The organism is Faecalibacterium longum (assembly GCF_040094125.1).
GTDB classification, from domain to species: domain Bacteria; phylum Bacillota; class Clostridia; order Oscillospirales; family Ruminococcaceae; genus Faecalibacterium; species Faecalibacterium longum.
In genome coordinates, this window is record NZ_JBBNIH010000158.1 from 1 (window position 1) to 57671 (window position 57671).

The 57671-nt window shown below is 58.7% G+C and carries 49 protein-coding genes, 2 pseudogenes, 1 CRISPR repeat array and 1 riboswitch; of the genes and pseudogenes, 30 read left to right on the plus strand and 21 right to left on the minus strand.

Features of this window, described 5'->3' with window-relative positions:
• Positions 1 to 196 precede the first annotated feature (196 nt).
• From AAAU26_RS10150 to AAAU26_RS10215, 14 genes are all read left to right on the plus strand, one after another.
• A complete protein-coding gene (locus tag AAAU26_RS10150) occupies positions 197 to 961 on the plus strand; it encodes a formate dehydrogenase accessory sulfurtransferase FdhD (protein ID WP_227618829.1) in 765 nt (254 codons plus the stop codon).
• Positions 962 to 1122: 161 nt separating this feature from the next.
• A complete protein-coding gene (locus tag AAAU26_RS10155; protein WP_227618830.1) occupies positions 1123 to 2040 on the plus strand; it encodes an FMN-binding protein in 918 nt (305 codons plus the stop codon).
• 22 nt (positions 2041 to 2062) lie between these two features.
• Positions 2063 to 2707 carry a ferredoxin-like protein gene (locus AAAU26_RS10160; protein WP_223386211.1) on the plus strand — a complete coding sequence of 215 codons (645 nt, stop codon included), beginning with the start codon at positions 2063 to 2065 and terminating at the stop codon, positions 2705 to 2707.
• 12 nt (positions 2708 to 2719) lie between these two features.
• On the plus strand, positions 2720 to 4900 hold the full coding sequence (locus tag AAAU26_RS10165; RefSeq protein ID WP_227618831.1) for an aldehyde ferredoxin oxidoreductase N-terminal domain-containing protein: 2181 nt from the start codon (positions 2720 to 2722) through the stop codon (positions 4898 to 4900).
• Between the two features lie 185 nt (positions 4901 to 5085).
• Positions 5086 to 6003 carry a hypothetical protein gene (locus AAAU26_RS10170; RefSeq protein ID WP_227618832.1) on the plus strand — a complete coding sequence of 306 codons (918 nt, stop codon included), beginning with the start codon at positions 5086 to 5088 and terminating at the stop codon, positions 6001 to 6003.
• A gap of 33 nt (positions 6004 to 6036) precedes the next feature.
• Positions 6037 to 6178, plus strand: a riboswitch (molybdenum cofactor riboswitch).
• 252 nt (positions 6179 to 6430) lie between these two features.
• Positions 6431 to 7669, plus strand: coding sequence for a molybdopterin molybdotransferase MoeA (locus AAAU26_RS10175; protein WP_227618833.1), 1239 nt, complete (start codon positions 6431 to 6433; stop codon positions 7667 to 7669).
• Positions 7659 to 8177: a molybdopterin-guanine dinucleotide biosynthesis protein B gene (gene mobB / locus AAAU26_RS10180; RefSeq protein WP_149794438.1), complete on the plus strand. Its 519-nt coding sequence runs from the start codon at positions 7659 to 7661 to the stop codon at positions 8175 to 8177. The genes AAAU26_RS10175 and mobB overlap by 11 nt, the downstream gene beginning before the upstream one ends.
• A gap of 13 nt (positions 8178 to 8190) precedes the next feature.
• Complete coding sequence (locus AAAU26_RS10185; protein WP_227618834.1) at positions 8191 to 9210, plus strand: molybdopterin-binding protein; 1020 nt, start codon at positions 8191 to 8193, stop codon at positions 9208 to 9210.
• 13 nt (positions 9211 to 9223) lie between these two features.
• Positions 9224 to 9721 (plus strand): cyclic pyranopterin monophosphate synthase MoaC, encoded by a 498-nt coding sequence (gene moaC / locus AAAU26_RS10190; RefSeq protein ID WP_015565526.1) that lies wholly within the window; start codon positions 9224 to 9226, stop codon positions 9719 to 9721.
• Positions 9714 to 10691 carry a GTP 3',8-cyclase MoaA gene (moaA, locus tag AAAU26_RS10195; protein ID WP_227618835.1) on the plus strand — a complete coding sequence of 326 codons (978 nt, stop codon included), beginning with the start codon at positions 9714 to 9716 and terminating at the stop codon, positions 10689 to 10691. Before moaC ends, moaA begins: the two co-directional genes overlap by 8 nt.
• 6 nt (positions 10692 to 10697) lie before the next feature.
• Entirely contained in the window at positions 10698 to 11630 is a 933-nt protein-coding gene (locus AAAU26_RS10200; protein ID WP_227618836.1) for an MOSC domain-containing protein, read from the plus strand.
• Between the two features lie 75 nt (positions 11631 to 11705).
• Entirely contained in the window at positions 11706 to 12578 is an 873-nt protein-coding gene (gene modA / locus AAAU26_RS10205) for a molybdate ABC transporter substrate-binding protein (RefSeq protein ID WP_227618837.1), read from the plus strand.
• A gap of 12 nt (positions 12579 to 12590) precedes the next feature.
• Positions 12591 to 13262 (plus strand): molybdate ABC transporter permease subunit, encoded by a 672-nt coding sequence (modB, locus tag AAAU26_RS10210; RefSeq protein WP_158395118.1) that lies wholly within the window; start codon positions 12591 to 12593, stop codon positions 13260 to 13262.
• Complete coding sequence (locus AAAU26_RS10215) at positions 13259 to 14314, plus strand: sulfate/molybdate ABC transporter ATP-binding protein (protein ID WP_227618838.1); 1056 nt, start codon at positions 13259 to 13261, stop codon at positions 14312 to 14314. Before modB ends, AAAU26_RS10215 begins: the two co-directional genes overlap by 4 nt.
• A gap of 44 nt (positions 14315 to 14358) precedes the next feature.
• On the opposite strand, the gene AAAU26_RS10220 is transcribed toward AAAU26_RS10215, so the two are convergent.
• The 5 genes from AAAU26_RS10220 to AAAU26_RS10240 all read right to left on the minus strand — a co-directional run bounded on the left by AAAU26_RS10220 (position 14359) and on the right by AAAU26_RS10240 (position 20351).
• Positions 14359 to 16800, minus strand: a complete 2442-nt coding sequence (locus AAAU26_RS10220) for a homocysteine S-methyltransferase family protein (RefSeq protein ID WP_227618839.1) — start codon at positions 16798 to 16800, stop codon at positions 14359 to 14361.
• The gene (locus tag AAAU26_RS10225; RefSeq protein WP_158402811.1) at positions 16787 to 17476 is read right to left on the minus strand and encodes a methionine synthase; all 690 of its coding nucleotides are present in this window, start codon (positions 17474 to 17476) and stop codon (positions 16787 to 16789) included. The genes AAAU26_RS10220 and AAAU26_RS10225 overlap by 14 nt, the downstream gene beginning before the upstream one ends.
• A gap of 209 nt (positions 17477 to 17685) precedes the next feature.
• Positions 17686 to 18285, minus strand: a complete 600-nt coding sequence (locus AAAU26_RS10230; RefSeq protein ID WP_158395121.1) for an ECF transporter S component — start codon at positions 18283 to 18285, stop codon at positions 17686 to 17688.
• A gap of 141 nt (positions 18286 to 18426) precedes the next feature.
• Positions 18427 to 19413 carry a Gfo/Idh/MocA family protein gene (locus tag AAAU26_RS10235; protein WP_227618840.1) on the minus strand — a complete coding sequence of 329 codons (987 nt, stop codon included), beginning with the start codon at positions 19411 to 19413 and terminating at the stop codon, positions 18427 to 18429.
• A 20-nt stretch (positions 19414 to 19433) separates the two neighbouring features.
• Positions 19434 to 20351, minus strand: a complete 918-nt coding sequence (locus AAAU26_RS10240) for a type III pantothenate kinase (RefSeq protein ID WP_227618841.1) — start codon at positions 20349 to 20351, stop codon at positions 19434 to 19436.
• Between the two features lie 330 nt (positions 20352 to 20681).
• Between AAAU26_RS10240 and coaBC the strand changes: the two genes are divergently transcribed.
• Complete coding sequence (gene coaBC, locus AAAU26_RS10245) at positions 20682 to 21878, plus strand: bifunctional phosphopantothenoylcysteine decarboxylase/phosphopantothenate--cysteine ligase CoaBC (RefSeq protein WP_207677051.1); 1197 nt, start codon at positions 20682 to 20684, stop codon at positions 21876 to 21878.
• A gap of 418 nt (positions 21879 to 22296) precedes the next feature.
• Here the strand turns inward: coaBC and upp are convergent, their stop codons facing one another.
• From upp to AAAU26_RS10270, 5 genes are all read right to left on the minus strand, one after another.
• Positions 22297 to 22923, minus strand: coding sequence for a uracil phosphoribosyltransferase (upp, locus tag AAAU26_RS10250; protein WP_158395123.1), 627 nt, complete (start codon positions 22921 to 22923; stop codon positions 22297 to 22299).
• Positions 22924 to 22968: 45 nt separating this feature from the next.
• The gene (gene rpiB / locus AAAU26_RS10255; protein WP_158395124.1) at positions 22969 to 23415 is read right to left on the minus strand and encodes a ribose 5-phosphate isomerase B; all 447 of its coding nucleotides are present in this window, start codon (positions 23413 to 23415) and stop codon (positions 22969 to 22971) included.
• A complete protein-coding gene (gene tsaB / locus AAAU26_RS10260) occupies positions 23412 to 24158 on the minus strand; it encodes a tRNA (adenosine(37)-N6)-threonylcarbamoyltransferase complex dimerization subunit type 1 TsaB (RefSeq protein WP_227618842.1) in 747 nt (248 codons plus the stop codon). The genes rpiB and tsaB overlap by 4 nt, the downstream gene beginning before the upstream one ends.
• Positions 24155 to 24580, minus strand: a complete 426-nt coding sequence (tsaE, locus tag AAAU26_RS10265; protein WP_227618844.1) for a tRNA (adenosine(37)-N6)-threonylcarbamoyltransferase complex ATPase subunit type 1 TsaE — start codon at positions 24578 to 24580, stop codon at positions 24155 to 24157. The genes tsaB and tsaE overlap by 4 nt, the downstream gene beginning before the upstream one ends.
• A 105-nt stretch (positions 24581 to 24685) precedes the next feature.
• On the minus strand, positions 24686 to 26011 hold the full coding sequence (locus tag AAAU26_RS10270) for a C25 family cysteine peptidase (RefSeq protein WP_227618845.1): 1326 nt from the start codon (positions 26009 to 26011) through the stop codon (positions 24686 to 24688).
• 277 nt (positions 26012 to 26288) lie between these two features.
• Between AAAU26_RS10270 and AAAU26_RS10275 the strand changes: the two genes are divergently transcribed.
• Both AAAU26_RS10275 and AAAU26_RS10280 read left to right on the plus strand, forming a co-directional pair.
• On the plus strand, positions 26289 to 27506 hold the full coding sequence (locus tag AAAU26_RS10275; protein WP_227618846.1) for an FtsW/RodA/SpoVE family cell cycle protein: 1218 nt from the start codon (positions 26289 to 26291) through the stop codon (positions 27504 to 27506).
• Positions 27507 to 27648: 142 nt separating this feature from the next.
• On the plus strand, positions 27649 to 28848 hold the full coding sequence (locus AAAU26_RS10280) for a carcinine hydrolase/isopenicillin-N N-acyltransferase family protein (protein ID WP_227618847.1): 1200 nt from the start codon (positions 27649 to 27651) through the stop codon (positions 28846 to 28848).
• Between the two features lie 141 nt (positions 28849 to 28989).
• On the opposite strand, the gene ilvD is transcribed toward AAAU26_RS10280, so the two are convergent.
• The 4 genes from ilvD to ilvB all read right to left on the minus strand — a co-directional run bounded on the left by ilvD (position 28990) and on the right by ilvB (position 34219).
• Positions 28990 to 30648 (minus strand): dihydroxy-acid dehydratase, encoded by a 1659-nt coding sequence (gene ilvD, locus AAAU26_RS10285; protein WP_227618848.1) that lies wholly within the window; start codon positions 30646 to 30648, stop codon positions 28990 to 28992.
• Between the two features lie 213 nt (positions 30649 to 30861).
• Positions 30862 to 31881, minus strand: coding sequence for a ketol-acid reductoisomerase (gene ilvC / locus AAAU26_RS10290; protein ID WP_158389185.1), 1020 nt, complete (start codon positions 31879 to 31881; stop codon positions 30862 to 30864).
• A gap of 94 nt (positions 31882 to 31975) precedes the next feature.
• Positions 31976 to 32539: an acetolactate synthase small subunit gene (ilvN, locus tag AAAU26_RS10295; protein ID WP_227618849.1), complete on the minus strand. Its 564-nt coding sequence runs from the start codon at positions 32537 to 32539 to the stop codon at positions 31976 to 31978.
• A 15-nt stretch (positions 32540 to 32554) separates the two neighbouring features.
• Complete coding sequence (ilvB, locus tag AAAU26_RS10300) at positions 32555 to 34219, minus strand: biosynthetic-type acetolactate synthase large subunit (RefSeq protein WP_217210460.1); 1665 nt, start codon at positions 34217 to 34219, stop codon at positions 32555 to 32557.
• Between the two features lie 723 nt (positions 34220 to 34942).
• Between ilvB and AAAU26_RS10305 the strand changes: the two genes are divergently transcribed.
• Entirely contained in the window at positions 34943 to 36148 is a 1206-nt protein-coding gene (locus AAAU26_RS10305; protein ID WP_227618850.1) for an ATP-binding protein, read from the plus strand.
• A gap of 14 nt (positions 36149 to 36162) precedes the next feature.
• Here the strand turns inward: AAAU26_RS10305 and AAAU26_RS10310 are convergent, their stop codons facing one another.
• The 4 genes and pseudogenes from AAAU26_RS10310 to AAAU26_RS10325 all read right to left on the minus strand — a co-directional run bounded on the left by AAAU26_RS10310 (position 36163) and on the right by AAAU26_RS10325 (position 40484).
• Positions 36163 to 36861, minus strand: coding sequence for a DUF8743 domain-containing protein (locus tag AAAU26_RS10310; protein WP_227618851.1), 699 nt, complete (start codon positions 36859 to 36861; stop codon positions 36163 to 36165).
• Positions 36862 to 37102: 241 nt separating this feature from the next.
• The gene (locus AAAU26_RS10315; RefSeq protein ID WP_227618852.1) at positions 37103 to 37558 is read right to left on the minus strand and encodes a hypothetical protein; all 456 of its coding nucleotides are present in this window, start codon (positions 37556 to 37558) and stop codon (positions 37103 to 37105) included.
• A gap of 6 nt (positions 37559 to 37564) precedes the next feature.
• Positions 37565 to 38437: a DUF3990 domain-containing protein gene (locus AAAU26_RS10320; protein ID WP_227618853.1), complete on the minus strand. Its 873-nt coding sequence runs from the start codon at positions 38435 to 38437 to the stop codon at positions 37565 to 37567.
• Positions 38438 to 38555: 118 nt separating this feature from the next.
• Positions 38556 to 40484 (minus strand): annotated as a pseudogene (locus tag AAAU26_RS10325) (DEAD/DEAH box helicase).
• A 244-nt stretch (positions 40485 to 40728) separates the two neighbouring features.
• Between AAAU26_RS10325 and AAAU26_RS10330 the strand changes: the two are divergent.
• Positions 40729 to 41913 (plus strand): hypothetical protein, encoded by a 1185-nt coding sequence (locus tag AAAU26_RS10330; protein WP_227618854.1) that lies wholly within the window; start codon positions 40729 to 40731, stop codon positions 41911 to 41913.
• A 429-nt stretch (positions 41914 to 42342) separates the two neighbouring features.
• On the opposite strand, the gene AAAU26_RS10335 is transcribed toward AAAU26_RS10330, so the two are convergent.
• From AAAU26_RS10335 to AAAU26_RS10345, 3 genes are read right to left on the minus strand one after another with little or no spacing between them, the layout of a single operon-like run.
• Entirely contained in the window at positions 42343 to 43779 is a 1437-nt protein-coding gene (locus tag AAAU26_RS10335) for a TM1812 family CRISPR-associated protein (protein WP_227618855.1), read from the minus strand.
• A 1-nt stretch (position 43780) separates the two neighbouring features.
• Positions 43781 to 44794, minus strand: coding sequence for a sigma-70 family RNA polymerase sigma factor (locus AAAU26_RS10340; protein ID WP_227618856.1), 1014 nt, complete (start codon positions 44792 to 44794; stop codon positions 43781 to 43783).
• Between the two features lie 6 nt (positions 44795 to 44800).
• Complete coding sequence (locus tag AAAU26_RS10345; protein ID WP_227618857.1) at positions 44801 to 45409, minus strand: TM1812 family CRISPR-associated protein; 609 nt, start codon at positions 45407 to 45409, stop codon at positions 44801 to 44803.
• A 154-nt stretch (positions 45410 to 45563) separates the two neighbouring features.
• Between AAAU26_RS10345 and AAAU26_RS10350 the strand changes: the two genes are divergently transcribed.
• The 11 genes and pseudogenes from AAAU26_RS10350 (at position 45564) to AAAU26_RS10400 (ending at position 57526) form a co-directional block, all read left to right on the plus strand.
• Positions 45564 to 45758, plus strand: a complete 195-nt coding sequence (locus AAAU26_RS10350) for a hypothetical protein (protein WP_158395139.1) — start codon at positions 45564 to 45566, stop codon at positions 45756 to 45758.
• Positions 45759 to 45829: 71 nt separating this feature from the next.
• Positions 45830 to 46201 (plus strand): hypothetical protein, encoded by a 372-nt coding sequence (locus AAAU26_RS10355; protein ID WP_227618858.1) that lies wholly within the window; start codon positions 45830 to 45832, stop codon positions 46199 to 46201.
• 203 nt (positions 46202 to 46404) lie between these two features.
• A CRISPR array of direct repeats spans positions 46405 to 46761; the repeat unit is 28 nt; unit sequence CAGCTTATCCCCGCAAGGGGACGATAAC.
• Between the two features lie 240 nt (positions 46762 to 47001).
• Positions 47002 to 49386, plus strand: a complete 2385-nt coding sequence (gene cas10, locus AAAU26_RS10360) for a type III-A CRISPR-associated protein Cas10/Csm1 (RefSeq protein ID WP_227618859.1) — start codon at positions 47002 to 47004, stop codon at positions 49384 to 49386.
• Positions 49370 to 49903, plus strand: a complete 534-nt coding sequence (gene csm2 / locus AAAU26_RS10365) for a type III-A CRISPR-associated protein Csm2 (RefSeq protein ID WP_158395141.1) — start codon at positions 49370 to 49372, stop codon at positions 49901 to 49903. The genes cas10 and csm2 overlap by 17 nt, the downstream gene beginning before the upstream one ends.
• A 2-nt stretch (positions 49904 to 49905) precedes the next feature.
• The gene (gene csm3 / locus AAAU26_RS10370; protein ID WP_227618860.1) at positions 49906 to 50571 is read left to right on the plus strand and encodes a type III-A CRISPR-associated RAMP protein Csm3; all 666 of its coding nucleotides are present in this window, start codon (positions 49906 to 49908) and stop codon (positions 50569 to 50571) included.
• On the plus strand, positions 50552 to 51517 hold the full coding sequence (gene csm4 / locus AAAU26_RS10375; RefSeq protein WP_227618861.1) for a type III-A CRISPR-associated RAMP protein Csm4: 966 nt from the start codon (positions 50552 to 50554) through the stop codon (positions 51515 to 51517). Before csm3 ends, csm4 begins: the two co-directional genes overlap by 20 nt.
• On the plus strand, positions 51514 to 52590 hold the full coding sequence (gene csm5 / locus AAAU26_RS10380; protein ID WP_227618862.1) for a type III-A CRISPR-associated RAMP protein Csm5: 1077 nt from the start codon (positions 51514 to 51516) through the stop codon (positions 52588 to 52590). Before csm4 ends, csm5 begins: the two co-directional genes overlap by 4 nt.
• Positions 52587 to 53342: a CRISPR system precrRNA processing endoribonuclease RAMP protein Cas6 gene (gene cas6 / locus AAAU26_RS10385; protein ID WP_227618863.1), complete on the plus strand. Its 756-nt coding sequence runs from the start codon at positions 52587 to 52589 to the stop codon at positions 53340 to 53342. Before csm5 ends, cas6 begins: the two co-directional genes overlap by 4 nt.
• Before the next feature lie 223 nt (positions 53343 to 53565).
• A pseudogene (locus AAAU26_RS10390) lies at positions 53566 to 56738 on the plus strand (DEAD/DEAH box helicase).
• A gap of 6 nt (positions 56739 to 56744) precedes the next feature.
• On the plus strand, positions 56745 to 57113 hold the full coding sequence (locus tag AAAU26_RS10395) for a hypothetical protein (RefSeq protein ID WP_147323237.1): 369 nt from the start codon (positions 56745 to 56747) through the stop codon (positions 57111 to 57113).
• 14 nt (positions 57114 to 57127) lie between these two features.
• Positions 57128 to 57526, plus strand: a complete 399-nt coding sequence (locus tag AAAU26_RS10400; RefSeq protein WP_227618864.1) for a (deoxy)nucleoside triphosphate pyrophosphohydrolase — start codon at positions 57128 to 57130, stop codon at positions 57524 to 57526.
• The last annotated feature ends 145 nt before the right edge of the window (positions 57527 to 57671 follow it).

A 57671-nucleotide genomic window follows, 5' to 3' on the forward strand; every position in this document is an offset into this window, starting at 1 on the left:
GGCGGAATTGGCAGACGCGTTAGATTCAGGTTCTAATCGGGGCAACTCGGTGGAGGTTCAAGTCCTCTTATCCGCACTCTTGAACGACAGCTTTCAAAAAGGCTGTCGTTTTTCTTTTACCCGTAGTCCTTTTGGAAACTTTCTATCAGCGGATAAGAGGACTTGAACAGCAGCTTTTACAGAGAAAGGCCCCCCCATGCAGATAAACGACCTCTTCGGCGCAGCAGCCGCCTTTGAAACCGTACGGATGCCGGACGGCACGGAAGCGGCCATTCCAACAGAACACGCCGCAGTTATCTATGTAAATGAACAGCCGGCCTTCCGGGTGGTATGCACACCCCAGCTTCTGCCGCAGCTGGCGCTGGGGCGGCTGCTGACCGAAGGATGGATCGCCTCCGCAGAGGAAGTGGAACAAATTGCCGTCTGCGCGGAAGGCTTGAAAGTCAATATCTACCTGAACCACCCGCTGACGGCCCGCCGCGCGGCGGCGCAGGAAGTTTCCAGCTGCTGCACCGACAATGTCGCGCTGGGCAGTCCGGTGGAAGTGCAGCCGCTGCGCACGGTTCCGTATCTGGACGTACAGCCGGAGTGGGTGGACGCCCTCGCCGCCGCCATGAGCGCGGGCCTGCCGCTTTATCAGGCCACCCATGCGGTCCACAGCTGCTTTGTGCTGCACGAGGGCCGCATCCTCTGCGCCTGCGAGGACATCGGACGCCACAACGCACTGGACAAAGCCGTGGGCAACGTGCTTCTGGCCGATGTCCCCCTCAGCGAATGCGTGCTCTACACCAGCGGCCGCGTACCGATGGATATGGTGCGCAAAGCCATCCGGGCCGGCGTTCCGGCACTGGTCAGCAAGACCATGCCCACCGTCCAGTCGCTGGAGTTGGCCGCAGAATACGGCCTGCAATTCGTGTGCGGCCGGAAACATCCCTTAACTTTGAAGGAACGTACAAAATAAAAATCACAAAACAAAGAACGCTTACAGTTCGCGTTGACTTACTTCCGGCCTGAGTGATAATATATTAACGAAGAGACCGCTCCGCTTGTTGCAGCAGGCAGAGCGGTCATTTTCGTGTTTGGGAGTTTTCCCGGACAACCAAAAATCAGGCAGGTGATAACATGAAGCAGGCAACCAACCCGTTTGCGCCCGTTTCGCTGTGGCGCAAGCGGCTGCCGGGCTATGCGGCCATGGGCGCTGCGACAGTCGCAATGGCGGTAGGTCTTATCGCAATGCAGCACGCGCGCACCACGGTTGCAGGTACCCTGCTGCAGGTGTCGGAGGCGGATGCAGCCGCCTACGGCATCAGCGCAGTGTACCAGCTCGACAACGGCAGCTATCGCGTGGAGGGCTCTCAGAAGGGCTTCCAGAGCGATGTGCAGGCTGCCGTGACCCTTGACGCCGAGGGCAATGTTTCCGCTGTCGAGATCCTCTCGCAGGCAGAGACGGACAGCCTCGGCGGCCAGTGTGTCAACCCGGAGTTCACGTCCCAGTATCAGGGCGCAGCTCCCTTTACGCTGGCAGGCAAAAGCTATACTGTGACCGACCCCCTGACCGGTGCCGCCTATGCCGCTGCCGGTGCGGCGGAGGAGCAGCCCGCTGCTGCGGAGGATTTTGACCCCGCGCAGTGGAACGTGTCCGACACCTCTCCCGAGGCCGAGGCCACCCGCAGGATGTACGCAGCAGGTCTGACCCTCTCGGCACTGAACGGCGAGCCTCTGGCCGACGAGCTGATCCCTCCGATGGATACCAGCGCCGAGGCTGTGGCACGCCGCAAGCTCTACGCTGCCGGTCTGAGCAAGAGTGCGCAGGACGGTGAGGAGCAGGCTCTGCCCTATGCGGACTGGTCCGCAGAAAAGCAGGCCGCTTATCAGCTGGCACAGGCCGAACTGACCACCGGGCAGACCAATGCCGGCGCTGTCAGCGCAGACCTGACCGAGGTGGACGCCCTTTCCGGCGCGACCATCACCTCGACCGCCGTCACCAACATCGTCAACAACTCGTATTTCTATGTAACTGAGGTGCTCCGCGCAGAGTGACCTCAACGGAGGAATGGAACCTATGGCAAAAACTGATTTTCTGACGGCTGACATGACCCGCCGTCAATTTATGAAGATCTCGGGCAAGAGCCTTGCAGGGCTCACCCTCTCCGCATCCATGCTGTCCCTCTTCGGCTGCTCGCAGAAGCAGGTGGACAGCGGCGCAGTGGCTACCTGGGCGCTGCCCCAGGGCCTGCTGGTGGTCAACGCCGACCTGTGTACCGGCTGCCAGCGCTGCGAGATCAACTGCACGCTGACCAACGATGGTGTGTGCTCCTCTTACATCAGCCGCGTGAAGATCCAGCGCCGTCTGAATCTGGACGGTGCCGGCAACGGCCTGCTGTCCGGCAACGACAACTGCTTTGTCTACTTCCCGGATACCTGCCGCCAGTGCGAGGACCCCGCCTGCGGCAACGCCTGCCCCCAGAAGGCCATCACCACCAATGCCCAGGGCATCCGTGTGGTGGACACCGACAAGTGCATCGGCTGCGGCGCCTGCCACGAGGCCTGCCCCTGGCATATGCCCACCGTCAACCCCGAGACCGGCAAGTCGTCCAAGTGCATCGCCTGCGGTGCCTGTGTGGCAGGCTGCCCGTCCGGCGCTCTGTCCATCGTGGACTGGGATGCCGTCACCAGCGCAGCACAGGCTGCCTACATGGACCTGTAAGGAGGAACAACAATGGCTGAATATTATGGCTGGGCAGGCAAGATCCTGCGCGTTGACCTGACCACCGGCGAGATCACCACGCAGGATGACGCAAAGTACCATAAGTATATCGGCGGTATGGGCATGGCCTACCGCATCATGTATGAGGAAGCTCCCATGGACCTCGACCCCTACGACGAGAAGGCACAGGTCATCTTCGGCGTCGGCCCCCTGACCGGTGCCGGCGTACCCTGCTCCGGCCGCATGAACGTCACCTTCCGCTCCACCTGGTCCAAGGGCAGTTCCATCATCGACGCCCACATGGGCGGCCACATCGGCCCCATGCTGAAGTATGCGGGCTGGGACGGCATCGTCATCACCGGCATCTCCGAAAAGCCCGTCTACCTGCGCATCGAGGACGACGAAGTCTCCCTCGAGGATGCTTCTGACATCTGGGGCAAGGGTACGTTCGCGTCCAACAAGTGGATGGTGGAGCAGAACGGCCGTGAGTTCGAGACCGCTTCCATCGGCCCTGCCGGTGAGAATCTGGTGGACTACTCCACCCTGAACACCAGCTTTGGCAACTCCGGCGGCGCCGGTCTGGGCGCTGCCATGGGCAACAAGAAGCTGAAGGGCCTGGCCATCCGCGGCACCGGCAGCGTCAAGGTGGCCGACCCCAAGAAGGTGCTGGAGCTGTCCAACTACATGATGGGCAACCTCATCGGCGGCAACAACAACCACAACGTCCCCGCACAGCCCCAGAGCTGGGCCGAGTACAGCGCCACCTCCGGCAAGAACCGCTGGTCCGGCGCACCGGGCCGTATGTGGAAAAAGGCTCCCGGCGGCCCCGTGGATACCGGCGAGCAGCCCTACAACGACATCAATAAGATCGCGCTGCGCTGCTTCAAGGGTTACTTCGACTTCGGCGCACCGGCTGCGGAGTACACCGTGAAGAACGGCGGCTGCTCCTCCTGTCCCATCCGCTGCTACACCGAGTATGATGTGGACCCGCTGGCCGATTACGACCTGCCCACCCACAACTCCAACACCTGTATGCCCGTGCTGTACGGCACCCGCGTCTACCCGGACGGCGTCCACGACTTCAAGTACGAGGGCGACGGCACCATGGTCATCAACCTGGCATGGTCTCATGCCGTCGATGACATGGGCCTGTGGGACAACTACGGCAACCTGAACCGTGACCTGCTGTGGATCCTGCGGATGCCCCGTGAGGAGGCCACCAAGTACATCAGCGAGGAAGAGTACGACTCCCTGCCCTGGGCATGGGAAAAGGCCGGTGACCCCCGCTGGGAGGTAGAGCTCATCCGCCGCATGGCTTACGGTGAGGGCGACCTGTCCGTCATCGCAAAGGGTACGCTGGCCATGATGGAAAAGTTCGGCCTGCCCAAGAGCTGGCTGGACCGCACCGACGGTGCCACCAACTCCAACCTGATGTACAACGGCTTCCCCAACCACCACGGCCCCGCAGAGGCATGGCAGGTTGGCATGCTGTACAATCTGGTGTATAATAGAGACTGCATGATCCACGAGATCGTCTGCGAGACCGGTTCCGGCGCACCCTACGAGGTGACCAAAAAGGTCATGGAGGACTTCTTCGGCGAGGGCTGCTACGACAAGGCCAAGGCCTACACGCCCATCAACGAGAACAAGGCAAAGCTGGCCGCCTACTGCGTCAACGATAAGAACTTCCACGACTCTGCCACCCTCTGCAACTGGATGTGGCCCATGACCCAGTCTCCCTCCAAGGAGCGGGCCTACCACGGCGATCTGGACCTGCAGGCAGATTTCATGACCGCCGTCACCGGCGAGACCTACACCCAGGCCGGTCTGCAGGAGGCAGGCGAGCGCATCACCCAGATGCTGCGCGCCATGACCGCCATCAGCTTCCAGAAGAACTGCGGCAGCGCAAATCTCCGTCAGGAGCACGACGCCATCTGCGACTGGGTCTTCGACAAGGAACCCGACTTCAAGGCATTCGAGGAAGGCACCACCAAGCTGGACCGCGCCGACATGGAGAAGGCAAAAGACCTGTTCTATGACATCTTCGGCTGGGACAAGACCACCGGTGTGCCTACCCGCGAGACGCTGGAGAAGTTCGACCTCGGCGACATGGCCGACGATCTGGAAGCACGCGGCATCTACGACCAGACTCCCGCCGGAGAGACTGCTGCCAGCGAGGCCGCAGCCCAGTAATTAAGAAGCCGTTTTCATAAGCATTGCACACCGCCCGAACGGTCTTTTTGCCCGCATACGGCGTTGCTTTTCCTTGCAATCCGTCAGGATTGCTGCGGAAAATCGCCTTGTCTACGGGCAAAAATCCTCGCCGTTCGATGCACTCTGCTTACAAAAACAACTTCACAGAAACGAGAGGAACTATCATGCTGTTTGGCAGACGCAAACCCGGTTATACCACCACGGTGGACGCCGCCTCCGACCCTGAGCAGGTCATCCTCGACCTGCAGAAGGCAGAGATGGCCGCGAAAAAGAAGCCGAAGGCCGAGGTCTTTGACATCGACGCGGCCAGCGAGACTGCCCGCCGCCTGAAGGAAACGGGCAGTATGTTCGACGGCAGCGCCGCAAAGCTCGGCGAGGACGTCATTGCCGCTGTGCAGAAGGAGACGGATGCTCTGGCCGCAAAGCAGGCCGAGGCACAGCCCGCTCTCGAAGAGACGGCTGCACCGCACGCCGCCGAAAAGCCCCAGCTGCTGGATTTTCTGGCCGCTGCACCGGAGGCAGAGGGCGACCCCTACGCCGACCAGCCCACCGTCACCGCGCCGGAGCTGCCCAAGCTGACCCCGGCACAGGAGCTGGCGGGTTACATCCGCTCCCGCTCGGCGGCGGCGCTGGTCACATCCCACGCCCTGCTGGTGAGTGAGGTGGAAAACGCCGATGAACTTCTGGCCCAGATGCCGGAAGACCCCCAGTGCGCAGACATCGTGTCCCGCGCCGGCGCAAAGGATGCCTACTACTACTCCAGCGCCAACATGAGCGACAACTACGCCATGATCGCGCAGCTCATCGAGGACAAGGACCTCTGCGCCATGGTGGCCGAGATGGTGCGGTTCAACGCCCGCGTCTACCCCAGCGCCACCCCGCTGCGGTACTTCCGCCGCTCGCCCTACGATCTGACACAGGAAGCCATTGAGCAGACGTGGCAGTCCATGCAGGGCAAGCCGGAGTACGCCGACATCGAGGAGCTGACCAACAACCAGAACGAGCGGTTCCTCTTCTCCACCCAGCACCTCACCCGCCGCTACGCAAAAGCCATCAGCGACGTGGACGAGTGGACCGACTAAAGCATCCCACACAATCAAATAGGGTATATGAGCTTCTTTGAGCAAAGGTGTCTAAACCGTCGGGCATGACACCGCGCCGCAATGCTAAGGGCTATATAAGCCGGCATTCAAGGGTGGAGGGGGAAACCCCGCCGCCTTCCCGCAGAAGAAACGCTGCAATTTGAAAAAAAGAACTCCTCCCATCCTCACAGGGGCTTTCCATGCTCTGCCGCCACTGCAAGGGCGGCAGGGAGCGGAGAGCAGCCATCGGCATGGCAGTCTGCAAGCTGCCCTTTGCCGGAATGTGCGGATATTCTGCGGAGGCGTTTTGATTTTCCATCAAGACGTCTCCGCTTCTTTTTTAGCCTGTCTTTTTATATGAATCCCCGCTGCGCCCCGCCTGAGCCATAGCAGACCGGGTGTGGTCGGGCATTTGGAGGATTTTTTTATGAAACAGCCTTTCTGCGCGCCCTCTGAGGCGCTGCGCCGCGTGCTGGATGCCGCTGCGGCTCTGCCGAGGCCGGAGACGGAGACCGTCCCGCTGGACGAAGCGGACGGCCGCATTGCCGCCGGGACGCTTTCGGCCCGGATGGATCAGCCGCCCTTTGACCGCAGCCCCTTCGACGGCTACGCCCTGCACAGCGCCGACGCCGCCGGTGCCAGCCGTGAAACACCCGTCACCCTGCCCGTGACCATGAAGCTCTACGCCGGAGATGCCCCCGCTTCGCCTCTGCCTGCTGGCTGTGCGGCCCGCATCATGACCGGCGCACCCCTGCCCGAGGGCGCAGACTGTGTGCTGATGCAGGAGCTGACCGACAGCGGCGAGGAGACGGTACAGCTCTATGCCGCCATGAAGCCCCAGCAGAACGTGGTATTCCGGGGCGGAGACATCGCCGCCGGTGCTGTCATCGCCGAAGCCGGTACGGTACTCTCCCCCGCCCATCTCGGCGTGCTGGCCGGGCAGGGATACGCTGAAGTCCCCGTTTACAAGACGCTGACCGTGGGCGTTCTGGCCACAGGAAGCGAGCTTTTAGCTCCGGGCGAGGCTTGGACGCCCGGCAAAATTTACGATGCCAACGGCGTCCAGAACGCCGCCCGCCTGCGGCAGCTGGGCTTTGCGGTAAAACGTCGGCACTGCTCCGACGACCCGGAGGAGATCGCCCGTGAGATGCGGGAACTGCTGGCGGAGTGCGACGCCGTCATCACCAGCGGCGGCGTCTCGGTGGGGCAGAAAGACTATCTGCCCGCTGTGCTGGAACAGCTGAATGCGGACATCCTCTTTGCAGGCGTGGCCCAAAAGCCCGGAAGCCCCATGCTGGCCGGGAAAGTGGGCGGCAAGCTGGTGTTCTGTCTCTCCGGCAACCCCTTTGCCGCCGCCGCTACGCTGGAACAATATGCCGTCCCGGCTCTTTTGCGGGCGGCGGGGCGCTGTGAGGAAAGCTGCCTTCTTCCCCGCACCACCCGCACCCTGACCACGGGCTTCTCGAAGCCCAGCAAGGGGAACCGCTATCTGCGGGCAAAGGCCATGGGCGGCAGCGTGACCATCCCCGGCGAGGGCAACGCCGAAGCCCACTCGTCCGGCAGCCTTTCCGCCATGATCGGCTGCAACTGTCTCGTTGAACTGCCTGCGGGCAGCGGCCCGGTGACTCCGGGCGAAGAAGTGGAGGTGCTCAGTTTTGTACAGTGAACAGAAAGAGGCTCTGGCCCAGGAGATCGAACTCAAGCGCCCGGCGGTGCTGGCCGTCAGCGGCCTGCACAACAGCGGCAAGACGACGCTGCTGGAAAAGCTTCTGCCTGCCCTGCGCAGCCGGGGGCTGAAAGTGGGCATTATCAAGCACGACGGCCATGATTTCACTCCCGATGTCCCCGGCACCGACAGCTACCGCCTGCGGGAAGCGGGAGCCGAGGGGGTGGCGGTCTACTCCGGTCAGCGCTATCTGCTGACCGAAATGTTCCGCCTGACGGAGCAGGACTTGCTGGCGCTCTTCGAGCGCCACGGCTATGATCTGGTGCTGCTGGAAGGCTTCAAGGACAGCGGCTGGCCGAAAATCGAAGTTGTCCGCAAAGAAATTTCGGACACACCGGTGTCTTTCCAGCCGCTGGCGGTGGTGGGAGACATTCCGGGGGCAGATTTTGGATTGGAAGATGCGCAGGCTCTGGCCGACTGGCTCGTTGCCCAGATGCCGGGCCTGTAAGGAGGAGACAGATATGAAACTGATTCGTACCGAAGACGCGGCAGGCCAGGTGCTCTGCCACGACATTACCCAAATCATTCCCGGCGAGTTCAAGGGCGCACGTTTCCGCAAGGGCCATATCATCCAGCCCGAGGACATCCCCGTGCTGCTCTCCATCGGCAAAGAAAACCTCTACGTCTGGGAGAAAAAGCCCGGCATCCTCCACGAGGACGAAGCCGCCGCACTGCTGTACAAGGCCGCTGCGGGCAAGAACATCCACGGCACCGAGCCGAAAGAGGGAAAAATCGAGCTCATCGCCGACTGCGACGGCCTGCTGAAAATCAACCGCGAAGCCCTGCTGGCCGTGAACCGCACGCCCCAGATGATGATCGCCACCATCCACGGCGACCTGCCCGTGAAAAAGGGCCAGAAACTGGCCGGTACCCGCATCATCCCTCTGGTCATCGAACAGGAGAAGATGGATGCCATGCAGGCTGCCGCAGGCAGTGAGCCTATCCTGAACGTGCTGCCCATGCAGGCCAAGAAGTTTGCCGTCATCACCACCGGCAGTGAGGTGTTCAAGGGCCGCATCGAGGATAAGTTCACGCCTATCCTCGTGGGCAAGCTGGCCGAGTACGGCTGTGAGATGACCTTCCACAAGGTCTGCGACGACGACCCGGCGGGCATCACCGCCGCCATTCTGGAAGCGAAAGAGGCGGGCTGTGAGCTGATCTTCACCACCGGCGGCATGAGCGTGGACCCCGACGACCGCACCCCGCTGGCCATCAGAAACACCGGCGCGGACATCGTCACCTACGGCGCACCGGTGCTGCCGGGTGCCATGTTCCTCGTGAGCTATCTGGACGGTGTGCCGGTCTGTGGCCTGCCCGGCTGCGTCATGTACGCCAAGCGCACCATCTTTGACCTGCTGCTGCCCCGTCTGCTGGCCGACGATGCCATCACCGCCGAGGATATTGCCCGTCTGGGCGAGGGCGGCCTCTGCCTTGGCTGCGCCGAGTGCCACTGGCCCAACTGCGGATTTGGGCATTGCTGAGAGGTTTCATTCTATGACTGACAACAAATTGACCCACTTTGATGCCTCCGGCAACGCCGTGATGGTGGATGTGAGCGAGAAGACTGTCACCTTCCGGGAGGCCACCGCCCACGGCATCATCACCATGAACGCCGAGGCATTCGCCGCCGTGGAGAGCGGCACCGTGAAGAAAGGCGATGTGCTGGGCGTGGCCCGCATTGCCGGCATCATGGCCACCAAGCGCACCAGCGAGCTCATCCCGCTGTGCCATCCGCTGCCGCTGACGAAAGTGAGCGTAGACTTCAGGCTTCTGCCCGAGCGGCAGGCTGTGGAGGCGCTCTGCACCGTCAAGACGGCGGGCGTCACCGGCGTGGAGATGGAGGCCCTGACGGGCGTTTCCACCGCCCTGCTCACCATCTACGATATGTGTAAGGCCGTCGATAAGGGCATGGAGCTGGGTGAGATCCATCTCGTCGAGAAGACCGGCGGCAAGAGCGGCCACTACATCCGGGCGGAGGGCGGCTATGTTTGATTCTGCCCAGCGCAATATCCACTATCTGCGCCTGTCCGTCACCGATCTGTGCAACCTGCGCTGCCGCTACTGTATGCCCGACGGCGTGGAAAAGCTGGAACGGGAAGCCGTGCTCACCTACGAAGAGTTCCTGCGTCTGGCGGCCCTGTTTGCCCGGTGCGGCGTCGATACCGTCCGCGTCACCGGCGGAGAGCCGCTGGTGCGCAAGGGCGTAGACCAGCTGGTGGCGGGCCTGAAATCCATCCCCGGCATCCGCAAAGTCACCATGACCACAAACGGCATCCTGCTGGCGCAGCAGCTGCCCGCCCTGCTGGCGGCTGGCCTTGACAGCGTGAACATCAGCCTCGACACTCTGCGCCCCGAAGTGTTCCAAAGCATCACGGCCCGGGACGAGTTCGAGCACGTCATAGAGGGCATCCGCGCCGCACTGGACAGCGGCATCCCTGTCAAACTGAACTGTGTGCCGCAGGTGGGCGTGAACGAGGGTGAATTGGAAGACCTGGCCGCCCTCGCCGAGAGCCGCCCGTTACAGGTGCGGTTCATCGAGATGATGCCCATCGGCTACGGCGCGGCCATGCCCTGCATCTCGGGGCCGGAGCTGCGGGAGCGGTTTGCCCGCCGCTGGCCGGAGTTTTCGCCCCTGCCCGCCGCCCAGAACGCCGGGTTCGGCGACGGGCCTGCCGTCTACTACACCGTCCCGGGCTGGAAGGGCGACGTGGGCTTCATCGCGGCGGTCCATGGCAAGTTCTGTGCTTCCTGCAACCGGGTGCGGCTGACCAGTCAGGGCTTTCTGCGCCCCTGCCTTGCCAGCGAGACGGGCTGCGACCTGCGCACCCTGCTGCGGGGCGGCGCAGCCGACGAGGAGCTTTTACAGGCCATCCGGGAGACGATCTGGTCGAAACCCCGGGAACATCATTTCGGAGACAATTCCATGCCCGCCACCCGCGGGATGTACCGTATCGGAGGATAAATTACTATGGGAAAAATTCTGGCGATCTGCACCAGCCCCAAGCGCGGCACCGTCAAGACCGAGGTGCCAAGTGCTGTCCTGACCCCGGAATGGGGCATCGTGAGCGACGCCCACGGCGGAAACTGGCACCGGCAGGTGAGCCTGCTCAGCGCCGAAAAAATCGAGGCGTTCCGCAAGAAGATCTGGGTGGACTACGGTGCCTTCGGCGAAAACCTCGTCATCGAGGGCTTCGACTTCCGCAGCCTGCCCGTCACCAGCCGCTTCGCCATCGGCGACGTGGTGCTGGAGATGACCCAGATCGGCAAGGAGTGCCACAACGACTGCGTCATCAAGCAGCAGACCGGCGAGTGCATCATGCCCCGGGAGGGCGTATTTGCCCGGGTGCTGAAGGGCGGCGAGATTCATGTCGGCGACGAAGTGACCCTTCTGCCGCCGCTGGAAGATCCGCCGCTGCGCGCTGCGGTCATCACCCTTTCGGACAAGGGCAGCCGGGGCCAGCGGGAGGACAAGAGCGGCCCCCTCATCGTGGAGATGCTCACCGCCGCAGGCTATGTGGTGGAAGAGACGATGCTCCTGCCCGACGAGGCCAAGGCGCTGAAAGCACAGCTCATCCGTCTGGCCGATGGCCGTCAGGTGAACCTTATCCTGACCACTGGCGGCACCGGCTTCTCGCCCCGGGATATTACCCCCGAGGCCACCTATGCCGTGGCCGACCGCAACGCTCCCGGCATCGCCGAGGCCATGCGGTACCACAGCCTCTCCATCACCCCCCGCGGGATGCTGAGCCGCGCCGCCAGTGTATTGCGCGGCAAGACGCTCATCGTCAACCTGCCGGGCAGTCCGAAAGCCGTGAAGGAGAACCTCGAGTACATCCTGCCCAGCCTCGAGCACGGCGTCCGCATCGCCGCCGGTCTGGACGGCGAGTGCGCCCGCAAGTAACATTGTTGTCCCGCTCCGGTTTCGGGACGTGAACATATATGAGGGAATTTTAACCACTATAGAAGGAGAAAATTCATGAAAGCCGATCTCATTTCCCGCCGCAGCTTTCTGTCCGTGGTCGGCGCAGTCGGCGCTGCTGCTGCCCTGACCGCCTGCGGCGGCGCGGTTTCCAGCACTGCCTCTTCCACAGCTGCTTCCGAGGCTGCTGGCGAGAGCGTCGAGCTCATCGTCTTCGCCGCTGCCTCACTGACCGAGACCCTGAACGCCATCGCCCAAGACTACTCTGCCGAGAACCCGGGCGTCACCTTCCGCTTCAACTTTGATTCCTCCGGTACTCTCAAGACCCAGATCCAGGAGGGCGCTGACTGCGACCTCTTCCTCTCTGCCGGTCAGAAGCAGATGAACCAGCTGGACATCACCGCTTCTGCCGACGTAAACACCGACGGTCTGGACTTCGTGGACCCCTCCACCCGCGTGGACCTGCTGGAAAACAAGGTCGTCCTCTGTGTGCCTGAGGGCAGCGACAAGGGCATCGACAGCTTTGATGCTCTGGCCGAGCACCTGAAGGCTCAGGACATCCTGTTCTGCATGGGCAACAGCGATGTGCCTGTGGGCCAGTACACCCAGAAGGTCCTGGCCTACTATGACCTCGACGAAGAGGCTCTGGCTGCTGCCGGTGTCATCACCTACGGTTCCAACGTCAAGGAAGTCACCACCCAGATCAGCGAGGGCAGTGTGGACGCCGGTGTCGTCTACTGCACCGACGCTTACAGCGCCGGTCTGACCCCCGTGGACGAGGCCACCGCCGAGATGTGCGGTCAGGTCATCTACCCCGCCGCTGTGCTGAAGGCTGCCCCCAACGCCGAGGCCGCCAGGGAGTTCCTGGCCTATCTGCAGACTGACCGTGCCGCCACCGTGTTCGAGGGCGTGGGCTTCACGGCGATGTAAAAGGTTAAAATCATGGATTGGTATCCCTTATGGAACAGCCTGCGCATCGCGCTCATCAGCTGCGCAGCAGTGTTCTTCCTCGGCATTTTTGCCGCTTATTATATCGCAAAGCTGCCCCGCACCGTCAAGGGCGTGCTGGACGTGGTGCTCACCCTGCCCATGGTGCTGCCGCCCACAGTGGTGGGCTATTTTCTGTTGCTGCTCTTCGGCGCAAAGCGGCCGCTGGGCATCTTCTTCATGGAGCATTTCGGCGTCAAGCTGGTCATGAACTGGTACAGCGCCATCTTTGCGTCCATCGTAGTGGCCTTCCCGCTGATGTACCGAACGGCCCGGGGCGCCTTCGAGAGCTTTGACGAGACGCTGGCCTGGTCGGCCCAGACACTGGGACAGTCCAATGCGTGGATATTCTGGCGGGTGCGGATGCCCTGCTGCCGTCAGGGCATTCTGGCTGGTACGGTGCTGGCCTTTGCCCGGGCCTTGGGCGAGTACGGTGCTACCAGCATGATAGCGGGCTACACCCCGGGCAAGACGGCCACCATCGCCACCACGGTGTACCAGCTCTGGCGCACCAACGATGAGGCCGGTGCCATGCGGTGGGTGCTGGTGGACATCGTCATCTCTGCTGTGGTGCTGCTGGCTGTGAACCTCCTGGAGAAAAAGCAGAAAGCAGGTGGCCGCGCATGAGCCTGGAAGTACATATCGAGAAAAAGCTGAACGGCTTCACCCTCCGCTCCGACTTCGCCGCCGGGAACACTGCCACGGCCATTCTGGGCGCGTCGGGCTGCGGCAAAAGCATGACGTTGCGCTGCATCGCGGGCATCGTGAAGCCCGACAAGGGCCGCATCGTGCTGGACGGGCGGGTGCTGTTCGACAGCGGGCAGCACATCGACCTGCCGCCCCAGCAGCGGGGCGTGGGCCTGCTCTTCCAGAACTACGCTCTCTTCCCGAATATGACCGTGGAGCAGAACATCCTCTGCGGCCTGAAAGCCGAAAGGAACAAAGCCGCCCGCAAGGCCCGCTGCGCCGGGATGCTGCGGGCCTTGCGGCTGGAAGAACTGGCCAGCCGCCGCCCGGCAGAGCTTTCCGGCGGACAGCAGCAGCGCACCGCGCTGGCCCGTATTCTGGTGGGCAAGCCGAAGATTTTGATGCTGGATGAGCCGTTCAGCGCACTGGACAGCTACCTCCGCGAGGAGGTGGAGGGCGAAGTGGGCAGCCTGCTGGCGGGTTTCGCCGGCACAGCCCTGCTTGTCACCCACAACCGGGACGAAGCTTACCGCCTGTGCCGGGACATGATCGTCATGGACGGCGGGCAGGTGCTCCGCACCGGCACCACGAAAGAGGTCTTTGCCGACCCCCGCAGCACCGCTGCGGCCCGGCTGACCGGCTGCAAGAACATCCTGCCCTGCACCCGGGTGGACGCCCACAGCGTCCGCCTCGCAGGCTGTGAGAGTCTGCTGCACCTCGCCGCTGAGGTGCCGGAGGGCTGCACCGCCGTGGGCATCCGCGCCCACGACTTCGCCCCCTGCGCCCCGGGCGCAGAGAACGCCCTGCCGGTGGAGCTGCTCTCCGCCAGCGAGAATCCCTTCGATTGGAACCTCATCTTCCAACTGCTGGACGGCACCACTCGTCTGTGGTGGAAAGTGAGCAAGACGACCCTCTCCGTGGCCGAACCCGACGCCCCGGCCTGCCTCTCCGCCCCGCCGGAGCGCATCATGGCGCTGGTGGATCATAAGTAAACTCCAAAAGAGCCGGTGCATCTGCACCGGCTCTTGCTCTATTTTTATGACTCACCGAAGAATTTCTTGGCAATATCGGCGCTCTGCTTGGCGTCCTTGGCGTACCAGTCCGCGCCGATCTTCTCGGCGTACTCGGGCGTCAGGACAGCGCCGCCCACCATCACCTTGCAGTCGAGCTTTGCCGCATGGAGGGCCGCGATGGTCTCCTCCATGCTCTTGAGGGTGGTGGTCATCAGGGCCGAGAGCCCCACGAGGTGGACATCCTTCTCCCGGACGGTATCCACCACCGTCTCCACCGGCACATCGCGGCCAAGGTCGATGACCTCGAAGCCGTAGTTCTCGAGGATGACGCGGACGATGTTCTTGCCGATGTCGTGGACATCGCCCTTGACCGTTGCGAGGACGATGCGGCCCTTGCTGGCCCCGGCCCCGCCCCGCTTGGCGATGGCGGTCTTGATCTCTTCAAAGGCGGCCTGTGCGGCGCTGGCGGCCTGTAACAGCTGAGGCAGGAAGAGCTTGCCCTTCTCGTACTTTTCACCCACGACGTCCAGCGCCGGGATGAGGGCCTCGTCCACCAGCGTCAGGGGCTCGTTTTCGTCCAGCAGGGTGTGGGTGCGGGCAGCGGCTTCACCCTTGAGGCCCTTTTCCACCGCCTGCATCAGCGCGGCAAAAGGGCCGCTGTGAGCTGCATCCGCCTCCGCCGGGGTGTTTGACGTCTGAGACGCCTGGGCCGTCCGGGCCTGCTTCAACGCGGCGCTGGCAGGGACTTTATCGGCATAGCGGGCGATGTAGGCCATGCTCTGCTTGTCGCGGTTGGTGAGGACGTTGTAGGAGTAGACCGCCGCCATCATCTCTTCGCTGGAAGGATTCATAATGGCGAGGTCGAGACCCGCGTACATGGCCATGGTGAGGAAAGTAGTATTCAGATAGGGGCGGCAGGGCAGGCCGAAGCTGATGTTGGACACACCGAGGATGGTGCGGACGCCCAGCTCCTTCTTGCAGCGGGCCAGCGCCTCCACGGTGGCCAGAACGTCCTGCTGCTGGGCGCTGGCGGTGAGGGTCAGGCAGTCGATATAAATATCTTCCCGGGGGATGCCGTGGGCCAGCGCCGCGTCCACCACCCGCTTTGCGATCTCAAACCGGGCGTCGGCGCTGGGCTGGATGCCCCGCTCGTCGATAGCGAGGCCGACGACGGCCGCGCCGTACTTTTTGCAGAGGGGCAGGACACGCTCCAGCACTTCGGTCTCGCCGTTCACCGAGTTGACGATGGGCTTGCCGTTGTAGACCCGCAGGCCCCGCTCGAGGGCGTCTGCGTGGGAGGAATCCAGCTGCAAAGGCAGGCTGACGACACTCTGCAGAGCCTTCACCACCTGCTCCATGACGGCGGGCTCGTCCACGCCGGGCGCGCCCACGTTGACGTCCAGCACCTGCGCTCCGGCCTCGGACTGGCTGACGGCCTGCTCGAGGATGTAGTTCATGTCGCCCTCGCGCAGGGCCTGCTGGAACCGCTTTTTGCCGGTGGGGTTGATGCGCTCGCCCACCACGGTGATGCCGTCCACGGTGACGAAGTCCATCGGCGAGCAGAGCACCGAGGGCATGGCGTGGGCGGGGCGGCCCGGCTTGCAGTCGGCGAAGACGCCGTTCAGCAGCTTGATGAAATCGGGGGTGGTGCCGCAGCAGCCGCCCGCCGCAAAGAGCTTCAAATCGCGGTAGGGCTTCATCTCCATGGCAAAGAGCTGGGGCGTGATGTCGTAGCCGCTGCCGTCGGCGCGGGGCAGGCCCGCATTTGGCTTGACAAAGACCGGGAAATCGCCGGGCAGGGCCTCGGCCAGCCGCTTTGCCATGGGGAAAATTTCCTTCGGGCCGAGGGAGCAGTTGATGCCCACGGCGTTGGCCCCGAGGCCCCGGGCCGTGACGGCGAAGCTCTCGACGGTGCAGCCGGTGAAGGTGCGCCCGCCTGCCTCAAAGCTCATGCTGGCGAGGATGGGCAGGTCACAGTTCTCTTTCGCGGCCAGCAGGGCAGCTTTCAGCTCGTACAGGTCGGTGAAGGTCTCAAAGAAGACAAGATCGGCCCCGGCGGCGACACCCGCCCGGACGATGCGGCCATACTCGGCCACGGCGTCTTCAAAGGCCAGCGTGCCGTTGGGCTCCAGCAGTTCGCCCAGCGGGCCGACGTCCAGCGCGGCCAGTGCGCCGTAGGGGGCGCAGGCCCGCTTGCAGTTGGCAATGCCCGCCGCAATGATCTCTTCCAGCGTGTATTCGCTGCCCGCCAGCTTATGGGCCGACGCGCCGAAGGTGTTGGCATTGATGATGCGGCTGCCTGCGGCGGCGTACCGGCTGTGGATGCTCTCGATGAGCTGTGGGTCGGTGATGTTCAGTTCCTCAGGCCGTGCGCCCAGTTTCAGGCCCGCCGCCTGCAGCATGGTACCCATGCCGCCGTCGAGGAGGATGGTATTCGGCTGGATAAACAGTTCATTCGCTTGCACAGGTCTTGCCCCTCTTTCTATATTCGCACCGCGTGTTCAGCACGCAGTGTCCGCACCCGGCAAGGCGTCCTTTCACCGGATGGTCGCTCAGGCCCAGCAGAGCGGTCACGCTCTTGCGGGGCGTCATCAGGTCATTTTCGGTCACGCAGAGCCCGGCCCGGCGGGCGGTGTCCAGTGCCGCCGCCACCAGCGGCTGCACCCCGATGGGCCAGTCGCCGTAGCCCGGCGAGAAACGGCCCGTGAGGTACTTGTCCTGCTCTGCGGCCCACTGCCGCAGCTCGGCCTCGGCGGCGTCCGCAGCCTGTTCGGCCAGCACAGAGCCGATGGCGTCCGACGCCACACCGGCGGCGATGTCGCCCACACCAGCCCGGCGTATCTGTCCGTCCACGCCGGGGCCGACTGTCACGGCCAGAAGCACGGCCTCGCTGCACCCTTCCAGATGCCGGAAGATGTCCTCCCCCTTCAAAATACCGGCCTGCGTGAGGCTCTCCACGTCGGCCTCGAGCCAGACAGCCCGGGGCGTGGCGGCGGCGAGAAGGGGCGCAGCGCACTTTTCCAGAAGGGTGAGGGTAGCGCTGTCAGCCTCGCCCCGCGCGCCGAAATACCGCGCGGCCTGCCGGATGTCGATGGACTCCGGCTTTGCTAAATTCAGGGGTCTGCTGGGGCCGATGGGCATTTTCCGCCGCCTCCTTCTTTTGAATAAAGTATGATAAGTATACCGCACCGGTAGGCTAAAATCAACACAAAAGCCCCTCCCTCAGCATTTTTGCCGGGGGAGGGGCCTATTATATGATCTTTCCTTGCAGCCCCTTGATAGGGGCGGTGGCACGGCGTCAGCCGTGACGGAGAGGTTTATCAGCGGATGTCCCTGACCGACACCGCCTGTTACTTCAAAAACTTGTGGACAGCGCGGGCGACGATGCCGCCCAGGATGCCGGAGACAAGGAACTCGGCCACGCCCTGCACGCCGACCAGCAGGACGACGAACATCAGGGGGTTGGCTGCGCCCTTGACGGACACGAGGTTCTGGACGTAATCGCAGCCGTAGAAGGCCAGCACGATGTAGCCCATGAAGAACAGGGTGTTGAGGGCCGGGGCGCACATGGCGCTGACGATGTAGCTCCAGGTGCCGGGCTTATCGAAATTCTTGACAGCGTTGAAGATAAGGCCGGTACACAGGCCCATCAGCACACGCATACCCACACAGAGGATGAAGGTGTTGACGGGGCTGACCTGGAACAGCGCACCAGTCATGGCGGAAGCGCCGGTGACGGCATCATAGAAGCTCACGGCGCCGAACACGCCGCCGAGGATAGCGCCTGCGGCGGGACCCATGGTGATGGCACCCACGGCGATCGGCAGGGTCAAAAAGCTCATGTAAAGCGGGCCTACAGGGACACTGCCCAGGCCGACGGCCTTCATGACCAGCTCAATGGCGACCAGCAGTGCCAGCCGGGTGAGGGTGCGAATGTCATTCTTTTTCATAATTCAGTTTTCCTCCTTGCTGCCGTTCCGCCCTAAATTGTCGGATACGGCGCAAACCTGCCCGTGAAATACACGGGGTCTTTTGTAGAATACAGTCTGAAATATACGGGATGTTTTGTCAGGGAACTTCCGGGGATAGCATTATAAATCAGTAGTGAAGCGGATGCCCGCATCACGGCGGGCCGTTTCCAGCACACGGCTGACGGCCACCGAGGTGTCCAGCATCCGGCTACAAAGCTCCATATCCTCGCTCTCGATGGCGCGGGCAAAGGCGTGGAACTCCGCCGCCTGCCGGGGACGGCCTGCGCTGAGGTTGAAGTGTTCTTCCTTGCCCTTATAGGGGTGGAAGGTGACGCCGCCGCAGAAGTTGGCGGTGGATTTCTGGAGCAGATACCCCTTGGTACCCTGAATGATGTACCGGGCCGGGGAACTGCTGTCCTTGGCATTGATGCTCACGGCCTTGAAGCTGCGATACTCCATCGTCAGCACGCCGCTGGTGTCGATGCCCCGGGTGACATTGGCCGCATAGTGGACCTTATTGGGCGAGCCGAAGAGGCCCACCACATAGCTGACATTGTAGACGCCCAGGTCCATCAGCGCGCCGCCGGCGCAGGCCGGGTCAAAGGACGGCCAGACCTTGCCGGCGCAGAAATCATGATACCGGCTGGAATACTGGCTGAAATTACACTGCACCATCGTGACGGCGCCTACCTTGGGCAGCAACTCACGGATCTTGGCGTAGTTGTCCTGATACTGCGTGGTGACAGCCTCGAAGAGGAAGAGCTTTTTGCTCCGGGCCAGCTCGGCCAGCTCTTCGGCCAGCGCCGCCGTGGGGGCCATCGGCTTTTCGACGATGACATGGCGGCCCGCTTCCAGAGCGGCACGGGTATATTTTACGTGCATGATATTCGGTACGGCGATATACACAACGTCCACCCAGCTCAGCAGTTCGTCGTAGCTGGTGGTGTGGCGCGGCACACCATACTGGTCGCAGAGGGCCTGTGCTGCACCGGCGCTCCGCTCCGTGCTGCAAAGAGCCTCGACCTTGAAGGGGCTTTCCGACCCGGTGAGCCAGGGCAGGAACTCCCGGACGATCATGCCTGCGCCGAGAATGCCTAATTTCATCATAAGGTCTCTCCTTTCAAGGCTCAGCCCGCTTTGGCCTCATCGTCCCGGCGGGGACGGCGGTTATTGCGGCGGCGGGGGCTGCTGCCGTTGTTGTAAGGGCGTCTGCCTGCCGGGCGGGGACGGCGGCGCTCACCGTCGCTGCGCGGCTCGTGGTGACGCTCATGCTGCGGCGCATTGAGCTGGTAAAGGAGAGCCAGCCCCTTCAGCAGCAGCTCGGGGTCATAGGTGAGCGGGTGACGGCAGAGCGGGATGACATACTTTGCCAGACCGCCTGTGACCACCAGCGTGGCCGGACGGCCCAGTTCTTCCTCGATGCGCTGAGTGATGCCGTCCAGCAGGACAGCCGTCCCCAGCACAGAGCCGGAGAGCATACACTTCTCGGTATCGACGCCGATCGCGCTTTTGGGCGAAGAAAGATGTACCTGCGGCAGCTGGGCGCACCGCTCCCCCAGCGCCCGCAGACCGGTGGAAAGTCCGGGGCAGATGACGCCGCCCCGGAAGACCTTGTTCTCATCCACCACGTTGAACGTGGTGGCGGTGCCGAGGTCTACCGTGACCACCGGCAGGGGGAAATTCGCCGCCGCGTAGGCCGCATCCACAAGGCGGTCTTTGCCGACGGCGTGAGGGTCAGGCACCCCCATCGTGAGGCCGGTGCGGATGTCGGGCGAGACGATGACCGGCTTTTTGCCGGTGTAGTGGCGGGCGCACTCAGCCAGCGCCCCCGTGATCTGGGGGACGACGCTGGTGAGGACAGCGCCCTCGAAGCGGATGGGCTTTTCCGGGTGTCTCCGATGAGAGAACACCTTTTCCATCTCGGCACGGTACTCCGCCGCTGTGCGGGTGCGCACCGTGTCCATGTGGGCCACAAAGCATACACGTCCGTCCCGGATGCCCCCGAGGGCGACGGTGGTGTTGCCTATGTCAATGGCTAAAATCATAATTCAGTTCCTCGCAGGGTCGAACCTCTCCGTCATCGCTGTGCGATGCCGCCTCTCCTACCGAGGGGAGGCCTTGGCATATCGTAAAGCCCCATCTCTTCGCCAGAGGCTCCCCTATCAGGGGAGCTGGCGCGAAGCGCCTGAGAGGTTGTATGGAGACGGGCCTGCCCGTGAGCCGCAGGCTTGACGGAGAGCTTTTTTGTATAAGTCAAGCTGTATTTTACCGCATTTTGAGCCAAGATACAACCCCAATCAAAGATTTTGTTGTGCTCTGGGCCGTTTTGCATTATACTGTAGTTATATTATCCCTATTTATAGGAGGTATTTTGGATGGATCTGAAGGGAAAATGCGTCCTTCTGGGCGTCAGCGGCGGCATTGCCGCCTATAAAATGGCCAACGTGGCCAGCGCACTGCGCAAGCTGGGGGCCGACGTGGAGGTCATCATGACCAGAAACGCCACCCAGTTCATCACCCCTATCACGTTCGAGACCCTGACAGGCCACAAGTGCATGGTGGACACCTTCGACCGGGATTTCAAGTTCGAAGTCACCCATATCTCGCTGGCAAAGAAGGCCGACGTCATCCTCGTGGCCCCGGCCACCGCCAACGTCATTGCCAAGATGGCTCACGGCATCGCCGACGATATGCTTACCACCGTCGTTCTCGCGGCCAAGTGTCCCAAGCTCGTCTCCCCTGCCATGAACACCGGGATGCTGGAGAACCCCATCACCCAGGACAACATCGCCACACTGGAAAAGTACGGCTTCACGGTCATCCCCTCCGAGAGCGGCGTACTGGCCTGCAAGGACGTGGGCAGCGGACGCCTGCCGAAAGAGGATGTCCTGCTGGACTACATCTTCCGCGCCATCGCAAAGCCGAAGGACCTCGCCGGTCTGCGCATTGCCGTCACGGCCGGCCCCACTCAGGAGCCGCTGGACCCTGTGCGCTACCTGACCAACCACTCCACCGGCAAGATGGGCTATGCCGTGGCCCGTGCCGCCGCGATGCGCGGTGCCGAAGTCACCCTCATCCACGGCCCGACGGCCCTGCAGCCGGTGCGGTTCACCGAGGATGTTCCCATCACGACAGCCCAGCAGATGTACGAGGCCGTGACCAGCCGCTTCGACGAGATGGACGTTCTGGTCATGGCTGCTGCCGTGGCCGATTACCGCCCCGCCGCCGTGGCCGACGACAAGATAAAGAAGAAGGACGGCGACCTCTCCATCGCCGTGGAGCGGACGCCCGACATCCTCGGCACCATCGGCCCCAAGAAGAAGGGGCAGTTCCTTTGCGGCTTCTCGATGGAGACGCGGGATATGCTGGCCAACTCATCGGCCAAGCTCGAGAAAAAGAACCTCGACATGGTGGTGGCCAACAATCTGAAGGTCGCCGGTGCCGGGTTTGGCGTGGATACCAATGTTGTCACCTTCATCACGCCGGACGGCGCCCGCGAGCTGCCCCTGATGAGCAAGGATGATGTAGCGGACGCCATTCTGGATGAGATTTTAGCACGAAAGAGCAAGTGATCGTGCTGAAAGAAGTTCTGTTCTTCTGTCGAAAACTATGATATAATCGAATCGCCGTCCTTACCACTCCATTCCATTTGGAAGGGAGGTGATTCCGAATGAACAGTATTTTCTCATTTATGCTGTCTGTCGCAGCAGGTGTGGTTGCAAACTACATCTACAAGTGGCTTGGCAGATGGTTCAACAAGGACTGTAAGCACTAAATAATAAGACCCCTTCCCGGAGCTAGCACCTCCGAGAAGGGGTCTTATTATTTGCGATTCCAAATGAACAGCATTTGATTTTCTCGTTTATAAGTATACGCAGTTTTCTAAAAAAGTCAAGCGCCTCGCAGAAAATTTACAATGCTGTAAATTTTACTGTACCACGCAAAAAGTGCTCTGCCGGCCGGCAGAGCACCTTTCCGTTATACAGAGATTTACTTGGTGCCGTAGATACGGTCGCCTGCGTCGCCCAGGCCGGGGACGATGTAGCCGTTCTCGTTCAGGTGGTCGTCCTGTGCGCCGAGGTAGATGTCCACATCGGGGTGTGCCTCGTGCAGGGCCTTGATGCCTTCCGGAGCAGCGATGAGGCCGATGAACTTGATGTGCTTTGCGCCGTGCTTCTTGATCTGGGTGATGGCGTCGATGGCGCTGCCGCCGGTAGCCAGCATCGGGTCAAGCACCAGAACGTCGCGCTCAGCGATGTCCTTCGGCAGCTTGCAGAAATACTCCACGGGCTGCAGGGTCTCCTCGTCGCGGTACAGGCCGATGAAGCCGACCTTAGCGGCGGGCAGCAGGGTCAGCATACCATCCAGCATACCCATGCCGGCGCGGAGGATCGGCACCAGCGCCAGCTTGCGGCCTGCCAGCACCTTGGTCTTTGCCATGGTGATGGGAGTCTCGATCTCCACCTCTTCCAGAGGCAGGTCACGGGTAGCCTCATAGCACAGCAGAGTGGCGATCTCGCCCACGAGGTCACGGAACTCCTTGGTGCCGGTCTGCTTGTTGCGCAGAATGCTCAGTTTGTGCTGCAGCAGCGGATGCTCAACGATCATAGGGGTCATAATACACTCTCCTTATATTGTGAATAGATATTGGAATCCTAAGGTTTACCGATTCTCGATCTCCATCAGCTTTGCGATGCGCTTCTCGTGGCGGCCGCCCTCAAACTCGGTGTTGAGGAAGATGTCCACCAGCTGGCAGGCGAGGCCGGGGCCGACGACGCGGCCACCCATGCACAGGGCGTTGGCGTCGTTGTGGCGGCGGGTATACTCGCAGCTGAAGCTGTCAGAGCAGCAGCAGGCACGGATGCCCTTGACCTTGTTTGCGGCCATGCTGATGCCCACACCGGTGCCGCAGAACAGCAGTGCCTTGCTGCACTGGCCGCTCACCACGGCGTCGCAGGCAGGCAGAGCCATGTCAGGGTAGTCCACGCTGGCGGTGCTGTGGGTGCCGAAGTCGATGTACTCCAACCCCAGCTCGTCCAGATGAGCCTTAACGGCCTCTTTCAGTTCAAATCCGCCGTGGTCGGCGGCAAGTGCGATGGGTTTCGTCATTGGTGTTGATCCTTTCCCTTTGCAGTATCTTCCGGTATTTCGGTACGGGCAGCTTCTGCGGCCAGACGCTCGGCCCGCTCTCGCTCGGCCTGGCTCAGCCGGTGATAATCCGGCAGCAGAGCCTCGGGCAGAACGGCTTCGCCCCGCTGGGCCATCTGCCCTGCCACATAGGCCACCGCAGCGGCACGGCCATTGCGGAGAGCTGGCGGTACACAGAGCACGCCCGGGACATTGTCATATTTATTATAGCACAGAGCCGCGCCATCACCAACAAAAAACAGAGGCTTTTTGCAATTTTCTACAAACTCGGCCAGGTCGGCCACGGCACGGGCATCGTCGTCCATCAGACGCTCGTGGGTCTCAAGGTCGAAAGCCGCGCTGTACACCTGCGCACGGCGGGCATCCAGCGCGCAGAGCACGGTACCGCAGCCGGTGTGGGCCGCCGCCAGCGCTTCCAGCGTGGACACCGGGGCGCAGAGCGTCTCCCGGGGGAAGGCCAGACCCTTCACCGCCGCCAGCCCGATGCGCAGGCCGGTAAAGCTGCCGGGACCGGCATTGACGCCGTAGAGGTCGATGTCCTTGCAGCCCATGCCGCAGAGTTTGAGACAGTTGTCGATGAGGGGCATCAGGGTCTCGCTGTGGGTCATGCCCGCATCGAGATAGCACTCGTAGAGCAGGCGGTCATCCTGCAGAAGGGCCACGCCCACGGTCTTGCCCGCCGTATCCACGGCTAAGATGTTCATACTTCCACCCCCTCGATGGTGATGCGGCGGGTGGTGTCGTCCACCCGCTCGATGTTGATGTGGATGGGGTCTTCCAGCTCCAGCAGGTCAGCGAAGTTCTCGCTCCACTCTGCCGCCACCACAGCGCCCTCATCCAGATAGTCGTAGAACCCTGCCGCGCACAAATCGTTCTCCGTGGAGATGCGGTACAAATCAAAGTGCGCGAAAGGCCGCGGCCCGCGGTAATAGTTCACGATGGCGAACGTCGGGCTGCTGACCGGGTCAGTGCAGCCGAGGCCCCTGGCAATGCCCTCGCAGAAGGCCGTCTTGCCCGCGCCAAGCCCGCCGGTAAAGGCGATGAGCGCCCCGGGCGCAAGATGCTGCGCCACCTGCGCCCCCAGCGCCACCGTCTCCTCACGGGAGTGGGTGATAAATTCAGACATGGGTATCCCACCTCATATGCGTTTCTATAAAAAAGGGACGGCAGAGTCCTGCCGTCCTGTTCTGCCGTCCCTTAGTATAAACTATTTCCGTCAAAAGTGCAACGCTCAGGCCGCGCTTTCAAGCACATCGGCCAGCATATCTTCCGCGGCCTCCGCGCGTTCCTCGAGCGAGAAGTTTTCCGGCACATTCAGCCGGGCGTTCTCGTCACCGTAGAGCACCAGATACGCTGCGGCGGCGTGGGGGCGGCGTCCGCCCTGCTCCGTATACCAGATGATGTCGTTCTCGCCGTAGGTATCCTTCGCGTGGGCCAGCGCCCTGCCGATGGTCTGTCCCATCGCAAGATGGTTGACGGTATCCCAAAGCATACTGCGGGAGTAGACCGTGTAGACGTTGTTCACATAGCCCAGCACAGTCCGTGCGCCGCCCGCCAGCAGCGCTTCGGCCATCGACTCATCCACGCTGTTCGTGACGCCCAGGAACTCACAGGTCTCGGAGTAGATGATGGTATTGCTGAGCTGGCCCGAGCGGTACGCATTGCGGAAGAAATCCGCTGTGACACAGTAAAGGCCGTTGAGCTTGATGATGCGGTGAGCCAGCAGGTCAAAGCCGTAGATGATGTCTTTATACAGCGTGGACGCTTCTGTCAGCAGGATGATGGGCTCGGTCCGGGTGTGCTTCCGGAAAGTACCGTAGCTGTAAGTATAGTAGGCACCGTGGGCGCTCAGGATGCACAAATCATATTTGTTCATCCGGCGCAGGTCCGACAGGGTCACCCGGGTGTTCATCGTCGTGCGCAGGCCCATGCCTTCCCAGAAGCCCTGCATATAAGAATAATACGGAAAGCGGGAGCTGTTCACCGTATTATCGAAGGCATAATAAATAGCGGCACGGCCGATCGTCTCAGGCAGAGCGTTCTCCCGGTACCGCCGGGCCTCCGCAGCCTGCCGGACATCGTCGGTCAGGGGCATCTCGGCGGTGCGGGGAGTGCATTGAGCAATGTTCCTCGGGGCGCGCAGGCCGTTGTCTCCGGCGTCAAAGGTCATCTCGTCCAGCTCGTCGGGCAGAGTGAGCAGGATGCCGCCCAGCACGCCGCAGCGGTAGGTAAAGCTGACTATCCCGTTTTCCTCGTCGGTGCGGATGGAGTCCCGGCGCACCAGCCCCTTCCGGGCCAGTTCATCCAGCTCCGCAAGGGCCGAGGTGAGCCTTTCTTCCCGGGACATCTGCTCGTATTCGTCGCTGCCGGTCAGGGCCGTCACAGCGGCGTCTGCCTGCTGCATCTCGGCGGCATCGTCCGTGGTGAGGGTGGGCTTTGCCGTATCCTGCACCTCGCCCGCTCCGTCTGCCGCCCATGCGGCGGGAGCCAGCACAGCCGTCAGCACCAGTGCCAGTGCGCAGACCGCGCACAAAATTCGATGGCGTTGTTCCTTCATGTAAAAACTGTTCCTCCAAGAACGCCGGGGACCGGCCATTTACCGCCCCGGTACGTTTCATTTTAGAGGGCATATCGGCCTTTGTCAAGCGTTCTGCGCCGATTTTGCAAAGCTGTCACAACCGTCCATCTTGCGCGCCTCTCTCCCCTGCTGTATAATAAGGTATATTGGGGGATCATGCCCGGCTGTGAGGCGGGGTTTCGAGGAAGCTGTTTTCGTAAGCGGAGTGCAATGCTTAGAAAACGGCTTCCCAAGGATACAGAAAGGTGGTGCTTTTTTGGAAAGCATTCAGCGATATTGGAAACGGACAGACAAGATGTACCTGCTGCTCTGCCTGTTCAGCAGCGCGATGGCGGTACTGGCGCTGTCGTCATGGGCGGCGAAGCAGGGCAGCGGCTTTGCCGTGGATGAGCTCACCGGCCAGCTCACCGGCATCGGCGACTACCGCCGGGCCGTGGTGCAGGCGGGCGCAGCGGCCATCGGCATCCTGGTGGCCATCCTTCTGTCCAACATCGACTACCGCAGCCTCGTCAATGTCTGGCCTGTCCATGTGGTGCTCACATGGGGCCTCGTGCTGCCCACGCTGGTCATCCGCAATGTGACCATCGGCCCGCTGACCATCGGCTACAACGCGGGCGACACCGACAACTATTCCTGGTACAAACTGGGCGGCTTCACCTTCCAGCCTACCGAGCTGGCAAAGATAAGCTTCATCCTCACCTTCGCCATGCATCTGAACAATGTCCGCAGCCGCCTCAACGAGCCGAAAGAGCTGGGCAAGCTGCTGCTCCATCTCTTCGTGCCGATCGGCATCATCCACATCCAGGGTGATGACGGTACGGCCATCATCTACGGCATCATCGGCTGCTGTATGCTCTTTGCCGCCGGGCTGAGCTGGAAGTATATCATCGGGGCCTTCGCTGCCCTCGCAGCGGCGGCAGCGGCGGCCTTCGCCTTCTTCAGCGACAAGATCGGCAAGGGCTACCAGTGGTACCGCATCCTTGCGGTCATCGACCCCAACAACGAGACGGGCTGGGCGCCCAGCGAGACGGTCTGGAAGAACATCATCTACCAGCAGCAGCGGGGCGAGATCGCCATCGGCTCGGGCGGCATCTTCGGCAACGGCTTCTTCGGCGGCCGCTACTACAGCGTCCCCAACGCCCACAATGACTTCATCTTCAGCTGGATCGGCAACGCGGCGGGCTTCGTGGGCTGCTGCGTGGTGCTGGGCGTGCTGCTGGCCATCATCATCAAGACCTTCGCCACCGGAGCGTGCAGCGAGGATATGCTGGGCTCCTTCATCTGCGCCGGCATCGGCGGCGCGTTCATGGCCCAGATATTCGTCAATGTCGGCATGAACCTCCGCCTCCTGCCGGTCATCGGCGTCACCCTGCCCTTCTACTCGGCAGGCGGCAGCTCGGTGCTCATGCTGTATATCTGCGTGGGGCTGGTGCTGTCGGTGTATATGCACAATACGAAAAAACTGTTTGGTTAAGTCTCTCTCAGAACAGGCGCTGTCGTTCAGCGCCTGTTTTTATTTTCCGGCCAAATCTCCAAAAGTCTTGTAACACGACAGAAGTCGTGATAGAATATTCAAGTATTTTATCTATATTCTTTTGACTTTTTCAGGAGGTCCCATGAAGCATCATTCTCTCTCCAAAGTCCTCAAGCGCCTTGCCTGCGTGCTGGCGGCGCTGGTCATCGCGCTGGCCGTTGCCGTGTTCGCCCTCTGGCACAACGAGCTGGCCACCCTCTCGTCCCTCAAAAAGCTCTCCGACCGCGACGAAGCCCACCGCGACGGTGCAGTTTACCAGCTCAACGTCTCGGGCGGCTACTATTTCGACGATTTCCTGGCCCAGGGCGGCGCATCCACTGACCCTGAGCTCATCTCCTTCATCACCCAGAGCATCACCAAGGGCATCATCCCCATGAACATCAAGACCAGCACCATCGCCTGCTCGGCCTTTACCGCAGACACCCAGAGCGGCGACCGGGTCTTTGGCCGCAACTACGACTTCTCGGCCACCAACACCGCCATCGTCTACACGAACCCCGGTAAGGGTCGTCACGCCTCCTACTCCACCATCGACCTGAGCTTCCTCGGCCTCGACAAGGACAAGGACGTAGAGAGCCTCGGCCAGAAGATCCTGACCCTCGCGGCCCCCTATGTGCCGCTGGACGGCGTCAACGACGCCGGTGTGGCCTGCGGCATCTTCATGTCCTATCAGGGCGAGGGCAAAGGCACCCCCACCGACACCCAGACCGACAAGCCCGACCTCACCTCCACCACCCTGCTCCGGCTCATCCTCGACTACGCCGACTCGGTGGAGGACGCTGTGGCGCTGGCTGAGCAGTACGACCTTCACGACTCGGCAAGCAGCTGCTTCCACTACATGGTGGCCGACTCCACCGGCCGCAGCGCTGTCCTCGAGTGGGTGGGTGCTGATGCCGACCACGACGCCGACGGCTCTCAGCGTCAGCTGAACGTCCTCTGGAACGACACCGACGCCCTCTCCGATTCCTCCGACTGGCAGGTGGTGACCAACTTTATCAAGGCGCCCGGCTACTACGACGGCACTGCCGTCGAGATGAAGGGCCTCGACCGCTACGAGCACCTTGCGGCTGCCCTGCGCCAGACCAACGGCGTCGTAGCTGACAAGAGCGCTGCCATGGACCTGCTGGCCTCGGTGGGCCGCCGCACCTGGAACAACGACGACTCCAACACCAACACCATCCACAGCGTGGTCTACGATTTGACCGATCGGTCTGTTCTCTGGGTAGGCAATGAGCACTACGGCGAGGATGGGTATACATTTGAGTTTCAGCTTGGGGCGTAAAATGTAATTTTCTTGCGGTAAGCTTGACTTTTTTGAATTTCGCATATACTGAAAGCGGAAATGCAAAGATTCCATTTGGACTCACCAAAAAGAACAGGAGCTGCGTCCCGAAAGGATGCAGCTCCTGTTCTTTATATTATCTTACTTCAACACTGCGCCGAGGTTTGCGCTGGTGACCAAACGGGCGTAGCGGCTCAGCCAGCCGGTCTTGATGTTGGGCTCGGGAGCGACATACTTTGCCTTGCGCTCCGCCAGCACCTCATCCGAAACTTCCAGCGTGATGCTGGCGTTGGGGATGTCGATGTGGATGGTATCGCCTTCCTCAACAAGGCCAATGGGGCCGCCGGAAGCAGCCTCCGGGCTGACGTGGCCAATGGCAGCGCCGCGGGAAGCGCCGGAGAAGCGGCCATCGGTGATGAGGGCCACGGTCTTGTCCAGCTTCATGCCGGCCAGAGCGGAGGTGGGGTTGAGCATCTCACGCATACCGGGGCCGCCCTTGGGGCCTTCGTAGCGGATGACCACCACGTCGCCCGGGACGATCTTGCCCGCATAGATGGCGGCGATGGCCGTTTCCTCGCTGTTGAAGACGCGGGCCGGGCCGGAGTGCTCCTGCATCTCGGGGGCCACGGCGCTGCGCTTGACGACGCAGCCATCGGGGGCGATGTTGCCCCACAAGATCTGCAGGCCGCCGGTCTGAGAGTACGGGTTGTCGATGGGACGGATGGCCTTGTCGTTCAGGATGTGAGCGCCCTTGATGTTTTCGCCGAGGGTCTTGCCGGTGACGGTGGGGACATCGAGGTCCAGCAGCCCCTTCTTGGCCAGCTCTGCCTGCACGGCGGGGATGCCGCCGGCGGCGTAGAGGTCAGGCATATGGGTGGGGCCTGCAGGGGCCAGATGGCAGAGGTTCGGGGTCTTGGCGCTTATCTCATTGAAAAGCTTCAGGTCGATCGGCACACCAGCCTCGTAGGCAATGGCCAGCAGGTGCAGAACGGTATTGGTGGAGCAGCCCAGCGCCATATCGCAGGTCAGCGCATTGCGGATGGAGCGCTCGTTGATGATCTGGCGGGCGGTGATACCCTTCTTCACCATATCCATGACGGCCATACCGGCGTGCTTTGCCAGCAGCAGGCGCTTGGAGTAGACGGCGGGGATGGTGCCGTTGCCGGGCAGTGCGATGCCGATGGCCTCGCACAGGCAGTTCATGCTGTTGGCGGTGTACATACCGGAGCAGCTGCCGCAGCTGGGGCAGCAGTTGCAGGTGCAGTCTTCCAGCTGCTCGTCGGTGATCATACCGGCCTTATAAGCGCCCACGGCCTCGAACATCTTGGAAAGGCTGACTTCCTCGCCGCCGTAGGTGCCGGCCAGCATGGGGCCGCCGGAGCAGACCACGGCAGGCACATCCATGCGGACAGCAGCCATGACCATGCCGGGAACGATCTTATCGCAGTTAGGCACCAGCACCAGACCGTCCAGCTGATGAGCCATCAGCATGGTCTCCACGCTGTCGCAGATGAGCTCGCGGGAAGCGAGGCTATACTTCATGCCCACATGGCCCATGGCGATGCCGTCGCAGACGCCGATGGCCGGGATGAGGATGGGGGTGCCGCCTGCCATCTGGACGCCTGCCTTGACGGCGTCGGCGATCTTATCCAGATTCATATGGCCGGGGACGATCTCACTGTAGGCACTCACCACACCGATGAGGGGGCGGTCCAGCTCTTCCGGGGTGTAGCCCAGGGCGTAAAACAGGCTTCGGTTGGGCGCGCGCTCCGAGCCTTTGGTCACGTTGTCACTTCTCATTTTATCCTCCTGATTCAAAAAAGCGCCGGAACCAGCAGTTTTTCTGCTAAAACCGACGCTCTGGGATTCAACCTCTCAGTCTGCTTCGCAGACAGCTCCCCTACCGAGGGGAGCCTCTGGCGAAGAGACGAGGCTTTACGATATGCCAAGGCCTCCCCTCGTTAGGGGAGGTGGCAGCGCGTCAGCGCTGACGGAGAGGTTTTTCTGATTTTCTTACTTCTTCAGCCAGCTCATCATGCCGCGCAGCTCTGCGCCCACCTTCTCGATGGGGTGCTCGGCCTCCATGCGGCGCTGAGCGAGGAAGTGGACCTTGCGGCCACCGTTGGGGCTCATCTCGGTCAGGAACTCGGAAGCGAAGGTGCCGTCCTGGATCTCGGTCAGGACCTTCTTCATCTCCTTGCGGGTCTCAGCGGTGATGAGGCGCTTGCCGGTGCGGTAGTCGCCGTACTCAGCGGTGTTGGAGATGGAGTAACGCATCTTGGAGAAGCCGCCCTCGTTGATGAGGTCAACGATGAGCTTCATCTCGTGGCAAGTCTCGAAGTAGGCCATCTCGGGCTCGTAGCCAGCCTCGACCAGAGTGTCGAAACCAGCGTGGATGAGCTCGCAGACGCCGCCGCACAGGACAGCCTGCTCGCCGAACAGGTCGGTCTCGGTCTCCTCCTTGAAGGTGGTCTCGAGGATGCCGGCGCGGCCGGCACCGATGCCGGAAGCGTATGCCAGAGCGATGTCCTTAGCCTTGCCGGTGAAGTCCTGCTCGACACAGATCAGAGAGGGGCAGCCCTCGCCCTCGGTGTACAGGCGGCGGACGATGTGGCCGGGACCCTTGGGAGCGATCATGATAACGTCAACATTCTTGGGAGCGGTGATGGTCTTGAAGTGGATGTTGAAGCCGTGTGCGAAAGCCAGAGCCTTGCCCTCGGTCATGTAGGGAGCGACCTGCTTGTTGTAGATGTCAGCGCACAGCTCATCGGGGACCAGCATCATGACGACGTCGCCGGCCTTGGCAGCCTCCTCGACCTCCATGACCTTGAAGTTGGGATGAGTTGCAGCGAACTCAGAGGCCTTTTCCCAGTGAGCAGAACCCTTGCGCAGGCCGACGACGACATTGACGCCGCTCTCGGCGAGGTTCTCGGAATGTGCGTGGCCCTGGCTGCCGAAGCCGATGACAGCGACGGTCTTGCCGTCCAGCACGCCGAGGTTGCAGTCGGAATCGTAGTATTTCTTGATCGCCATGGTAGTTGTTCTCCTTTTGTTTTTTACTTATTTCAGTATAGAATGAATGATAAGCATCGTATATTTTTCGCTCACTGGGGAGCGGAAAAGTAAATTAGTGGCATCTCGTGCCGGGCAGCGGGAACTGTGCCTCTCTTACCTCCTGCGCGGGCTTCTGCATATGCTGATGCATCCCGCCGCGCTCGAGGGCGGTGACGCCGGTGCGGCACTGCTCCAAGATCTGATAGTCTGACATGAGCTTCAAGAAGGCGTCGATCTTTTCGGGACGGCCCGTCAGCTCAAAGACCATGCTGTCGGGCGACAGGTCGATGATCTTTGCCTTGTAGATACCGGCGATCTCCCGCAGCTCTGCGCGGTTGGTGACATTTGCCATCACCTTGAGCAGGAGCAGCTCCCGCTCGAGAGCGGTGGACTCGTTGAGTACGAAGACCTGACGGGTGACTTCCAGACGCTCGGTCTGGAGGATGAGCTGCTGGAGCTCCTTTTCGGTACCCGAGACGGAAACGGTGATGCGGCTGACCGTGGGGTCGTTGGTGGCCGAAACGGTCAGGCTGTCGATATTGAAGCCTCTGCGGCAGAACAGGTTGGACACCCGGGCCAGAACGCCGCTCTGGTTGTCCACCAGCAGGCTGATGACCCTGCGCTGATTGGATTCCATGTCGCTGTGTCCTCCTTATTTCATGATGATGTCGTTGATGTCTCCGCCGCCGGGAATCATGGGCAGGACCTTTTCGTCCTTGTCAATCATGCATTCGATCCAGGTGGGGCCTTTCTGCTTCAGAGCGTCGGCGAATGCCTCCTGGAACTGGGCCAAGTTCTCGCAGTGGTAGCCTTTGAGGCCGAAGCCCTCGGCCAGCTTGACGAAGTTGGTCTTGCGGTGGGGGTCGGTCTGGGAGAAGCGCTTGCCATAGAAAGCGGTCTGCCACTGGCGCACCATGCCAAGCACCTGATTGTTGAAGATGACCGTGATGATGGGCAGCTCGTAGCTGACAGCAGTGCAGGCTTCGTTGAGGTTCATGTGGAAGGAGCCGTCGCCGGTGAACATGACCACCCGCTGGTCGCGGCCCAGCGCCATCTGTGCGCCGATGGCTGCGCCGTAGCCGAAGCCCATGGTGCCGAGGCCGCCGCTGGTGATGAAGCCGCGGCTCTTGGTGTGGCGGATGTACTGTGCCGCCCACATCTGGTGCTGGCCCACATCGGTGACGTAGACCGCCTCGGGGCCGCACTGGTTGCAGACCTCGCCGATGACCTGATGGGGCATCAGGCGGGAGGCGTCGGATACCGGGTGGTAATCCTGTGCCTGCCACTCGTGGATCATCTTTATCCAGTCGGGATGCTTCTTGTCCTCGATCATCGGGAGCATGGCGTTCAGCACATAGGCGGCGTCACCCACGATGGCAAGGTCAACATCCACGTTCTTGCCCAGCTCACTGGCGTCGATGTCGATCTGGATGATGGTCGCATTCTTGGCGAAGGTCTTGGGGTTCAGGGCCACGCGGTCGGAGAAGCGGGCGCCCACCGCGATAAGGACATCGCAGTCGGCCACCGCCCGGTTCGAGGTGTAGCAGCCGTGCATACCCACCATGCCGATGTTCATCGGGTCGCCGTAAGGCACGACGCCTGCGGCCATCAGGGTATAGGTGGCCGGGATCTCAGCCTTTTTCAGAAGGTCACGCAGGGGCTGGCAGCTGGCCGCCGAGCGGACGCCGCCGCCGAAGTAGACCAGCGGGCGCTGTGCGCCGTTGATGATCTCTGCCGCCCACTTGACCTGCTCTTCGTTGAAGGTGGTCACGGTGCGGATGGGCTCCGGCTTTTTCGGGGTGAACTCACACACCGCAGCGGTGACATCCTTCGGGATGTCCACCAGCACCGGGCCTTTGCGGCCGCTCTGGGCGATGCGGAAAGCCGCACGCATGGTGTCGGCCAGGTCTTCGACCCGGCGCACCGTGAAGTTGTGCTTGGTGATGGGCATCGTGATACCCTCGATGTAGGCTTCCTGGAAGCCGTCCTTGCCCAGGCCCTCCGTGGTCACATTGCCGGTGAAAGCCACCATCGGCACAGAGTCCATATAGGCGGTGGCGATGCCGGTGACGAGGTTCGTTGCGCCCGGGCCGCTGGTGGCCAGCACCACGCCGGTGCGGCCCGTTGCACGGGCGTAGCCGTCCGCCGCGTGGGATGCGCCCTGCTCGTGGGCGGTCAGCACATGGGTGATGCGGTCGGCGTTTTTGTACAGCTCGTCGTAGAGATTCAGCACTGCGCCGCCGGGATAGCCGAAGAGGGTGTCCACCCCCTGCTCACAGAGCACCTCCACAAAGATTTGAGAACCGTTCAACTGCATGGTGAGTTTCTCCTGTTTCCGTTTCCATTTTCCACTTTATACACTTTTTCCCAAACACTCTCAGGGGCAGTACCTGATAAACAAAAGGTCTCTGTCCCCTTATCCAAGAGACAAAGACCTGGAATCAATCCAAAACTCTCTGCGGTACCACTCTCGTTGACGCTTTCCGCGCCCTCTCACGGGCTTCCAACAAAGCCCTGCGCTCTAACGGCCGCCACCGGCTCTGCTTAGCAGACGTCCCATATATCGTCCTTCAGCAGGCTGCTTCGGGAGGATTCCGCGCCGGGCCGCCTGCTGCCTTGCATCGTCCGGCAGCTCTCTGAAAAGCGGGTATCCTGCGTTACTTTTTCCCATCTGTGCATTTGTTGGGTCAATTATACTATAAATCGGGCCGTTGTCAATCGACGATTTGTAACGTGAATCATGGCAAACATGAAGATAATTAAACACCATCTTGCGCAGGGCCTTACATCGCTGTATAATTCTGAGTAACCGACTTTACTTAAAGCATAGCCTCTCCCTTTGGGAGAAGTGTCATCGCTTGCGATGACGGAGAGGGCAAGGCCGCTGGCAAAGCCACACAAGCTCAGCGAGCGTATCACTCTGACAAAGAGCCTGCCTATCGCTGTGCGGTGGGCTTTATCGCACAGTGCTTGCCCTCTCAGGCGCTCCCGCGCCAGCTCTCCCAAAGGGAGAGCCAATTATATAATAGAAAGGAATATTATGAAACTTACAGAATGGAACGCCCGGCTCCACGGGCTGGTCATCTTCCGCGCCCTGCTGGACGATGACGTCATTGCAAAATTTGTTGACCTCACCGACCGGATGGCCGCTGCCCCCCAGAGCACGGGAGCCGTGTGCGACGCTGCCGCTTCTTTCGAAGCAGCCCTCTTCGAGCACACCACCAATTTCGGCGAATACCTTTCCGCTGCCGTCCTCGAAGCCGAGACGGTCTGTGTCCGGCAGGCGGCTGTCAGCGAAGTGCCGCCCGTTTTGCAGACTGCACTGGACAATGAGCTGGACTTCCTGCGGCAGCTGTGCAGCCTGACGCTGGACGAGCTTCTGGACGCCGCCGGTGCCGCCGACAAGCTGCCTTTCCTGCCCCGGTGGGAGACAAAGGCCATCGACCTCCACGCCGCCTACGCCCAGCGGATGAGCGAGGTGGGCAAAAAGGGCTACGGAATGTTCGCCAAGCACCACGTCTTCACGGTCGAGAACGGCCAGCTGGTGCCGGTGCGCTACCCCGACCCCCAGCGCCTCGACGAGCTGCCGGGCTATGAGCAGGAGCGGGAGAAGGTCATCGCCAACACCCGCGCCCTGCTGGCCGGGATGCCCGCCAACAATGTTCTGCTCTACGGCGACGCCGGTACGGGCAAGTCCAGCACCGTCAAGGCCATCGCCAACGAGTTCGCCGCCGACGGCCTGCGCCTCGTGGAAGTCAAGAAGAACCAGCTCTATCAGATCCCCGATTTGATGGACAAGCTGGCCGCGAACCCACTGAAGTTCATCCTCTTCATCGACGATTTGAGCTTCACGGCCAATGACGACAACTTTGCGGCCCTGAAAGCCATCCTCGAGGGCAGCGTGGGCGGCAGAGCCCGGAACATCGCCGTTTACGCTACCTCCAACCGCCGCCACCTCATCAAGGAGACCCTCTCCGACCGCACCGGCGACGACATCCACGAGGCCGACACCCGTCAGGAGCTGATGAGCCTTTCGGCCCGGTTCGGCCTCACCGTCACCTTCCAGCGGCCTGAGAAAGCCCGGTTCGAGGTCATCCTCACCGAGCTTGCCAAACAGCACGGCATCGAGATGCCCCACGACGAGCTGCTGACCAAGGCCGAAGCCTTCGCCATCCGTGCCGGAGGCCGCAGCCCCCGCGTCGCCAAGCAGTTCATCGAGCAGTGCGCCGCAGGAGTGCAGAAGTAAATAAAAGGAACGATTCAAATCTTCGAGAGTTCCCTCATAGAATCCCTCTGGAGGCATTCTCTTCGGATGCCCCGGACCACAGCACCGGAATCCTGCAAAAAATGCGAGAGTTCATACTGCGCAAAAGCGTGGCCCTTATCCGAGACGAAGATTTTCCCCTCCGCAAAGCTCACGGTGAAACCCCGGAATTCAAATGTAAGGCCGTTGTCCGGTTCATTGATGGTGTCGCCCCAGACGGCCCGCTTCAGGGCCGAACAAAGACGGTATTCTTCCTCCGTGCGGAGCCAGAGTTCCGGCGTCTGGACACTGTGCTCCAGCAGGAACAGGTTGGTAAAATCCCTTACAAAGCCCGTTTCTTTGGCCTCGATGGGCCGGTTCAGCTGCTTCCATTCCCGGATGTCGAAGCGGTAATAAAAGTTTCCTTCCGTCCCTCTCCGGGGGCTGACCTCTGTGATGGCGCTCCGGCGGACGGCGCTGCATTTCGTGACTTCGCCGTAGTACCGGACGCCCGCCTGTGCGCCGAACACATACTGCGACTGGTAAAGGGCCACATAGCGGATAGGAAAATCACTGTCTTGCAGGCGCTCTGCCGGGATGTAATAAAAGCAGTCCTTCCGGCAAATATTCAGCTGCTGCGGGCTGCGCATAGTACCCACCAGTACATCCCGCACGGCCCAGTCCACTGCTTTCAGCTTCGCTTCCAGTTTCTCCATCTCGCCCGCCCCCTGCTGTGCTTTATTTTATTGTACCGTCTTTTCTGCCGGGAGGCAAGATGCAGATAAACAAAAAAATCCGTTGTCATATGACAACGGATTTTTGAGTGGAGAATTAGGGACTTGAGCCCCAGACCCCCTGCGTGTGATGCATGATGACTTTTCGGTTTTTAGAACGATGATTCGTTAAATAGGCTTGATTTGCTACAGATCTGCTACAAACGGCAGTTTTTACCCAGCACTAAATCTGCTGTTCTGGTTTTCTCGATTTTTGTTTTTTAGATTGTTTCTTTTGTTGGTGCAGTTCTTTCAAGTCTTCAATTGCCAGCTCTGGAGCCATGGTGTGGAACATCAGATAGTTTGTGTTCATGGTCTTCGCCGGAGCCTGCGCATAAATCTCCCTGCTGGGTTCGTTGGTCAGAATATGCCAATAACGGTAAAGGTAGCCTGTCCAATACATTACTTCTCTATCATAACGGGCATTGCCCTTTTGCGTCTGAGGGCACTCGTCTGCAAATTCCTCCAGAAGATATTCTTCTCCCGCCCACTGCATCCGGTTGTACTCTGAATCAAGATCACGGGCAACCTTAGAGCGCATGAACCGCTTCATGAAATCCTCGCTGTCATAGCCTGCTTGCAAAGAAAGCTCAAACAAGCGGCCCTGAATATCGCATAGTTTCAATTGAACCAGATCCATAACGATTCACCTTCTCTGCTTTGCACCATCAAGGATTTCATCAAAAAAGCGGCCTTCTCTACGATACTCTTTGCAGATTTGGTTTGCAAATGCAATGCCATTACTACGGTTCTGCTCGCTGGCCTTCTTCAGTGCCTGCCGTTCCATCCAAAGTAATTGGACTTCACGCTCAATCTTGACCGCATCACAGGCTTTCTGCGTAATAGCAACATACTGACGTCCAAGTTTCAGAGCAGACAGACTTTTCACCAATGCCGTATCGGTAATCGTTCCTTCAAAAAAGCTATCCAGAACATAGAACATTCTATCATTTGCAATGCTGCCAATCACCATGTCGTAGCCTTTATCCAGCTCCTGATACTTCTGGAAGAACTTCGTTCCTCGTGCGGCTTCCATTCTACCACGATGATATGCTACCAGCATAGCCCATTCAATATCAGCCGGAACATCCAAAGTTTTTAAGCTATGAAGATCAACCGATAAAATATAAAAAACAGATTGCTCATAGTCACAGATCAGCGTAAGCGGCTGGAGCGGATCAGTTCCCATATAAAATCCAGCTCCGAAGTCACAGCGGTCACGGCTGGCTGGTTTGATTTTCCCCTGAATGCCTGATTTGGAGCCATGGTATAAAATCATTTTATCCGGATGCATAGCAGAGATTTCTGCAGCATCTCCGATAATAGCATCGTGTATAATTTCAGCCAACGTGATATGATTTTCTTCGCAAATCGCAAGCATTTTCTCCTGTGCAAGACGATTCGGCGTAGATTTTTCATTTTCCCAGCGGTTTACGGTCGCAAAGGACACTCCGATTTCATCCGCCAATTTCGACTGGCTCCATTGTAAAGCTGAACGAATCTCAAAGACTGTGTTCATCGGGCACCTCCCGCAAGTATAACATTTGTCATCAATTTTATTGTAGCAAACGTTATATCATACGTCAAGTATTATTTTCATCATGCACGTCACCCGCAGTCAATTATCGGCGCTCACATCATTTTTTGAGCCGCAAATAATATTTTTCAAGGCTCTTATCGCAGACATCCACAATATGCAGCCAATCTTCCCGTGTCAGCTTGCGGAAGATGATGGGATTCACCTCGATGGTCTCCATGTCCTTGCAGCGCATCAGGAATCGCATATCCTCAAAGCGCTTGAAGGGGTTGGAGAGGATGTTCTTCTCCACATCCTTCCGGGTATAACCGCCCTTCTGGTAAATGCTGGTGGATTTCTCTGCGATCATCCCATGTGCCTTGCGGTCCTCATAGAAGTCAATAAAGTAGTCCACCACATCCGGCAGGGCAACTCTGCCGCTGCTGTCCATGTACTCATAGATTGCTTTGAGCAGCACCGGCTTGTAGGAGTAGCTCATGTCCATCGTTTCGATGAACTTCATGAACTTGTCCGCCATATTCTGCGGCGTAATGAGATCCCAGCCATACTGTTTCGCAATGTTGCGGATGCTTTCCTCCCGGAAATAGTGGAACATCCGCTTATCACCAAAGGGAATCGAAAGGTCCGGTTTGACTTTTCCGTCCTTGATGTAACGCTCCACCGTCTCGGACTGCACATCCACCATCCGAACGAACTCGATCTTCGAGATCATATCCTTGACGCTGTTCTGCCAGTTGAAAAGGTCGATGATCTCATAGTCAGACACATCGATCGGCACATCCAGCCACGCCTCCGGCTTTTCCCCCTGAAACAGCATATCCTGATCCAGCTTGCGCTTGTTCTCCGGTGCCAACACATAGGCCATGGGCTGATATTTTGCAATTTCGGCTGCATGGTCTACGCTGGCGCAGAAGATCACGGTCTTTTTGCCGTTGACGTACTTTAGATAGGTGTCAACGATCAACTGATTGCGTTCCGGGATGAACAGCTTGCTTTCCAGATCCTGCGAATTGTATTTGATGCCGTTGATCCGCACATCGGTCAGGTCGATGTTGGTCTTGACCCGGATGCAGCGAATCGGCACCAGTACGCCACGCTCTACAGCAGTTTTGAGATCCATTTTGTGGGCAACGTTCTGGAACAGCTCCATCATATCTTCGCCATCGCTGCGTTCCGGGGTAGCAGTCAGTCCCAGAATGAACTTCGGGTGGAAGTAGGTGAAGATTTTCTGATAAGTGTTGGCTGCCGCATGGTGGCATTCGTCCACGATCAGGTAGTCAAAATCCGTAGGCGAGAACTTTTCCAGATCCTTGGAGATACTCTGCACCGTTGCAAAAATGACCGTCTGGGTCATATCCTTCTGACTTCCGATGTACTCTCCCAAAGTCGCTTCCGGCTAGACCTTAGCAAAGGTTTCTTTTGCCTGCGACGCCAGCTTCAGGGCGTTAACCAGAAATAGTGCGCGTCCGCCCACTGCCTTGGCGTCCGTTGCTGCCGTGATGGTTTTTCCTACGCCGGTCGCATTGTACAGCAGCGCAATGGTCTTGCCGTTCTCTCGCATTTTCTGCAGGTTCTCGGTAGCCTCCTGCTGGTAATCCCGAAGCTCGATGGTCTGCCCCATCTGAACCGGCAGGTCCGCTTCAAACGCCTTGAACATGGGGCTGGTGCCCAGAAACGTAATCAGCTCGTCTTTGACCTTTTCCGGTTGCTTTTCCAACTGGCTGTAGATCCAACGGTATACTTTCCAGTTGTCATAGATCAGGCTGTTCTGTTTCAGGAGGTCATCAGCGTATTTGTTTTCGGACACCTTGCTCGGGTTGTGGTAGGTCTCACCGTCAATCTCGATTGCAATTTTGGATTCAGGTGATTCCAACGCAAAGTCGATATAGCGATGCCGTCCATAGATGTCCACGCAGGGGTACTGGACCTGCAAATTTTCGGTTTTCTCAGGCCCAAAAGCCTCACAGAAGAGCTGTACAAACAGCTCCTCCGCACGGCTGTTGACACTGGTTGCTTTCATTGGCTCCATGATGGCCTCCTAAAACGATATTCCCCATTAAGATTTATAATTTTATTGTATCATACGCAAAAGCTCTGTATAGTTTGTTTCTTTGGCAAGGTTTTCTGTCCTTGTTTCTTAATTCTATACCTTTATAAGAGAACTCATTGATTTTTTATTTGACTGACGTTTCCAAAAAGATAACCATAATTTTTTCTCAAAAGACTTAACTCTACTGCATCCATGGGCTTCTACTAAGCGAAAACACTTACAGTTGGAAGTGAAAGCGGGGTTTTACCATGGAATATACCGCCAGCACCGCGCCAGCCAGCCGGCCGCTGCCACCAAGCACCGCAACGAGCTTCTGGTGGATGCCGAGAGCTTCGCCTACATCTTTGCCAGCCCTAACGGTGAGCACCAGCAGGACCCGCTGGCCAAGGTCAAGACCGCCATGTTGCTGATCCAGAAGGACAGCGAAGCACGCGGCTATGCACCCTTCATCATGCGGCCCTCTCCTCTGTTCACCCACGGGTATTTCCTGCTCAACAGCGCCGATGCCGCCGCAGTCAACCGCATCTGTACCGGTGCTGCCACCCTGCAGGATGAGGCCGCCGGAGTCTATGACGTAGATCTTGCCCGCCTGTGGAGCAGCCGCTGGCAGAACGATTTTTCCTTTCCGCAGTTCAAGTACCTGCTGTACACCCACAGCGACAAGCTGCCGCTGAATGCCCAACTGCACCTGACCCCCGCCATGCAGCTAACGCTGGAGTGGCACGCCAATGCGGATGCCCGTTTTTCCGTTCTGCTGCGCGCCCTGAAGGAGATCTTCTTCGAGGCTGCCCGCAGTGGCCAGTATCTCTACGATCGGGATGCCGCCGCCCGGCTGGCGCAGGCCACAGGCCTGAGCAGCACCCGTGCCACCAGTGCAGTGCGCGTAGTGCTGGCGGCTGTGCAGTCCTGGCAGCAGCATTCGTCCCGCCTGCAGCGCACCCGTGTGCTGCGCCGCGGCACCACGCAGGAAGGCGCAGAGTACAGCGTCGTGGACCCGTTCATCAGCGAGTTTTTCCACTGGCTGGAGCAGAGCTTTGCTGTTCTGCACAGCGGCGAGACCTGCCGCTATCTGCCGGTGAACGATTCTGTGCAGGGCAGCGAGCGTCTGGCCCCGGCTCTGGGCGTTCTGGAAGAGCTGGACCTGCTCCACTTTGCCCTTCTGGGCGGCTCCAACAGCCGCCTGTACCTCTACGTCAACCAGACCCAGACCCTGGAGCTGGCTGACCGCGGGTTCTACCGCAACCACCTGCTGGAGCGCATTGCCCAGCGCCACACCGATGCTGTGCGGCTGATGAGCTGGCTGTTTACCAGCGGCTTTTCCAGCGAGCAGCTTTGGGACCGCATCGAGGAATACTTTCTCGGCCTGCCCATTCAGGGCTTTGACGCCCCTTCTGTCGAATCGAGGTGATCTTTATGCCTTATCTTTTCTGCTCCATCCGCGCTTCTCCGGTGTATAGTTCTTTTCTTTTGACTCAATGTGTGGTATAGTAAAACTACACCCCTCAAGGGGACGGAAAACATCGGTAGTCTGCCCATGCTTCTTGATATCCAATGAGTTCCCCGCAAGGGGACGGAAACAGATGTGTCCATCCCGTTTCAAGTTCTGAAACCGATTGCAATTTATCCCCACAAGGGGACGGAAACCAATCACGGACAGTTTACCGATAGCCTTCATAATATTGCAATTTATCCCCGCAAGGGGACGGAAACTGCGGTAGTTTTTGACCTCGATCTTGTGCGGGATATTGCAATTTATCCCCGCAAGGGGACAAAAAAGCACCTCTGCCACTGGCATTTGCCAGCAGCGGAGGTGCTTTGCTTTTTCTTATATTCTATTTTACAGGTTGGGAACTGCGCCTGCCGGAATCGTCTTTGTGACAGGCAGCGCCTTGACGCCTTGCGGGACGTTCCGCTTCAAGGGGCGGATCTCATGCAGGTAGGCGGCGATCTTTTGCAGGGTCTCTTTAATGTGCTCTGTATCCAGCGGCAGAACGCGCTCGCTCTGTAAGCCTAGGTCGCTGGCGCTGGCGTGATTGATCTGGTTGCGGTACTGCATCACGCGCTGATAGAGCAGGGCAGCCTGCTCCAGCTGCGGGCGGATGGCAGGGTCGATGACCAGCTGCCCAGAGGCAAGCACCATATCCAGATAGTCGTGCATTTCTGCATTATTTGCTACGCCGAACAGCATATTGCCTTCTGCATCGTCCCGGCTTAGGGTCAGGCGCAGGTCTGTTGTATAGGGATATTCCTTCTGCATCAAAGTCAGGCGGCAGAAATGGAAGTGGAACAGCGGGTACACCCACGGCTTGCCCTTGTTCTGCATCTGCGCTGACAGATACTCCCAGCCTTTGGGGGTGGGCTGCACAAAAATATGCTGGCAGACATATTCCGGCATCTGCTCGCACAGCAGGGTCAGCGCCTGCTGGTACATCCCGTGGCCGGCGCACCAGCTCACCAGTGCAGGCAGCGCCTTTTCGCCGGAGGAAAGCAGCTCTGCAAACTCGGTACTGAAACGGTCTTTCAGCAGCCGGAAGAACAGGTCGGTCAGGTTCTGGCTCTTCTTGGGCGTCTTTTTCAGCGCCTGATCGATCTGGTTCAAATCGTCGTTCAATTTCTGCACCCGGCACAGCGCCAGATCTTCCGAGAACTGGTTGATGCGGGTCAGCAGCGTGTGCAGCACCGGGTCTTTTTCGCCCTCGCTCCACAGATAGCGCTTCAGTTTTTGCGCGGTGCCAGTGGAGAAGAACTCGTCCATGGCGGTAACAAAGTCGAACAGATCATACAGCTGGGTGCGGTCGTGCGCGACAGGCTCTTCCCCGCGCAGCTCCGCATAGATCACCCGGCGGGTCTCCACTTTGCGCAGGTCCCGCATACAGCGGGCAGCGGTCACCAGCAGCATGGCAGTGTCCCGCATGCCACCGGAAAGGTCGATGGAAAGGGTGTCCCCTTCGTTGATCTTTTCCAGCAGCTGCGAGATGGCCTGAAACTGCTTTTTCTCGTCATCCATGCTGTCCGGCACTTCGATCACCACCAGCCGTTCTTCCGGGATGCCCACCCTGCGCAACGCATCGCGGAAATATTCCAGCGTGGTGCAGGTGCTGCCGTCCGGCATTTCCACCACAGCTTTTTTGCGCACCGTCTCGCTGCACAGTGCCAGAATGCAGTCCGGGGTCTCCTTTTCCTTTATCAGGTACCGCACCGCGCCCTCGTTGGTCTGGGTCTTGTAGTTCTGGTTTTTCGGGCTCATATATAAAAGTAAAACATCGCGTCCCATCTTATCCATCCTCCTGTTCCGTTTTCATCTGCACCAGTTTTTGCTGCCATGTTTTGCGCCGCTGCGACACCGCCGCCCGGCTCACACCAAGAAATTCTGCCACGGTCTTATCCTGCGCCGGGTTGCGCTGCGAGTCCAGCAGGGCGTGGAGCGCGGCGCATTCCAGCGCTTTGGGTGCATAGGGCGGCTGAACGGTAAACTCCACATACCGGTGCAGCAGCAGGATATCCCACAGGCAGTTGTCCTGTTCCAGCGGACGCAGATCATCGCAGTTTGCCAGCCGCGCGGGCGCATCCTCTGCCGGAGGCAGCGCGTCATTGTTGCGCAGAAAGCCCATCAGCACGCTGCTCCACAACGGTCCAGCTGTCTTGCCGTATTTTTCCTTCTGCTGCAGGTTCATCAGCCCTATGCCGCGGTGCAGCCATGCCAGCATTTCACTGCTCTGCTCCACCTTTTCTTCCACGCTTTTTTCTTGGGAAACCACCCGGTCACCCAGCGCCGAATCCTCTCCGCCAGTGTCGTCCAGACTGAGCACCGACTGCTTACTGCGCAGTGCTTTCCGCAGGGTCTTTACGCCGACCCCGACAATATCGGCGATCACCTGTTCTTTTTCCGGGTCACGGCAGAGCATACTCTCTGTGATTCCGTTCTTTTCCATGTACTCCAGCGCTTTTTTGATTTTGCGGTTCGTCTCGCGTCCGAAACCCGTCACAGCCATTTCTTCCTGCTGCTGGTCGTGTGCCTGTGCATGACGGACAGCGGTGCGCAGATACATACTGAAGGTCTGCCCCGGCTTTGCTTCCCAAAAATCAAACGCATCCAGAAACGCCTTGCAGAAATCCACGCTGTTCCATGCTTCCTCTCCCCTTCCGGGAGCCTGTGCGGTCAGAAAGCATTCCGCCCAGAACGTGCGGAACCGTTCATCATTGGCATCGTGCAGCTTTTTGCGCTGTTCCGGCGGCAGCTGCAGCAGCGGCGAAGCATCAATGTCCGCCCATGTTTTCACGTCATTCATCGCTGCTCAGTCCTCCCGGTGCTCGTTTATCCAGATCAGCTGATGGAACACTTGTTCGGCGGTCTTACTGTCACGCATGGTACCTACCAGCCCGGCAAGCTGATACAGCGCTGCCATATCGTAAAGCCGCGCGCTGAGCACCTGCCCGTTTTCCCGCTTGACCTCGCCATAATACACACCGCCTACTTCCAGCTCCGTATGGGTAGCTTCGGCGCAGGTCAATGCCGTCAACGTGACCACCGGGATGCTCTTGGAGCCGTAGGTGATACAGGCATACACCCGGGTGACCTGCGGCAGGGCATCCACCAGATCCCGGCACAGGCCGATCAGCGTTTCCGGGCGCTGATCCTCGGGCAGGTGGAGCTGGTGCACCTGATCTTCTGCAATGCCCAGCTGCGCCAGCTCTTCCAACAAGCGCTGATAATTGCGGGCGGTATCGGCATTTTCCTGCCGGATGGCCAGCAGCTGCACCGTGTCCCCGGGTTCAAGGGTATCCCGCATCACCTGCACGATGGGAAAGCAGGTGGCCGTGGGCGGGGCTGCATGATCCCGCTGGTACAGCATGGGGTCCAGCTTTCCCTGCAAAGGTACGGTGGTGATATAAGTCTTTAGCACAGGGCAACACTCCTTTTTATAAGATCCATTATCTGCATCATACCATAAAAAGGCCGCTGCTACAATGGTTTAAAAAATTTATGCGGATTTATTTTTTTACGCCTTAACTGCACCCTTGCCATGGGCTTCTGGTAGGTGAAAGGAGGTGAAAAACATGTTTGAGCTGATCTCTACTCTGGGCTGTGCCGCAGCCGGTGCCGTCGCAGGCGCCGTGAAGGGTGCCTCCATCGGCATCGCCGTGGGCGGCCCTGTCGGTGCCATTGCCGGCACCATCCCCTGCGCCATCGTTGGCGGCGTTACCGGCGCTCTGGCCGGCAACAACGTTGGCCACCGCATCGACAAGCGGTGAGCCCCGCGCCAGCACTCCCGTCCGTTTTGTGCGGACGGGAGCCTTTTTTAAAGAACCGGGAGGTACACGCTATGTTCATCAACTTTTCCAACCACCCCTACGCCCTGTGGAGCGCCGAGCAAACGGCTGCGGCACAGCGCTACGGCACGGTGGTCGATCTTGCCTTCCCTGCCATCGACCCCGCCGCCGACGAGGCCGCACTGGACTCCCTTGCCACGGTATACGCCGACCACATCCTGCACCTTAACCCGGACGCCGTGCTCTGTCAGGGCGAGTGCACCTTTGTGTACCGGGTAGTCCAGCGTCTGGAAGCCGCGGGCATCCCCACGCTGGCCGCCTGCTCCCGCCGCAAGAGTCAGGAGACCACCTACCCGGACGGCAGCACCCTGAAGCGCAGCATTTTTGTGTTTGCCGGGTTCCGGCGCTATGGCCCGATGCCCTGAAGTCAACAGTTCGGGGGGCGAACCTCCTTTTCTACCGCCTAGTTTTCCCCAATCTGGCACAGGGTTCGCACCACCAATTTCCAACTTTTATTCGGAAATATCTTTTATTTTTGCAGTCAATGTGCTATATTTATCTTGTGATTGCAGAACACGCCTTAAAAAACGCAGGAAAAGAGTTTCTTTTTGGGGCAGTTCTGCTATTGCAGCTTATCCCCGCAAGGGGACGATAACAAAGGGCAAATCCAATGAATCGTCAATCACAGATTGCAGCTTATCCCCGCAAGGGGACGATAACTTCACATCAATCGGCTCGCCGCACAACTTGCACCGATTACAGCTTATCCCCGCAAGGGGACGATAACTTGACGAAGTTAATGGTGTGGGGCGTACAATTCAATTACAGCTTATCCCCGCAAGGGGACGATAACTCGTTTCTGTCAACGTATACGATATACTTGCGAGATTGCAGCTTATCCCCGCAAGGGGACGATAACCTCATAATTTTGCTGTCGATAATGTTGTTGCTGAATTGCAGCTTATCCCCGCAAGGGGGCAAAAAACTCCGCATCAAAAAAAGATGCGGAGTTTTTCTTTTGCAAACCTTAACTCTTTGTTTTCCGTGGGCTGTCCCTCTATGAACGGAACGATTGCAGCTGCTGTGATATTTTCTCTGCTGCGGCTTTTGCATAGCGACAAAATGTGTTATAATAAAGCCAATTCCAAGCATCTCTTACAAAATTGACAAATACACTTTCCGTTTATTGTGCAATTCTTCCATAACCCATAAAGGAGATGGTATTTTGAACGTTCTCACCCTGCAGTCCACCTATGGCGGGCTGCTGCACGACACCGGAAAAGCGGTGTACCGTGCCGGTGGGCAGCGCGGCAGCCACAGTGAACAGGGCTACCAGTTTTTGCACGGCGTTTTGCCCGGTGCAGGCTGGTCACCGGCGCTGGACTGTGTGCGCTACCACCACGCCGCCGCGCTGCGCGGTGCAGCAAAGGCTCTGCCGGCCGATTCCCCGGCCTATATCGTTTATCTGGCAGATGATCTTTCTGCCGCCGCAGACCGCCGGGAGGTCGAAGGCGAAAGCAGTTCCTTCCGGCGGGATCTTCCGCTGGACTCGGTGTTCACCCACCTGAATGGTTCCCACCCCGGCTGGATGATGCCTGCGCAGCCACAGGACGGCAGCCTGAAGCTGCCACGGCAGCAGCAGCTACTTTCCGCTTCCGTCTATGCAGATGCTGTACGCAAGTTGAAGGAGTGTCTGCCGGATCTGCAGCCGCAACCGGAGTGGATCAACTCGCTGCTGGGTCTGCTGGAAACGCAGTTCAGCTGTTTTCCGTCCAGCACCTTTACCGGCGAAAGCCCGGATGTTTCTCTGTTTGACCACGCCAAGACCACCGCAGCCATTGCGGCGTGCATCAGCGAATATGTGCAGGCAAACAACATCACCGACCTGCGCAAGGCACTTTTTGAGCAGGAGAAGGATTTTTGTCAGAAGGACGTTTTTCTGCTCTATACCGCCGATTTTTCCCGCATCCAGAAGTTTCTTTATACTGTCCATACCGAAAACGCTCTGCGCTCCCTGCGCAGCCGGTCGTTCTTTCTGGAGCTGCTCATGGAGCACTATCTGGACGAGCTTCTGGCCGGGTGCGGCGTGTCCCGCGCCAACCTGATCTACAGCGGCGGCGGACACTGCTATGTGCTGCTGCCCAACACTGCCGCTGTGGCCGATACCCTGACCCGGTGGAACCGGCAGTTCAACCGCTGGTTGCAGCAGCAGTTCGGCACCCAGCTGTTTCTGGCCAACGCATGGACGCCCTGCTCCGGCAACGACCTGACCAATACCCCGGCTGAAAAAAGCCCCTACAAAGAGCTGTTCCGCCGGGTGAACCGGCTGCTGGAACAGCACAAATTCCACCGCTATACCGCAGAGGATCTGCGGCAGCTGAACAGTACCGCTACTTACCCGGATGGCCGGGAATGCAAGGTGTGCGGCACCAGTGCCAACCTGAAGGATGATCTCTGCCCTTGGTGCAAACTGTTCGTAGATCTTTCCATTAAGATCCAGAACACGCGCGTTCTGGTAGTAAGCCGTCAGCCCTCGGCTGCCGATGACTGCACGCTGCCTGCACTGGACGGCGGCAGCGAATATCTGTCCCTGACGGATCCGCTCTCTGCCCGCAAACGGCTGGCTTCCGGCGAGCCCGTCGCGCGTGTATATACCAAAAATGCACCATTCACCGGCCTTACTTACAGCACCAACCTGTATGTGGGCGATTACGCCGCCAGCAACAGCATGGAAGAACTGGCAGAGCAGTCCGAGGGCGTGCGCCGCATTGCGGTCTGCCGTATGGATGTGGACAACCTCGGCCACGCCTTTATCTCCGGTTTCGAGCAGGAAAACGAGAAAGACCCGGTCAAACGGATGCACTATGTTACCCTGTCCCGCACCTCAGCGTTCTCCCGGCAGATGTCACTGTTTTTCAAGTGCTACATCAACGGCATTCTCGAAGGGCTGCAAGTGAGCATTGTTTATGCCGGCGGCGATGATGTGTTCCTTGTGGGCGCATGGAACGATGTTCTGGAAGCAGCACAGCGCATCCAGCGTAATTTCACCGCATTCTCCTGCGGTGCACTGACCCTCAGCGCAGGCATCGGCATCTTTGATGACCATTACCCCATCCGGCTTTCCGCCGAGGAAACTGCCGCGCTGGAAGAAGCCGCCAAGCATCTGCCCGGCAAAAATGCAGTGGCACTGTTTACGCCGGAGCGCAAAGCAGTCCGGGATGCAAAGGGCAATCTGCTAGTGCAACCGGAGCAGGGACATATCTATGCGTGGGACACCTTCCGCACAAAAGTCCTGACCGAAAAGGTCGGCTGCCTGCAAAGCTTCTTCGGCAAGGATAACGCCGAGCATGGAAACGCCCTGCTCTACAATCTTCTGGCACTGCTGCGGGAAGCAGAAAACGACCGCATCAACCTTGCGCGGTATGCTTACCTGCTGGCGCGGCTTTCCCCCAAAAAGAATGCACCCGATTATAAACTTTACGAGCAATTCTCTCACAGCATGATGGATTGGGCCTTAGATGCCGTACAGCGTCACCAGCTCATCACCGCAATTTATATTTATGTCTATCAGAACAGAAAGGGTGGCGACACAGATGGCAGGATGGAATGATAATGGCCGCAGCTATGGCGGCGGTGGCTATAACAACAGCCGGAGCGGATATAGCAACAGCTACAACGGAAACCGCAGCGGTTCCGGCAGCTATAACAACCGCAGCAGCTATGGGCAGCAGAAAGAGCTGCCGCCGGAGATCACGCCGAAAAAGGTGCCGGAAGATTATGTAGACGAAGCCGAGCGTATTATGCGCAGCCTGATGAGCCAGCCCAAAAAAGTGACCACCAGCAAGATCCGCAACCTGTTGAGCCTCGTGACGGATATCTATAATACGGAAAACATCCGCACCGAGGAGAAGCTTCTGCCCGAAAGCATCGTGAAGCTCAACCTGATGCGGGTCCGGGTGGCTTATGAGTGCGGGCGCGATGATACCGTAAAAAGCTTTGTGGCGCAGACGAACCTGCTGGAATACCTCAAGGGCATTTCCACCGACCGTGCGGACCTGATCCGCTTTGCACACTACATGGAAGCGCTGGTCGCTTTCCACCGCTACTTCGGCGGCAAGGAGGGGTAATTATGTATGGAAAAATTCTGATCCGGTGCGATCTGGAAGTGCGCACCGGTATGCACATCGGCGGTTCCTCTGCCTTTTCTGCCATTGGTGCTGTGGACAGCCCGGTGGTGCGTGACCCCTATACCGGTTATCCCATCGTACCCGGCAGCAGTCTGAAAGGCAAACTGCGCACCCTGCTGGCCCGCAGCACCTGTCAGGATATTGAGAACATGCCTGCTTTCGACAAGGACGACGAGCGCATTCTGCGTCTGTTCGGTTCCTCGGAACCGGTGCGTCGTTCCCGCCTGCAGTTTGCGGATGCCTTTTTGTCCAATGCAAAAGAGCTTTCCAATGTGGGTGTGACCGAGGTCAAGACCGAGAACGCAATTTCCCGTGCCAACTCTGTAGCCAATCCCCGCCAGATCGAACGTGTGATCGCCGGTGCAAAGTTTGGCGTCAGCATCGTTTACGATGTAACCGACCCGGCACAGGTCGAGGAAGATCTTTCTCTTCTGGCCAAAGGCATGAAGCTGCTGCAGATGGATTATCTGGGCGGCCATGGTTCCCGCGGCAGCGGCCGTGTCAGCCTGAAAAACTTTGCGCTGGAAGGCTATGGCGCACAGGCGGATCTCAGCCGCCTGAAATCCCTCTTTGATGAGGTGGATAGTTATGAACTATTTTCTGTTTAAGCTTCAGTTTGACACAGCTGTTCATTTCGGAGGAGCCGACTCTGCATTGTCACTTTATACCTCCGAAGAAACCCTGCGGGCAGATACCCTGTTTTCTGCCCTCTGCCATGAGGCCCTCGTCCAGCACGGAGAAGAATCCCTGGAACAGCTTTGTGCGCAGGTCCGGCAGGGAAAATTCCTGCTCAGCGATACAATGCCCTGGTATGGCGCAACGTTTTACCTGCCAAAACCCATTGCCGCGTCAGAATCCACTGAGGAAGTGGAAACCACTCTGCGTAAAAAGGTAAAAAAGCTAGCCTGGATCCCTGTGTTGGAATTTGACCGCTACGCCAGAAGTCTGCATGAAGGTCATTTTACCCCTGACGAGCAACCGGAAAGTTTTGGCACCCACTATGAGCAGACCAAGGCAGCTGTTCCCATGCAGGGGGATACCATGCCGTATCAGGTTGGACTGTTCCGTTTTGCGCCGGACTGCGGACTGTATTTCATCTGCGGATTTACCGAAGATGGTCAGGATGAAGATCTGGAGTATTTGCTGGATTGGCTGGGCGCTACCGGCATCGGCGGCAAAGTCAGCTCTGGTTATGGAAAGTTCCATGTCGTGGCTAAGATTTATCTGAACGAACCTTTTGACGAGCAGACGGAGTGGATGTATCATGCACTTTCTTCCGAGCATGCTCCTTATCTGCTGCTGAGCACCAGCCTGCCGCAGGCAGATGAAATGGATAATGCATTAGAGAGTGCCTCCTTTCAGTTGGTACGTCGTAGCGGCTTCATGGCATCCGATCGTGTGGAAACTCCACTGAAGAAAAAAACGCAGTATGCCCTTTCGGCAGGTTCTGTCCTGCAAAATCGTTATCAGGGTGCTTTGTATGATGTTGGTTTGTCGGATGTGCATCCGGTATACCGCTATTCCAAGCCAATCTTTATGGGGGTGACATTATGATTCAGCAGGATCATCTGCAGATCTTTGACCTTACTCTGAATGTATGGGCACCTCTGTTTGTTGGCAATGGTAGCAGCTATACCAAAAAAGAGTACATGTACAACACCCGCAATGGCAAAGTCTCCTTTCTGGACGAGCAAAAATTTTTCAGCTTTCTAGTCGAGCACGATCTGGTGGACAAGTACGGACAGTTTATGCTTAGCGAGCAGTCCAATCTCTGGGCCTTTCTGACCAAAGACTGCGGCATTTCCGATGCAGAACTGAAAACGCTGACGCGCTATCAGATCGAGGTGGGAGATGCGCTGGATGCTGAGCATTCGCTGAAAGAGATCCATGCTTTCCAGCGTGATGCGCAGGGCCATGCCTACATTCCCGGCAGCAGCATCAAGGGTGCGTTGCGTACTGCATGGCTGCTGAGTGCGGTATTGGCTGACCGCAGCACCGGACACATCCTTGCACAAAACCGCCGAGTCGCCTTTCCGGAAGAGAAATATGTCAACCAGCTGCATCTGCATGGAAGCATCGCTTCGGACGCCGTCAACAGCATTTTCCGTGGCATTCAGGTTTCCGACAGCCTCTCAATCTCGGACAACTGCATGATGCTGGCCGGAAAAACAGACTCCGCCACAGACGGCGGAACCCACAGCATCAACCTCTGCCGGGAATGCGCCGCACCGGGCACAGCCATCCGGTTCAAGCTGACCCTGGATCAGTCTGTGCTGAAGGGCCGCATTACAAAAGACTCTCTGCTGGAATCCATCCAACAGTTCGATGCATACTATCAGCAGACCTACGCTCGGCATTTTACCCTGCCGCGCGGTGCCGTCAACCTGCCGCAGCAGCCCTATCTGATCCTGGGCGGCGGCTCCGGGTTCTTTGCCAAGTCGCTGGCGTACCCCTATCTGGGTGAAGAAGAGGGACTGCGCTGGACGGCAGAACAAATGAAACAAATGTTCCGCAACCACCAGCATGAGCGTGATGCCGAAAATGGCATTTCCCCGCACACCATGAAATATGCTCGTTTTCGTGGTCGGCTTTATCCCTATGGACATTGCGGGGTGAGTATCTTATGATCCAGCAGATTCAACTGGTTTTATCTCCGCCCAATGATGTGCGGATTCCCCAGTCGTGGTCCTATCGTCTGTATGGCTGGCTGATGTCACAGATTTCTTCTGAATTTGGAGAGCAGATGCATCTGCAAGGGGAACACCCCATTGCGCATTTTCTATGTTTTTCGCCGGAAAAACAGTCTTTGATCTGGACGGTCAACCTGCTGAATGACGCTGCTCGACAGATAGTTTTTCCCGTTTTGGAATCTGCAAAGGAAATCCCTCTGCATGAATTGACTCTCCCGGTTTCAGAGGTCCGTACCTTTCCGGCAATCTCCGCTGAAGAGCTGATTCGTTCTGGGCGCTCCCGCAGCGAAACCCGTGCCAAAATTGCTTTTCTGTCGCCTTGCGCCTTCAAGCAGTCCGGCCGCTATACTATTTTCCCGCAGGAAACTCTGCTTTTGCAAAGTCTGATTGCGCATTGGAACGCTGCCTTTCCAGAATATGCCCTTATCGATTCTGATGCACTGCAGGCTTTACAGCAAGGGCTTCATATTGTGGATTATAATCTCCATACCACACGTTATCTGCTGAAAGAAACGCGCATTCCAGCCTTTCAAGGCAATGTGACCATCGAGGCACGCCTTGCGCCGCCGCTTCTGGAACTTTGGAACGCGTTGCTCTCTTTTGTATCCCATGGCGGAGTTGGCATCAAAACCACTCTTGGAATGGGAGGCGCTGCTACGGATTTTTATAAAAAAACACCCGTTATATAAGCCTCATTGCTATCGAGAGACTGTTGCACTGCATCAGTCTCTTTTTATTGTAGCACCATACAAATTATCACGACCTCTATTATTTTTTATAAAAGCAATGCAGCTACAGTATATTTTCTGAGATCAAAAAACTTCTTTTTCAATCAGATGCGGTTTATTCTCGATCATTGAATATTCTTCTGACGGGCGCTATAATAAAAGAAAACGGCAAGGAAGTGCACCGATGCTCTACCCCGGACTGTACGAACAGGTCATTAACAATGCGCTGAACCGCGAGCTTTCGGAGGTTCCGGAAACCCGTAAATCCACTGCGCCCATCGACACGGCGGAAGCCTCTAAAGTGCTGGCGCAGTACCTGACCGAAGTGGTACAAAAAGGCCTCGACAACGTACAGGACAATGGCGGCGGCATCGAAGCACAGATTGCTCTGGCAAACCAGATCGTAAGCACCATCCAGACTACCACCAAAGAACCTGACTTTGCCGCGCTGGGCGTTGACCAGCGTGCAGAGCAGCTTCTTGCGCTTTTGCAGCAGAATGACCCGCGCCTTGCTACAGGAAAAAGCGCAAAGGACCTTGACCGCCCGGAGACCTCCATTGCGCAAAGTTCCTTGTTTACCGGCGCTATCCATGAGCCGCAGATGTACACGGAGCTGAAAAAGGAGATCGTTTCCGCCGACCGCATTGATATGCTGGTCTCCTTTATCAAGTGGAGCGGCTTGCGCCTCATCATGGACGAGCTACGGCAGTTTGTGCAAAGCGGCGGTGAGTTGCGCATCATCACCACCTCTTATATGGGCGCTACGGACGTAAAAGCCATCGAGGAGCTGCGCGCGCTGCCCAATACAAAGATCAAGGTCAGTTATGACACCAAGCGTACCCGCCTGCACGCAAAAACCTATGTGTTTTACCGGGACACCGGCTTTACCACAGCGTATGTTGGCTCCTCCAACCTGTCTAATGCGGCAATTTCCAGCGGTCTGGAATGGAACGTCAAGGTGACCCGAAAGGACCTGCCGGAGACCATCGAAAAGATCGCAGCCACCTTTGAAAGCTACTGGAACTCCAGCGAGTTTGAATATTACGATGAAGGGCAGCTGGAAAGGCTGACCCGCGCCCTGAAAGCCGAAAAATACAGCGAGGCCGACCACAGCGGGATCTATACCCTGGATATTTTGCCCTATTCCTACCAGCAGGAAATTCTGGACCGACTGGATGCCGAGCGCACCGTTCGGGGTTACAACCGCAACTTGGTAGTCGCCGCCACCGGCACCGGCAAAACTGTGATCTCTGCACTGGATTACAAGCGCTTCTGCAGGCAGCATCCGGGGCAGCCCTGCCGTCTACTGTTTTTGGCACACCGGGAGGAGATCCTGAAGCAGAGCCTGTACACCTTCCGGGCGGTACTGAAAGATGCCAATTTCGGCGAGCTGTATGTGGGCAGCCACAAAGCCGACAGCATTGATCATCTGTTTGTTTCCATCCAGACCTTCAATTCTCAGGAGCTTGCCGCCAAAACGGCAGCAGATTTTTACGATTACATCGTTGTGGACGAGTTCCACCATGCAGCTGCGCCCACCTACCAGAAGCTGCTGGAATATTACCAGCCGAAGATCCTGCTGGGGCTGACTGCTACCCCGGAACGCATGGACGGCAAAAGCGTTCTGGACTATTTCGGCGGGCGCATTGCCGCCGAGATCCGTCTGCCGGAAGCGATTGACCGGAAACTGCTCTGTCCCTTCCAATATTTCGGCGTCACTGACACGGCAGATCTGAGCAGCCTGAAATGGCGTACCGGCGGCTACGATAAAAACGAGTTGTCCAACCTGTACACCCTCAGCGGCATGGTGGCAGAGCGCCGCGCTGACCTTGTGGTGAACTCCATCCTGAAATATGTCACCGATATCGACGAGGTAAAGGGTCTGGGCTTCTGCGTTTCCATCGCTCATGCCCAATTTATGGCGCGCTACTTTAATACCCACGGCATTCCATCTATGGCGCTGACCGGCGATTCTCCTGACGAGGAGCGCAACGCCGCCAAGCAGCGGCTGGTTACCGGGGAACTCCGATTCCTCTTTGTAGTGGACATTTACAACGAGGGTGTGGATATCCCCGAGGTGAACACTGTGCTGTTCCTGCGCCCTACCGAGTCGCTGACCGTGTTTTTGCAGCAGCTGGGGCGCGGCTTACGTCTGGCAGAAAACAAGGATTGCCTGACCGTTCTGGATTTCATCGGACAGGCCAACAAAAAGTATAATTTTGAGGAAAAATTCGCAGCACTGCTCTCGAACACTACCCGCAGCGTCAGTCGGGAGCTCAAAGAGGGCTTTGTCTCTGCACCCAAGGGCTGCTATATTCAGCTGGAGAAAATTGCCGCAAAATATGTACTGGATAACATCAGCGCTTCCTACGACCGCACCTCCGGGCTTGTGGCACGGGTTGCGTCCTTCACGGAGGACACCGGCCTGCCGCTGACCCTTGGCAATTTCCTCGACTACTACCATCTCGACCCGCGTGCAATTTACAGCAAAAAAGTCAAAGATAAAACCCTTTGTTTTTCCCGGCTGCGATTTTTGGCCGGTGTATCTCCTGATTTTGCAGAGCCACTTGAAGAGATTGTGGCCAAAGCCTTTGCACGTTTTGCCGTGACAGATTCCCGCAGATGGATCCGGTTTTTGCTGGAGCTTCTGCCAAAATTGGATAACACCGACTTTGCGGCTCTATCGCCAGTAGAGAAGCGGATGCTGCAAATGTTCTATGTGACTCTCTGGGGCAAAACTGCAGAAAGCTGGGACGATGAGGAGGTCCTTGCAGACCTGTATTCCCTTTCGGACAGTCCCGTTTTGCTGGGGGAGCTGCAGGCACTTTTGCAGTATCAATATGACCGCATCGATTTTATTGACGAGCCGGTGGATGTGGGCTTTGATTGTCCGCTGGATTTGCACTGTACTTATACCCGTGACCAGCTGCTGGTGGCGCTGGACTTTTTGAAGCCTGCCACTGTCCGCGAGGGCGTGAAGTGGCTGCCGGAAAAACAGCTGGACGTATTCTTTGTGACCCTGAACAAAGCGGACAAGGATTACTCCCCCACCACCATGTACAAGGATTATTCCATCAACGAAAGCCTTTTCCACTGGCAGAGCCAGAGCACCACCGCCGAAAACTCTGCCACCGGGCAGCGCTACATCCATCACCGGGAAAAGGAAGCCGGGTGCTGCTGTTCGTGCGCGAGTTCAAGGCAGAGGCCCGTTTTGGCGGTGCAGGAGCGTATACCTATCTGGGCACGGTGAACTATGTGAAGCACGAGGGCTCCCGCCCCATGAACATCACATGGAAGCTGGACCGCCCGATTCCTGCAAAGTTCCTCAAAAAGACCAACAAATTGATCGTGGGGTAACATACTATGGACGATATGCTGGCTCGCACCATAATTGAAACTCTTGCAAAAGGTATTAATCCTTTAACCGGTTGGATTCTGTCTGAAAATGATAGTTGTGCTCAGGAAGAAATTCAAGAAGCATTAAAAATCGTATTGGAACATTGCTCCATTGAATCTACCGCTGAATATCTGAAGTCTCTTCCTCGAAACAAAAAGGCAGAGCGTTATTCTCGCGCTGGAACAGCATGGTCGCAAAAAGAAGAACGTGAATTATTGCGGCTCCACCAGCAGGGGAACAGCGTCAAACGAATTTCTTTGATTCTAAAACGTTCTACAGGAGCAATCGAATCCAAATTGAGAAAACTGGGTTGTCCGCTCTATTATGAAAAATAATTCAGGAGATTTTCATGAAAATGATTCGCGTTGTTGCAGCCGTGATCTGCGACGATATTCAGACGAAACATAAAATTTATGCCACCGCCCGCGGCTACGGCGAGTACAAGGGCGGATGGGAGTTCCCGGGCGGCAAAATCGAGCCGGGTGAAACCCCGCAGCAGGCACTGAAACGAGAGATCCGGGAAGAACTGGATACCAAGATCGCGGTAAGCAACCTTATCGACACCATTGAATACGATTATCCCGCCTTCCATCTTTCCATGGACTGTTTCTGGTGCGAAGTAGTTTCCGGCGAACTGGTGCTGAAAGAAGCCGAGGCTGCACGCTGGCTGACTAAAGAGGAGCTTGATTCTGTTCCGTGGCTTCCGGCGGACCGGATTCTTCTAGCGCAAATACGTCCTGCATTATAATTTTTTATGATAAATCCCTCTCTTTAGCTTTCTCAAATTTCCATTTTTCACCCAGATATAATAATCATGATCCAAAGCCTCTGAGTCGAAAGACTCAGGGGCTTTTTTATGTCTGGAGGTGAGCATTTTGTTATTCCGCACCACC

Bases quoted from the DNA above. Each gene is read 5' to 3' on its own strand.
- AAAU26_RS10150 (WP_227618829.1), top strand. From the start codon at position 197: ATGCAGATAAACGACCTCTTCGGCGCAGCAGCCGCCTTTGAAACCGTA.
- AAAU26_RS10155 (WP_227618830.1), top strand. From the start codon at position 1,123: ATGAAGCAGGCAACCAACCCGTTTGCGCCCGTTTCGCTGTGGCGCAAG.
- AAAU26_RS10160 (WP_223386211.1), top strand. From the start codon at position 2,063: ATGGCAAAAACTGATTTTCTGACGGCTGACATGACCCGCCGTCAATTT.
- AAAU26_RS10165 (WP_227618831.1), top strand. From the start codon at position 2,720: ATGGCTGAATATTATGGCTGGGCAGGCAAGATCCTGCGCGTTGACCTG.
- AAAU26_RS10170 (WP_227618832.1), top strand. From the start codon at position 5,086: ATGCTGTTTGGCAGACGCAAACCCGGTTATACCACCACGGTGGACGCC.
- AAAU26_RS10175 (WP_227618833.1), top strand. From the start codon at position 6,431: ATGAAACAGCCTTTCTGCGCGCCCTCTGAGGCGCTGCGCCGCGTGCTG.
- AAAU26_RS10185 (WP_227618834.1), top strand. From the start codon at position 8,191: ATGAAACTGATTCGTACCGAAGACGCGGCAGGCCAGGTGCTCTGCCAC.
- moaC (WP_015565526.1), top strand. From the start codon at position 9,224: ATGACTGACAACAAATTGACCCACTTTGATGCCTCCGGCAACGCCGTG.
- moaA (WP_227618835.1), top strand. From the start codon at position 9,714: ATGTTTGATTCTGCCCAGCGCAATATCCACTATCTGCGCCTGTCCGTC.
- AAAU26_RS10200 (WP_227618836.1), top strand. From the start codon at position 10,698: ATGGGAAAAATTCTGGCGATCTGCACCAGCCCCAAGCGCGGCACCGTC.
- modA (WP_227618837.1), top strand. From the start codon at position 11,706: ATGAAAGCCGATCTCATTTCCCGCCGCAGCTTTCTGTCCGTGGTCGGC.
- modB (WP_158395118.1), top strand. From the start codon at position 12,591: ATGGATTGGTATCCCTTATGGAACAGCCTGCGCATCGCGCTCATCAGC.
- AAAU26_RS10215 (WP_227618838.1), top strand. From the start codon at position 13,259: ATGAGCCTGGAAGTACATATCGAGAAAAAGCTGAACGGCTTCACCCTC.
- AAAU26_RS10225 (WP_158402811.1), bottom strand. From the start codon at position 17,476: ATGCCCATCGGCCCCAGCAGACCCCTGAATTTAGCAAAGCCGGAGTCC.
- AAAU26_RS10230 (WP_158395121.1), bottom strand. From the start codon at position 18,285: ATGAAAAAGAATGACATTCGCACCCTCACCCGGCTGGCACTGCTGGTC.
- AAAU26_RS10235 (WP_227618840.1), bottom strand. From the start codon at position 19,413: ATGATGAAATTAGGCATTCTCGGCGCAGGCATGATCGTCCGGGAGTTC.
- AAAU26_RS10240 (WP_227618841.1), bottom strand. From the start codon at position 20,351: ATGATTTTAGCCATTGACATAGGCAACACCACCGTCGCCCTCGGGGGC.
- coaBC (WP_207677051.1), top strand. From the start codon at position 20,682: ATGGATCTGAAGGGAAAATGCGTCCTTCTGGGCGTCAGCGGCGGCATT.
- upp (WP_158395123.1), bottom strand. From the start codon at position 22,923: ATGACCCCTATGATCGTTGAGCATCCGCTGCTGCAGCACAAACTGAGC.
- rpiB (WP_158395124.1), bottom strand. From the start codon at position 23,415: ATGACGAAACCCATCGCACTTGCCGCCGACCACGGCGGATTTGAACTG.
- tsaB (WP_227618842.1), bottom strand. From the start codon at position 24,158: ATGAACATCTTAGCCGTGGATACGGCGGGCAAGACCGTGGGCGTGGCC.
- tsaE (WP_227618844.1), bottom strand. From the start codon at position 24,580: ATGTCTGAATTTATCACCCACTCCCGTGAGGAGACGGTGGCGCTGGGG.
- AAAU26_RS10270 (WP_227618845.1), bottom strand. From the start codon at position 26,011: ATGAAGGAACAACGCCATCGAATTTTGTGCGCGGTCTGCGCACTGGCA.
- AAAU26_RS10280 (WP_227618847.1), top strand. From the start codon at position 27,649: ATGAAGCATCATTCTCTCTCCAAAGTCCTCAAGCGCCTTGCCTGCGTG.
- ilvD (WP_227618848.1), bottom strand. From the start codon at position 30,648: ATGAGAAGTGACAACGTGACCAAAGGCTCGGAGCGCGCGCCCAACCGA.
- ilvC (WP_158389185.1), bottom strand. From the start codon at position 31,881: ATGGCGATCAAGAAATACTACGATTCCGACTGCAACCTCGGCGTGCTG.
- ilvN (WP_227618849.1), bottom strand. From the start codon at position 32,539: ATGGAATCCAATCAGCGCAGGGTCATCAGCCTGCTGGTGGACAACCAG.
- ilvB (WP_217210460.1), bottom strand. From the start codon at position 34,219: ATGCAGTTGAACGGTTCTCAAATCTTTGTGGAGGTGCTCTGTGAGCAG.
- AAAU26_RS10305 (WP_227618850.1), top strand. From the start codon at position 34,943: ATGAAACTTACAGAATGGAACGCCCGGCTCCACGGGCTGGTCATCTTC.
- AAAU26_RS10310 (WP_227618851.1), bottom strand. From the start codon at position 36,861: ATGGAGAAACTGGAAGCGAAGCTGAAAGCAGTGGACTGGGCCGTGCGG.
- AAAU26_RS10315 (WP_227618852.1), bottom strand. From the start codon at position 37,558: ATGGATCTGGTTCAATTGAAACTATGCGATATTCAGGGCCGCTTGTTT.
- AAAU26_RS10320 (WP_227618853.1), bottom strand. From the start codon at position 38,437: ATGAACACAGTCTTTGAGATTCGTTCAGCTTTACAATGGAGCCAGTCG.
- AAAU26_RS10335 (WP_227618855.1), bottom strand. From the start codon at position 43,779: ATGGGACGCGATGTTTTACTTTTATATATGAGCCCGAAAAACCAGAAC.
- AAAU26_RS10340 (WP_227618856.1), bottom strand. From the start codon at position 44,794: ATGAATGACGTGAAAACATGGGCGGACATTGATGCTTCGCCGCTGCTG.
- AAAU26_RS10350 (WP_158395139.1), top strand. From the start codon at position 45,564: ATGTTTGAGCTGATCTCTACTCTGGGCTGTGCCGCAGCCGGTGCCGTC.
- AAAU26_RS10355 (WP_227618858.1), top strand. From the start codon at position 45,830: ATGTTCATCAACTTTTCCAACCACCCCTACGCCCTGTGGAGCGCCGAG.
- csm2 (WP_158395141.1), top strand. From the start codon at position 49,370: ATGGCAGGATGGAATGATAATGGCCGCAGCTATGGCGGCGGTGGCTAT.
- csm3 (WP_227618860.1), top strand. From the start codon at position 49,906: ATGTATGGAAAAATTCTGATCCGGTGCGATCTGGAAGTGCGCACCGGT.
- csm4 (WP_227618861.1), top strand. From the start codon at position 50,552: ATGAACTATTTTCTGTTTAAGCTTCAGTTTGACACAGCTGTTCATTTC.
- csm5 (WP_227618862.1), top strand. From the start codon at position 51,514: ATGATTCAGCAGGATCATCTGCAGATCTTTGACCTTACTCTGAATGTA.
- cas6 (WP_227618863.1), top strand. From the start codon at position 52,587: ATGATCCAGCAGATTCAACTGGTTTTATCTCCGCCCAATGATGTGCGG.
- AAAU26_RS10395 (WP_147323237.1), top strand. From the start codon at position 56,745: ATGGACGATATGCTGGCTCGCACCATAATTGAAACTCTTGCAAAAGGT.
- AAAU26_RS10400 (WP_227618864.1), top strand. From the start codon at position 57,128: ATGAAAATGATTCGCGTTGTTGCAGCCGTGATCTGCGACGATATTCAG.